The 57,671-nt window shown below is 42.0% G+C and carries 45 protein-coding genes (1 of these 45 running past the window's edge); 17 read left to right on the top strand and 28 right to left on the bottom strand.

Annotated features, from left to right (window positions below):
• Positions 1-476, bottom strand: partial view of an MJ1255/VC2487 family glycosyltransferase gene (locus CWC04_RS10290; protein ID WP_096738977.1) — the beginning only. It extends 562 nt beyond the left edge of the window; the window shows 476 of its 1,038 coding nt (coding positions 1-476); its start codon is at positions 474-476; its stop codon lies off the left edge, out of view.
• Positions 473-1,012 (bottom strand): phosphatase PAP2 family protein, encoded by a 540-nt coding sequence (locus tag CWC04_RS10285; protein ID WP_138685351.1) that lies wholly within the window; start codon positions 1,010-1,012, stop codon positions 473-475. The genes CWC04_RS10290 and CWC04_RS10285 overlap by 4 nt, the downstream gene beginning before the upstream one ends.
• 202 nt (positions 1,013-1,214) lie before the next feature.
• Between CWC04_RS10285 and rraA the strand changes: the two genes are divergently transcribed.
• Both rraA and CWC04_RS10275 read left to right on the top strand, forming a co-directional pair.
• A complete protein-coding gene (gene rraA / locus CWC04_RS10280) occupies positions 1,215-1,712 on the top strand; it encodes a ribonuclease E activity regulator RraA (RefSeq protein ID WP_004589330.1) in 498 nt (165 codons plus the stop codon).
• Between the two features lie 77 nt (positions 1,713-1,789).
• On the top strand, positions 1,790-2,836 hold the full coding sequence (locus tag CWC04_RS10275) for a formimidoylglutamase (RefSeq protein ID WP_138685406.1): 1,047 nt from the start codon (positions 1,790-1,792) through the stop codon (positions 2,834-2,836).
• Between the two features lie 202 nt (positions 2,837-3,038).
• On the opposite strand, the gene CWC04_RS10270 is transcribed toward CWC04_RS10275, so the two are convergent.
• Together CWC04_RS10270 and hutI are read right to left on the bottom strand one after the other, a co-directional pair.
• Positions 3,039-4,703, bottom strand: coding sequence for a GGDEF domain-containing phosphodiesterase (locus CWC04_RS10270; protein ID WP_138685405.1), 1,665 nt, complete (start codon positions 4,701-4,703; stop codon positions 3,039-3,041).
• A gap of 122 nt (positions 4,704-4,825) precedes the next feature.
• Positions 4,826-6,073 (bottom strand): imidazolonepropionase, encoded by a 1,248-nt coding sequence (gene hutI, locus CWC04_RS10265; RefSeq protein ID WP_138685350.1) that lies wholly within the window; start codon positions 6,071-6,073, stop codon positions 4,826-4,828.
• Positions 6,074-6,184: 111 nt separating this feature from the next.
• Between hutI and hutC the strand changes: the two genes are divergently transcribed.
• The 3 genes from hutC (at position 6,185) to hutH (ending at position 10,189) form a co-directional block, all read left to right on the top strand.
• Positions 6,185-6,892: a histidine utilization transcriptional repressor HutC gene (gene hutC / locus CWC04_RS10260; protein ID WP_138685349.1), complete on the top strand. Its 708-nt coding sequence runs from the start codon at positions 6,185-6,187 to the stop codon at positions 6,890-6,892.
• A 67-nt stretch (positions 6,893-6,959) separates the two neighbouring features.
• Positions 6,960-8,633, top strand: coding sequence for a urocanate hydratase (gene hutU / locus CWC04_RS10255; protein ID WP_138685348.1), 1,674 nt, complete (start codon positions 6,960-6,962; stop codon positions 8,631-8,633).
• A 2-nt stretch (positions 8,634-8,635) separates the two neighbouring features.
• The gene (gene hutH / locus CWC04_RS10250) at positions 8,636-10,189 is read left to right on the top strand and encodes a histidine ammonia-lyase (protein ID WP_138685347.1); all 1,554 of its coding nucleotides are present in this window, start codon (positions 8,636-8,638) and stop codon (positions 10,187-10,189) included.
• Here hutH and CWC04_RS10245 read toward each other — a convergent pair.
• On the bottom strand, positions 10,167-10,937 hold the full coding sequence (locus tag CWC04_RS10245) for a Rossmann-fold NAD(P)-binding domain-containing protein (protein ID WP_138685346.1): 771 nt from the start codon (positions 10,935-10,937) through the stop codon (positions 10,167-10,169). The genes hutH and CWC04_RS10245 overlap by 23 nt on opposite strands.
• A 116-nt stretch (positions 10,938-11,053) precedes the next feature.
• Here CWC04_RS10245 and CWC04_RS10240 point away from each other — a divergent pair, with 116 nt between their 5' ends.
• The 4 genes from CWC04_RS10240 to CWC04_RS10225 all read left to right on the top strand — a co-directional run bounded on the left by CWC04_RS10240 (position 11,054) and on the right by CWC04_RS10225 (position 17,753).
• Entirely contained in the window at positions 11,054-13,081 is a 2,028-nt protein-coding gene (locus CWC04_RS10240) for a methyl-accepting chemotaxis protein (protein ID WP_029773386.1), read from the top strand.
• Between the two features lie 431 nt (positions 13,082-13,512).
• A complete protein-coding gene (gene secA / locus CWC04_RS10235; RefSeq protein WP_054982941.1) occupies positions 13,513-16,221 on the top strand; it encodes a preprotein translocase subunit SecA in 2,709 nt (902 codons plus the stop codon).
• Between the two features lie 60 nt (positions 16,222-16,281).
• A complete protein-coding gene (mutT, locus tag CWC04_RS10230) occupies positions 16,282-16,680 on the top strand; it encodes an 8-oxo-dGTP diphosphatase MutT (RefSeq protein ID WP_004589320.1) in 399 nt (132 codons plus the stop codon).
• Between the two features lie 5 nt (positions 16,681-16,685).
• Complete coding sequence (locus CWC04_RS10225) at positions 16,686-17,753, top strand: phosphotransferase enzyme family protein (RefSeq protein WP_138685345.1); 1,068 nt, start codon at positions 16,686-16,688, stop codon at positions 17,751-17,753.
• Positions 17,754-17,923: 170 nt separating this feature from the next.
• Here CWC04_RS10225 and CWC04_RS10220 read toward each other — a convergent pair whose 3' ends face one another.
• The 3 genes from CWC04_RS10220 to pmbA all read right to left on the bottom strand — a co-directional run bounded on the left by CWC04_RS10220 (position 17,924) and on the right by pmbA (position 22,199).
• Complete coding sequence (locus tag CWC04_RS10220; RefSeq protein WP_138685344.1) at positions 17,924-19,999, bottom strand: M13 family metallopeptidase; 2,076 nt, start codon at positions 19,997-19,999, stop codon at positions 17,924-17,926.
• A 250-nt stretch (positions 20,000-20,249) separates the two neighbouring features.
• Positions 20,250-20,732 (bottom strand): DciA family protein, encoded by a 483-nt coding sequence (locus CWC04_RS10215; protein WP_121636872.1) that lies wholly within the window; start codon positions 20,730-20,732, stop codon positions 20,250-20,252.
• A gap of 117 nt (positions 20,733-20,849) precedes the next feature.
• On the bottom strand, positions 20,850-22,199 hold the full coding sequence (pmbA, locus tag CWC04_RS10210) for a metalloprotease PmbA (RefSeq protein WP_004589316.1): 1,350 nt from the start codon (positions 22,197-22,199) through the stop codon (positions 20,850-20,852).
• A gap of 144 nt (positions 22,200-22,343) precedes the next feature.
• On the opposite strand from pmbA, the gene yjgA reads away from it, so the two are divergent.
• Together yjgA and hemN are read left to right on the top strand one after the other, a co-directional pair.
• Complete coding sequence (gene yjgA, locus CWC04_RS10205; protein ID WP_004589315.1) at positions 22,344-22,877, top strand: ribosome biogenesis factor YjgA; 534 nt, start codon at positions 22,344-22,346, stop codon at positions 22,875-22,877.
• Positions 22,878-22,989: 112 nt separating this feature from the next.
• Positions 22,990-24,363, top strand: a complete 1,374-nt coding sequence (gene hemN, locus CWC04_RS10200; protein ID WP_138685343.1) for an oxygen-independent coproporphyrinogen III oxidase — start codon at positions 22,990-22,992, stop codon at positions 24,361-24,363.
• 108 nt (positions 24,364-24,471) lie between these two features.
• On the opposite strand, the gene CWC04_RS10195 is transcribed toward hemN, so the two are convergent.
• The 3 genes from CWC04_RS10195 to CWC04_RS10185 form a co-directional block, all read right to left on the bottom strand.
• Entirely contained in the window at positions 24,472-24,987 is a 516-nt protein-coding gene (locus CWC04_RS10195; RefSeq protein ID WP_004589313.1) for a DUF2489 domain-containing protein, read from the bottom strand.
• 12 nt (positions 24,988-24,999) lie between these two features.
• Positions 25,000-25,599: a Der GTPase-activating protein YihI gene (yihI, locus tag CWC04_RS10190; protein ID WP_138685342.1), complete on the bottom strand. Its 600-nt coding sequence runs from the start codon at positions 25,597-25,599 to the stop codon at positions 25,000-25,002.
• A 731-nt stretch (positions 25,600-26,330) separates the two neighbouring features.
• Positions 26,331-26,963, bottom strand: coding sequence for a c-type cytochrome (locus CWC04_RS10185; RefSeq protein WP_004589311.1), 633 nt, complete (start codon positions 26,961-26,963; stop codon positions 26,331-26,333).
• Between the two features lie 280 nt (positions 26,964-27,243).
• Here CWC04_RS10185 and yihA point away from each other — a divergent pair, with 280 nt between their 5' ends.
• Positions 27,244-27,903: a ribosome biogenesis GTP-binding protein YihA/YsxC gene (yihA, locus tag CWC04_RS10180; RefSeq protein ID WP_004589310.1), complete on the top strand. Its 660-nt coding sequence runs from the start codon at positions 27,244-27,246 to the stop codon at positions 27,901-27,903.
• Positions 27,904-27,912: 9 nt separating this feature from the next.
• Here the strand turns inward: yihA and CWC04_RS10175 are convergent, their stop codons facing one another.
• The 3 genes from CWC04_RS10175 to polA all read right to left on the bottom strand — a co-directional run bounded on the left by CWC04_RS10175 (position 27,913) and on the right by polA (position 32,454).
• Entirely contained in the window at positions 27,913-28,431 is a 519-nt protein-coding gene (locus CWC04_RS10175; protein WP_024032162.1) for a DUF1285 domain-containing protein, read from the bottom strand.
• On the bottom strand, positions 28,428-29,015 hold the full coding sequence (locus CWC04_RS10170) for a YceI family protein (RefSeq protein ID WP_138685341.1): 588 nt from the start codon (positions 29,013-29,015) through the stop codon (positions 28,428-28,430). The genes CWC04_RS10175 and CWC04_RS10170 overlap by 4 nt, the downstream gene beginning before the upstream one ends.
• A gap of 709 nt (positions 29,016-29,724) precedes the next feature.
• A complete protein-coding gene (gene polA / locus CWC04_RS10165; RefSeq protein ID WP_138685340.1) occupies positions 29,725-32,454 on the bottom strand; it encodes a DNA polymerase I in 2,730 nt (909 codons plus the stop codon).
• Positions 32,455-32,978: 524 nt separating this feature from the next.
• Here polA and elbB point away from each other — a divergent pair.
• The 3 genes from elbB (at position 32,979) to CWC04_RS10150 (ending at position 36,981) form a co-directional block, all read left to right on the top strand.
• A complete protein-coding gene (gene elbB / locus CWC04_RS10160) occupies positions 32,979-33,626 on the top strand; it encodes an isoprenoid biosynthesis glyoxalase ElbB (RefSeq protein WP_138685339.1) in 648 nt (215 codons plus the stop codon).
• Between the two features lie 203 nt (positions 33,627-33,829).
• Positions 33,830-34,225: a c-type cytochrome gene (locus tag CWC04_RS10155; RefSeq protein WP_126005616.1), complete on the top strand. Its 396-nt coding sequence runs from the start codon at positions 33,830-33,832 to the stop codon at positions 34,223-34,225.
• Between the two features lie 182 nt (positions 34,226-34,407).
• Entirely contained in the window at positions 34,408-36,981 is a 2,574-nt protein-coding gene (locus CWC04_RS10150; RefSeq protein WP_138685338.1) for a sensor domain-containing diguanylate cyclase, read from the top strand.
• Here the strand turns inward: CWC04_RS10150 and rep are convergent.
• Positions 36,974-38,992 (bottom strand): DNA helicase Rep, encoded by a 2,019-nt coding sequence (gene rep / locus CWC04_RS10145; RefSeq protein ID WP_004589303.1) that lies wholly within the window; start codon positions 38,990-38,992, stop codon positions 36,974-36,976. The two genes, CWC04_RS10150 and rep, sit on opposite strands and share 8 nt — an antisense overlap.
• 161 nt (positions 38,993-39,153) lie before the next feature.
• On the opposite strand from rep, the gene ubiK reads away from it, so the two are divergent.
• Complete coding sequence (gene ubiK / locus CWC04_RS10140; protein WP_004589302.1) at positions 39,154-39,417, top strand: ubiquinone biosynthesis accessory factor UbiK; 264 nt, start codon at positions 39,154-39,156, stop codon at positions 39,415-39,417.
• A gap of 81 nt (positions 39,418-39,498) precedes the next feature.
• On the opposite strand, the gene CWC04_RS10135 is transcribed toward ubiK, so the two are convergent.
• The 8 genes from CWC04_RS10135 to ilvG all read right to left on the bottom strand — a co-directional run bounded on the left by CWC04_RS10135 (position 39,499) and on the right by ilvG (position 48,654).
• The gene (locus CWC04_RS10135; RefSeq protein ID WP_054982950.1) at positions 39,499-40,146 is read right to left on the bottom strand and encodes an NAD(P)H-binding protein; all 648 of its coding nucleotides are present in this window, start codon (positions 40,144-40,146) and stop codon (positions 39,499-39,501) included.
• A gap of 8 nt (positions 40,147-40,154) precedes the next feature.
• A complete protein-coding gene (can, locus tag CWC04_RS10130) occupies positions 40,155-40,814 on the bottom strand; it encodes a carbonate dehydratase (protein ID WP_024032154.1) in 660 nt (219 codons plus the stop codon).
• A gap of 64 nt (positions 40,815-40,878) precedes the next feature.
• Positions 40,879-42,054: a methyltransferase gene (locus CWC04_RS10125; RefSeq protein WP_138685337.1), complete on the bottom strand. Its 1,176-nt coding sequence runs from the start codon at positions 42,052-42,054 to the stop codon at positions 40,879-40,881.
• Positions 42,055-42,116: 62 nt separating this feature from the next.
• The gene (locus CWC04_RS10120) at positions 42,117-43,103 is read right to left on the bottom strand and encodes an ABC transporter substrate-binding protein (RefSeq protein WP_138685336.1); all 987 of its coding nucleotides are present in this window, start codon (positions 43,101-43,103) and stop codon (positions 42,117-42,119) included.
• Positions 43,104-43,247: 144 nt separating this feature from the next.
• Positions 43,248-44,801: a threonine ammonia-lyase, biosynthetic gene (gene ilvA, locus CWC04_RS10115; RefSeq protein ID WP_138685335.1), complete on the bottom strand. Its 1,554-nt coding sequence runs from the start codon at positions 44,799-44,801 to the stop codon at positions 43,248-43,250.
• A gap of 2 nt (positions 44,802-44,803) precedes the next feature.
• The gene (ilvD, locus tag CWC04_RS10110) at positions 44,804-46,660 is read right to left on the bottom strand and encodes a dihydroxy-acid dehydratase (RefSeq protein ID WP_024032149.1); all 1,857 of its coding nucleotides are present in this window, start codon (positions 46,658-46,660) and stop codon (positions 44,804-44,806) included.
• A 105-nt stretch (positions 46,661-46,765) separates the two neighbouring features.
• Positions 46,766-47,008 (bottom strand): acetolactate synthase 2 small subunit, encoded by a 243-nt coding sequence (ilvM, locus tag CWC04_RS10105; RefSeq protein WP_004589295.1) that lies wholly within the window; start codon positions 47,006-47,008, stop codon positions 46,766-46,768.
• Positions 47,005-48,654 (bottom strand): acetolactate synthase 2 catalytic subunit, encoded by a 1,650-nt coding sequence (ilvG, locus tag CWC04_RS10100; protein ID WP_004589294.1) that lies wholly within the window; start codon positions 48,652-48,654, stop codon positions 47,005-47,007. The genes ilvM and ilvG overlap by 4 nt, the downstream gene beginning before the upstream one ends.
• Before the next feature lie 702 nt (positions 48,655-49,356).
• Here ilvG and CWC04_RS10095 point away from each other — a divergent pair.
• Positions 49,357-50,235 carry a TraB/GumN family protein gene (locus tag CWC04_RS10095; RefSeq protein WP_138685334.1) on the top strand — a complete coding sequence of 293 codons (879 nt, stop codon included), beginning with the start codon at positions 49,357-49,359 and terminating at the stop codon, positions 50,233-50,235.
• A gap of 36 nt (positions 50,236-50,271) precedes the next feature.
• Here the strand turns inward: CWC04_RS10095 and CWC04_RS10090 are convergent, their stop codons facing one another.
• The 5 genes from CWC04_RS10090 to CWC04_RS10070 form a co-directional block, all read right to left on the bottom strand.
• On the bottom strand, positions 50,272-51,684 hold the full coding sequence (locus CWC04_RS10090) for an ATP-binding cassette domain-containing protein (RefSeq protein ID WP_138685333.1): 1,413 nt from the start codon (positions 51,682-51,684) through the stop codon (positions 50,272-50,274).
• A 77-nt stretch (positions 51,685-51,761) separates the two neighbouring features.
• Positions 51,762-53,486 (bottom strand): response regulator, encoded by a 1,725-nt coding sequence (locus CWC04_RS10085; RefSeq protein ID WP_138685332.1) that lies wholly within the window; start codon positions 53,484-53,486, stop codon positions 51,762-51,764.
• Positions 53,487-53,644: 158 nt separating this feature from the next.
• Entirely contained in the window at positions 53,645-55,978 is a 2,334-nt protein-coding gene (locus CWC04_RS10080) for a fatty acid cis/trans isomerase (protein WP_138685331.1), read from the bottom strand.
• The gene (locus CWC04_RS10075) at positions 55,975-56,340 is read right to left on the bottom strand and encodes a hypothetical protein (protein WP_029774302.1); all 366 of its coding nucleotides are present in this window, start codon (positions 56,338-56,340) and stop codon (positions 55,975-55,977) included. Before CWC04_RS10075 ends, CWC04_RS10080 begins: the two co-directional genes overlap by 4 nt.
• 118 nt (positions 56,341-56,458) lie before the next feature.
• Complete coding sequence (locus CWC04_RS10070) at positions 56,459-57,256, bottom strand: VOC family protein (RefSeq protein WP_138685330.1); 798 nt, start codon at positions 57,254-57,256, stop codon at positions 56,459-56,461.
• Between the last annotated feature and the right edge of the window lie 415 nt (positions 57,257-57,671).

The following is a 57,671-nucleotide window of genomic DNA, read 5'->3' as shown; positions in this document are numbered from 1 at the left end:
GGCTGCCAATGTACGCCTAAATAGGTGCTTGCTGGCGCGTAGTGCTTAATAAGAGACTTTCTAAATAAACCACGACCAAACATAGGCACGCTATTAGATAAAAAAGCCGCCTGGTGACTAATACCGACTACAGGCACGCCTGCGCGCTTTGCAGCCCAAGCTGAAATAGGCTCAAAGTCATTTAAGACAAAATCGTATTTTTTTACATTAAATGATTTTATATCGTTAACTAACTTACACACTCGGGCATTTTTTAATGTTTGATAGCTTTTTACTTGGCCGTTTTTAGTGCTAAACGATAAACCCCGAAACGTTTTGTAATCAGCAAAGTCCTGCATATCAAAGTAGTCTTTTTCAGGGCGTCCTGAAAAAACGTAATCTACATCTATACCTAACTCTTTAAAACAACTTGCCATAACACGGGCGCGCGTAATGTGGCCATTACCTGTGCCTTGTATGCCGTATAATATCTTCATACAGGCACCACCAAAGCTAGCGCAAATAAACCGCATGAACTGCCAATAACGGCGCCTATTATTATATCTGCCGGAAAATGTACGCCCAATACTACGCGAGAAACCGCCACCCCCGATGCCCAACTAAACCAAAGCCACGCATACTCTGCAAAAAAGTGACTCAATATTACCGCAACTAAAAATGCTGCTGCACTGTGTCCCGAAGGCAAACTAAATTTGTCACTAGGCACAATATACGCATTACTGACTAAGCAATCGCAGGGGCGGATTCGGCCAAAGCTACGTTTTGCTAAAAAATAAATAGGCCTTTCAATTGCAAACCCCAGTAACACCGATATTGGCAATAACTGATGCTGCTCATTGGTACTTAGCCACCAAACAGCGCCACACATAAGTAAATATAAACCACCATCACCACTTTTAGATAAACCAAGCGCAGCCGTTTTCAGCCATTTGGGTGAATTATAATTAAACAGAGTTAAAAAGAGTTGTTCATCCATTTGAGCCATTTTTTTAAGCACGTTATTGTCGTTCATTATTTACCCTTAGCTGCACAATATCTAATCATAGTTAAAGCTTAGTGGCAGAAAATAACAATTGAGTGACGCTTTTAAGACACTATTGTTGCCATTTCTAATTTCGGCATTTTTTGAATAAATTTACTGCTATTAAGTCGTTGTTATTGCATATAAGGAGGGTATACTGAGGGTAACTTATGTACCCTTTGAGGATAAAATAATGGATTACAGCACTTCTGACTTATGTGACTTTTTTGCCGATGTGGTTGACGTGCTTGAACCGATGTTCATCAACTTTGGTGGTCGACACACGTTTGGCGGCCGAATTAAAACGGTTAAATGTTTTGAAAATAATGAACTGATCCGTGAAATACTCTCACAAGACGGTACTGATCAAGTACTACTTATCGATGGTGGTGGCTCAACACGACGCGCCCTTATCGACATTGAACTTGCAGAGCTTGCGCTTGATAACAACTGGAACGGCATTATTGTATTTGGTGCTGTGCGTCATGTAGATGAGTTAGAAGAAATTGATTTAGGTATTCAAGCGATTGCATCAATTCCTGTTGCCGCCGACAGCGAAGGCGCTGGTGAAGATGGCATTGGCGTTAACTTTGCTGGTGTGTCGTTTTTTGATGACGATTTTATCTATGCAGATAGTACTGGCATTGTATTATCAGCAGAAGAACTTGAACTAGAAGTTATCGAAGAATAAAGTAACAAGCAGTGCTCAACAGAGCACTGCTTACGCCACCACGAATAATTTTTGCTGCTCAACACGGATTCAACACAGTGCACCCTACCTTAAAAGTGTATGATGAAAACGCCGTTAAACCCTACTGCTCCACACGCGTTAACGAAACAAAAACCTGGCAGTCTGTTGCCCTATTAGACACCCATGTAAATGTACAACAAGCCCTTAATGATGCAGCGCAATTTGGTATTCGCTACGTATTAATTGGTATATGTGAAGATATAGGCCCTCGCGCTAATTTAGGCAATGGTGGCTCACATCAAGCTTGGCCCGCTTTTTTACAATACTTTTTGAACCAACCAGTTAACCAGTTTAACGCGACCCAGCAGGTATTGCTGTTAGGCGAAATTGACGTTGATGATGTAATGGTGCAAGCGCAAGGCTTAAATAACCAGCATGCTGAAGAGCTGGCTCAATTACGCAAACTATGCGCAACGATAGATGAGCGAGTAGAGGTGGTATTAACGCTTATATTTAATGCGGGCCTTGAGCCTATTATTATCGGCGGTGGGCACAATAATAGCTTTGGCATACTCAGTGCTTTAAGCAAACATAGTGGGGCTTCAGTTAACGCTATAAATTTTGATCCCCATGCAGATTTACGGCCTTGCGAAGGTCGCCACAGCGGCAATGGCTTTAGCTATGCCTTGAAGAAAAATGCATTGCAGCAATATCATATTATTGGCCTGCATGAGCAAAAAAATAACCAAGCCATTTTTGACTTAATCGCACAAAATCAATGTAGTTTTCACAGCTATCAAGCTATTAATGTACGCAGAGAAATATCACTAACCGACGCCGTACAGCACGCCTTAGCAGCGTTTAATAAAGCGCCACTTGGTATTGAACTCGACTTAGACAGCATTTCATTTTTACCGGCCAGCGCGTATACATGCTGCGGCTTTAGCGTTAGTGATGCTGAGCATTATGTGTATTTAACAGCAAAACACAGCACTGCCCGCTACCTACATTTGTGTGAAGCTGCACCGCTAAATCACCCAACTGGGTTAACAGCAGGTATGCAAAGCTGTGGGCAAATTATTAGTGCATTAGTTAATGCCTACTTACATGCAAAAACGCGTTAATTGTAATTAGCTTAATTAACCGCTGTATTTTTAAGGCCGCTGAATTACGTTACTGACTTAGCTAAAAATGGTGAGTTAATTGAGCTTACTATTGGCAGGTGTATAACTCACTTTTGCACGCTATACGCTTATAAGTGAGTAATTCTATCGCAGCGAATTGCTGAATTTCCCTTACAAAATAATTATTGCAGCTTGGCATAACTTATTGTGTCTGGTGAGCCTGCCACTGCTTTAGCCAACTCATTAAGCCAATGCTGCTTAACGGGTGGCCAAAATAATAACCTTGTGCTGCATGCGCTTTTAAACTTTTTACAAATTTTAATTGGTCTAAGGTTTCAACGCCCTCAAAAATAACCTTGGTATTTTGTTGGTTATGCATTTCAACCATACCGCCTACTAGGCTGCGAATATTATTTTGATTGCTAAAATCTGCAGTAAGCGATGGTGCCACCTTAATGTATTCAACAGCTAGATTTGGCAGCTTAGAAAGAACAATGGGATTATCGCCTAGCCCATCAACGCATATCTTTAAACCTATATTATTTAATCGGGCAATCATCGCACGGCCCTTATTATCTAAATCTGTGAATATATGCAGCGGGCATTCAACAATTAAATCTCCGTGTTGTAAGTTGTGCTCACTCACCACGCTATCTACAAACTCAACAAACTCTTCGTTAAGCATTTCGGGGCCAAATAAGTTAATGCTCAGCGGTATAGCAATCCCCTCTATGCGAAGTGCCATGGCAAGCTCTGCGGCCCGCTCTATAACAAACTTAGCCAGTGGGTAAGCTAAACCCGCAATATGAATATCATCAATAAACCGGTGGGCAGATAAGATACCTTGTTGAGGGTGCTGCCAACGCAACAGAAGTTCTAAAAACTCAATTTGGCCGTCGTCATTGCGAATAATAGGCTGAAAATAAAGTTCAAGCTCGCTTACAAAATCAATATTAGCCAGCTCTTTTAAACGGGCTTGCTGCTCAAGTTGCTCAACCATCATTTGTTGATGGTACACAACCACAGCTTTTTTAGGCTGACTATCAAGGGCTAAGTATGCACACGATACTAAGTTATCAAAGTTAGCGTCTTGCTCATCGCAATTAACGTAACTCGCCCTTGCTTTTACCTCTACGGTACAATTAGCAACGTTAAACGGTTTAAGTGTTGCGCCAATAATTTGCTCAATGATGTGTTCATGGCTATGTTTGTGCACAGCTAAGCTGCAAATAAAGGCAAAGTTAAGACCGCCTAAATGCGCCAATTTTTCTTGGCCACCTAAGTCAATCACATTGTCGTTATTTAGTAAGTCTTTTATTCTGTTGGCCGATTGTGCCAACAATAAATCCCCAAAATCTCTGCCTATGTGCTGATTAACTTGCTCAAACCCTTCTAGACGAATAATCACCAGTGCTGCTTCTAGCTGTTTTTCTTTACTCCAGCTGTAATAACCCTGGCGTAACTGCTGTTTATCTGCAAATGCAGCAAGAGGAGAGTCATCTTGGTACGGCTCAGGCTCATTAATGTTATGCGAATCTTCAACTTTGGGCTCTTCTTCCTCGCTCATTAGCCCTACAACCGCTAGCAGAATAATAGCCACCACCACCCAAAATAGAGGCACGTCCATGAGTAAATGCGCTGAAAACAACACCACAAATAGCAACCCTGAAACGGCGCTTGTGATAATCATACTCCAACTATTACGCTCAAACGCTTGCCATAAATGAAAGCAAAAACCAAAAGCGAGCAATATTGCTAACCAAGCAGCCCCGCTACTTAAAATGGCTAAACCGACAGCGCCTGTACATAAGTAACTAAATTTAATACTGGTATTTTTAACCGCAAATAACGTAGCGACCATCGCCATTAACAGCGCGCCGCTAAAAAATATTGGAAAGTTACTGTCAGTCAAAATACTCAAGCTTACGCCACTCCATTAGCAATAAAATTTAATAAAAGCATGTTAAATATGGACAAAAATAATACAAACTAATTAATTCTACCCAAAATCCATAGATTTAACAGTTTATTTACGCCAAATTGGTAACTTAATTGTGCAGGGTGACCTATTTGCCAGTGCGCAATATCAGCCCTTGCACCAACCTTTAGCACGCCTCTGTCTTTCAAACCTAGTGCCTGCGCTGCATTGCGGGTTACTCCCGCAAGGGCCTGCTCAGGGGTGAGCCTAAATAAAGTACATGCCATGTTCATCATTAATTGCACAGAACATAAAGGCGAGGTGCCTGGGTTAAAGTCACTGGCAATAGCAATAGGCACATTGTATTTTTGCAGCAAATCGATGGGAGGAAGCTGTGTTTCTCGTAAAAAATAAAAAGCCCCAGGTAATAAAACAGCCACAGTGCCAACCTCTGCCATGGCTTTTACGCCGTTTTCATCAAGGTACTCAATATGATCAGCTGAAAGGCCTTTATACTCAGCCACCAGCTGTGCGCCCTGCTGATTAGAAAGCTGCTCAGCATGGCATTTTACCGGCAAGTTATGTTTTGTAGCTGCATCAAACACTTGTTTTGTTTGTGCAAGACTAAAGCCTACATTTTCACAAAATACATCCACAGCATCGGCAAGGTTATTAGCCACTACGTCCTCAAGCATCTGCGTACATACTAAATCTATGTATTCATCTGCACGGCCTTTGTATTCAGGGGGTAGCGCATGAGCACCTAAAAACGTGGTTTTAATATCAATAGGATGATGATCATTAAGCAAACGCGCCACTTCTAAAATTTTTATTTCGTTTTCAACATCAAGCCCGTATCCCGACTTTATCTCAGCAGTCGTTACGCCCTCAGCAAGTAAAGTGTTTAAGCGATCTTTTGCATCAACAAATAACTGCTCATGATCTGCCGCGCGAGTGGCCTTAACGGTACTGGCTATACCGCCACCTTGTGCAGCTATCTGTTCATAGCTTACACCTTGTAAGCGCTGCTCAAATTCCTCAGCTCGGGAGCCTGCAAATATTAAATGTGTATGGCAATCAATAAGCCCAGGCGTTAACCATTGCCCTTTAATACTTAATGTAGGAGTAGCAAAGGCATCAAAACTGGGTAAGTTTGATTGCTCACCTAACCATACAATTTCGCCGTTTTTAATCGCCAGTGCCGCATTTTCTATAGCCCCATAAGGTGCATCAATTGTGCTATCCATGGTTGCTATGTTGGCATCAGTTAATAATAAGTCGAGATCTTCTAAGGCGTAACCCGTTGTTTTATTTTGCATACTTAGCTCCCTAACGTGCTTAAAATACAGTCTAACAATACACCTTGTATATACAAGACAATTATGCCATCTTTATTAAATAGTTTATTTTAAGTACAGCTAATAATAGTAATGACCACTCCTAAATTTGCACAAATAAAACAATTTATTGTCGATAAAATAAAAAATGGCGCATGGCAAGAAAACCAACGTGTCCCTTCAGAAAACGAGCTTAGCAGCCAATTTTCTGTAAGCCGTATGACCGCACGACGTGCACTGAGCGAATTAACAGATGCCGGCATTTTAACGCGCAGCCAAGGGTTAGGTACGTTTGTAGCCAGTTTTAAATCGCAGTCGTCACTACTTGAAATTAAAAACATAGCCGATGAAGTAAAAGAACGTAACGGGCAATACAGCTGTAGTGTGCAAGTGCTTGAATCAATCAATGCGTTAGCACCCATAGCTATTGCGCTTGGCGTTGAAGTAGATAGCGTGGTGTATCGCAGTGTGCTTGTACACAATGAGAACGACAAACCACTGCAAGTAGAAGAGCGATTTGTAAACCCAGCTTTAGCCGCGGGTTATTTACAACAAGACTTTAGCGCCCTCACACCGCATGAATACTTATCGAGCGTAGCGCCGCTCACACAAGCGCGCCACACTGTGGAAGCGGTTATGCCTAACTCGCAAATGTGCCAATGGCTTAACCTGTATAACGAAGAACCCTGCTTACAGGTTATTCGTCGTACTTGGTCTACAAAAGGCATAGTAAGCTTTGCTCGCTTAGTATCACCGGGCAGTAAATACCGTTTGGGCGGGCACTTAACATTTAAAAAATAATAACAACGTAACGCTCAAGGGCGTTTTTTTGTAGCTAACCACCTTGTATATACAACAGGAGAAATTCATGAACAACCGGCTCGACACACAGCGAGAAATCCGCGCGCCTCATGGCGATAAAATTAGCGCTAAAAGTTGGCAAACAGAAGCCGCTAAACGCATGTTAATGAACAATTTAGACCCTGATGTGGCAGAGCACCCTCACGCGTTAGTGGTATATGGCGGTATTGGCCGTGCGGCAAGAGACTGGCCAAGCTTTGATAAAATAATTGAAACCCTAGATAGACTCGAAAACGACGAAACCCTGCTTGTGCAATCGGGTAAGCCCGTGGGCGTATTTAAAACCCACGAAAACGCGCCGCGCGTTCTCATTGCTAATTCTAACTTGGTGCCACATTGGGCAAATTGGGAGCACTTCAATGAGCTCGATAAGAAAGGCTTAATGATGTATGGGCAAATGACCGCGGGCTCTTGGATTTATATTGGCTCACAAGGCATAGTGCAAGGCACTTACGAAACCTTTGTAGCAATGGCAAAGCAACACTTTGGCGGTAATGCAAAAGGTAAATGGGTTTTAACAGCAGGCCTTGGCGGTATGGGAGGCGCACAACCTCTCGCCGCGACGATGGCAGGCTTTAGCGCATTAGTTGTGGAATGCGACGAAACCCGTATCGATTTTCGAATTAAAACCGGCTACGTTGATGTAAAAGCCACGACACTTGAGCACGCGCTTGAGCTAGTTACCGATGCTTGCATTAAAGGTAAGGCATTATCGGTAGGCTTATTAGGTAATGCTGCCGATATTTTTACTGCACTGGCAAACAGCAATATTACCCCTGATATAGTGACCGACCAAACCTCAGCGCACGACCCACTCAACGGCTACCTACCGCAAGGTTGGAGCATGCAACACGCAGCAAAAATGCGTGAACAAAACCCACAGGCAGTGGTTAAAGCCGCTAAGCAATCTATGGCAGTGCAAGTAAACGCCATGCTAGCACTTCAAAAAGCCGGTGCTGCCACTACCGACTATGGCAATAACATTCGCCAAATGGCATTTGAAGAAGGCGTTACCAACGCGTTTGATTTTCCGGGCTTTGTGCCTGCTTATATCCGTCCGTTATTTTGTGAAGGAATTGGCCCATTTAGATGGGTTGCGCTTTCGGGCGACCCCGAAGACATTTATAAAACCGATGCAAAAGTGAAAGAGCTTATCGCAGAAGATACCCACTTACATAACTGGCTTGATATGGCGCGTGAGCGCATTCAATTTCAGGGTTTGCCAGCGCGAATATGCTGGGTTGGTTTAAAAAACCGAGCCCGCCTTGCACTGGCCTTTAACGACATGGTTAAAAATGGCGAGCTTAAAGCGCCGGTTGTAATTGGTCGCGATCATCTCGACTCTGGCTCTGTAGCAAGCCCCAACCGCGAAACCGAAAGTATGCAAGATGGCTCAGACGCCGTTTCTGATTGGCCGTTACTTAATGCTTTGCTTAATACTGCGGGTGGCGCAACGTGGGTGTCGCTCCACCATGGCGGCGGAGTGGGCATGGGCTTTAGCCAGCACGCAGGCGTGGTTATTGTTGCTGATGGTAGTGAACAAGCCGCGCAACGCATCGCTCGTGTGCTTTGGAACGACCCTGCTACCGGCGTTATGCGCCATGCTGATGCAGGCTACGACATCGCTAAAAATTGCGCGCAAGAGCACCACCTAGATCTCCCTATGCTAAACAAGGAATAGTCATGATTTCACACACTCTCACACCAGGGCAGTTAGATTTAAGCACCCTAAGAAAAATTAATGACTCTGCTGTCACACTTAACTTAGTCGATGGCGCCAGTACACAAATAGCGGCCAGTGCACAAACTGTTCAAAACGTAATAAACAAACGCCAAACGGTGTACGGTATTAACACCGGCTTTGGGTTATTAGCCAATACAAAAATAGCAGATGACGAGCTTGAGCTACTGCAGCGCAGTATTGTGCTTTCGCATGCTGCCGGTATTGGGGAGTTCATGGACGACAGCACTGTAAGACTAATGATGACCTTAAAAGTAAACTCTTTGTCTCGGGGCTACTCAGGGATACGCCTAGAGGTGATCGCATTTTTTATGCAACTACTGTGCAGTGAAGTGTACCCGTGCGTGCCACAAAAAGGGTCTGTGGGTGCTTCGGGCGATTTAGCGCCTCTTGCTCATATGTGCCTTCCACTATTAGGTGAAGGCAACATGCGCCACAAAGGTGAAATTATAAGTGCTGCTCAAGGGCTGAAAATTGCCAATCTTTCACCTCTTACATTAGGCGCAAAAGAAGGACTGGCACTGTTAAATGGTACACAAGCCTCTACGGCGTTTGCGTTACAAGGGCTTTTCCAAGCAGAAGATTTATATGCACAAAGCTGTGTTATAGGCTCTATTAGCATAGAAGCCGCAATGGGTAGCCGTTCGCCTTTTGATGCACGCATTCACGAAATACGGGGGCAACGCGGCCAAATTGATACGGCCAGTGTATTTAGAGAGCTACTTAGTACTGAATCACAAATTAGCCAATCTCACGTAAACTGCGAAAAAGTGCAAGACCCTTACTGCCTTCGCTGCCAACCTCAGGTACTCGGCGCGTGTTTAACACAAATACGCCACGCCGCAGAAGTGTTGTTATGTGAATCAAACGGCGTTACCGACAACCCGCTGGTATTTGCCGATGTGGGCGATATTATATCCGGTGGTAACTTTCATGCAGAGCCCGTTGCTATGGCCGCTGATAACTTAGCCATTGCGATTGCCGAAATAGGCGCGCTGGCAGAGCGAAGAATCGCGCTACTTATTGATTCAAACCTCTCTACACTGCCACCTTTTTTAGTTGAAAACGGCGGAGTTAACTCAGGTTTTATGATTGCCCAAGTAACCGCGGCTGCGCTTGCCTCCGAGAACAAATCGCTTGCGCATCCAGCCTCGGTAGACAGCCTGCCAACATCAGCAAATCAAGAAGATCATGTCTCTATGGCAACCTTTGCAGCAAGGCGCTTAAAGGAAATGGCCAATAACACCCGCGGGGTATTAGCAATTGAATGGCTTGGAGCTGCTCAAGGGCTTAAGTTTAGAGCCCCACTTAAACCTTCACCGCAAGTAGAAAAAGCAAAAGCTCTGCTGCGCGAGCATGTAAGTTACTACGATAAAGACCGCTACTTTGCCCCCGATATAGAGGCAACCAATACGCTTTTAGCACAAGGGGCATTGTGCGACTTTATTCACCACAACCCACTACCATCGCATTTTAAATTCCATGCTGATAGCTAAAACCTAACGCCTCAATTGCTGAGCCAAGTACTTTGCGCTCAGCACTTTCATTACTGGTAAAGGTTGGTATTTCGCCGCCATGCTCTGCACACTTTTGTGCATAATAATTCGCTTTAGTTGGGTGCGATGGATTTACCACGTTATAAATATTTTGCCCCGAATTATAGTTTTCTATTACCGCAAAAATGGCGTTTATCACATCTTGTTGATGCACCATATTAACCACCTGCTGGCTCGATGAATTTAATTCTTTCCCAGCAACAAAACGCCCTGGCTCGCGGTTAGGTCCTAATAACCCTGCTAAACGCAGTACTTTACCATCTTGCTCAAGCACCTTTTCTTCGCCATCGTATAGTTTTATTTGTCGCTCATTGGTACAACTTATTTCACTGCTTTCAGTGTAAACACCTGGCTCTTGGTCGTACACACCGGTAGATGAGCACAAAATAAAGCCCTTTGCATTTAATTGTTTAGAAAGTGAAAGTGCAGCGCTTAGTGTTTCTGGGTAGTTACTTTCACTGTGTCTGCTTCGTGGGGGGATTGCACACACCCAGTAAGCATCGTGTAAATCTATTTGGTGTATTAGTTGCCCATCAATCAAGACAAATTGACGCTGAAAATCGTCTGTGTGCTCATCACTTCTATGCGTACCTTGTACCTGCCAACCCGCCTGTTTAGCTTGTAGGCACAAAGTATGACCCAACCAGCCTGCGCCTAATACTACTAATTTATTAGCTTTTGTTTCCATTTTTGCATAACCCTTCATTTTAAACGCATAATTAGTGCTTTTTATCTAACTTCATAGAGATTTAAAGTAAGATATGATTAGATACAACCTACTAAAAAACAATAATACGTGCACTTATGCTAAATAATTTATCATTACGGAAGAAAATATTATTATTGATTGGTGGCACCATCACCATTTTGCTAATTATTGCTTCAACATTTTTTGTAAATCACATCGCTAACCTTTCCAGAGTAAACATTGAGCGCGAAGCTCAAAGCTACCTACAAAGCGAACAACTTTCAATGCAAAGCTACTTTGCAAAGTATGGCAAGCTGGTTTCTACGTTTGTTAATAACCCGCATTTAGTTAATTTTTTTGAAAATTGGGATACTCGCGACCAGCCGATTAAAAACGCCCCCGGCTACAACGAAGTTAATCAAGACTTTGTACGCATTAGCTCAAATGACGAAAATGTACTGTCGGCGTTTTTCGCATCAGCAACCACCGGTGAATACTTTAAAGAAAACGAGCGTACCAGCCATTACAATGGCCAACCTTACTACGCCTATAAGCGTGGTTGGTGGCAAGAAGCCCTGCAAATTAATAAACTTTACGTAGGCCCTATATCGGTCGATTTAACCACTGGGGTTGCCTCAGCAGTTGTACAACAGCCGGTATACAATGCACAGCGTAAACTTATTGGTATGGGCGGCGTTGATTTACAGCTTAATAAAATCAACGATATGGTTGAAGGTATTCGCTTTAACGGCCAAGGCTATGGCTTTTTACTTGATGGCAATCAAAAGGTTGTACACTTTTCAAATGCTACCGGCCATAAGCTGTCTAACACCGACGAAGGCCCTAAAGGTAAAGAAGGGCTAGATGGCCTTGAAAGCCAGTTTAATAATACTTCAGGCTTTACAGAGCTTAACGCACAAATGCGTAATAACCTCGAAGGCAGCCAATTGGTGACCTTAAAAGGAGAAGAGTATTATGTGGTTTACCATCGCTTACAACTAGAGCAACCTTATCTAGATTGGTATGTAGGTATACTGATCCCAACCAGCATGATTGAAGCCCCCGTTAATGAGGCGGTTACCACCACAACCACCGCAGTGGTGATTATTTTAGTGATAATTTTAGCGATGATATTATGGGCAACCCACATGATCTCGCAGCCTATTACCACCTTAACTAACATAATGCGTGATATTGCATCGGGCGAAGGCGATTTAACCCAAAAGATTAATATTACCAGCCAGGATGAGGTCGGCCAGCTTGCCAATCACATGAATACATTCATCGATAAGCTGCGCGCCATGATGTTAGAAACAGCCGCACAAGCTGAGCAGTTGACCAATGCCGCAGCGCAACTTAAAAACGTGTCTGCTCAAACCAACACCGAAATACAGCAAGAAAAACAACAAGTAGACAGCGTTAGTGCCGCCGTGACCGAAATGGCCAGCACTGTACTTGAAATATCGCGTAACGCACAGCATACCAACAGCGCCGCCGAAGAAGTACAAGCTATTACTGCCGAAGGTGCTGACCGCTCAACTCAAGCACAACGTGTGATGACCGAACTTGCGCTACACATAGGTGAAGCGTCTAAAGTGGTAGCAGGGCTTGAGCAAGAAAGTAATAACATTGGTGCATTGGTGGATGTAATTAACTCTATTGCCGATCAAACCAACTTACTTGCTTTAAATGCCGCCATTGAAGCTGCGCGTGCAGGTGAGCATGGCCGTGGTTTTGCGGTAGTTGCTGATGAAGTACGTTCACTGGCAAGCCGTACGCAAGAATCAACAGACGATATTCGTAATATGATTTCTCGCTTACAGCAAATTGCCCAACAAGCGTCGGTAATGATGCTACAAGGGCAAGAGCAAACTGAAGGCTCAGTATCGCAAACAAAAGAAGTGCTAAGTTCATTACAAAACATTGCTCAGTCGGTAACTAAAGTACAAGACCAAAGCCACCAAATTGCCACTTCAACCGAGCAACAAACCGTTGTCGCAGAGGACATTAATACCAGCCTTGCAGCAATTAATGGCTTAGTAAACAGCACCGCTGATCACGCACACATTTTAGCAGATGAAGCGCGCGATTTAAGCGACCTTGCTGTTGCCTTAAACAAAACGGTTAATCAGTTTAAGCTTTAAATACACAGCGTAATAAGGTGGGTAACTAAGTATAAAATTTACCCACCTAGGGCGTGTTGAGCTTTGTGGATTGAATGAATTTCAATCACCCAAGGCCCGCATGCCCTAGCACTCTTGTTTTTAAATTTTTTAACACCATATCTTCACAACTTGCTGCTATTTTTTAGCGTAATTAAATCAGTTAAAGTGGTTTTTACGCATCAGATCAAATTTTTCTGTTTTTAATACACATCTTTTAGTTGAGATAGTTTGTTGTTTGGCAGAGTCTGGTATAGTAGCACACGTATTAAACAGTGCTTTGAGGCTCTTTAATACAAAATTGCTAATTAATATGTTCTACAGGTTATGTAAAAGTACATATTAATTACCAATTGTAAAAAATGGGTTAGCCGACACTCGGTTAACAAAGAATACATTGTAACGGTTTTATCATGATATCTAATTTATTTACCAAGATTTTTGGTAGTCGCAATGACCGCACTATTAAAAACCTAAGAAAGACGGTCGCGCTAATTAATGCGCTAGAAACGCAATTAGAAGCGCTTTCTGATGAAGATTTAAGAGCTAAGACAGCTGAGTTTAGAGAACGTTACGATAACGGACAAAGCCTTGACGACATTCTACCAGAAGCATTTGCTGTGGTACGCGAAGCGTCAAAGCGTGTAAATGGCATGCGTCACTTTGACGTACAGCTATTAGGCGGCATGGTTTTACATCAAGGTCGTATTGCAGAAATGCGTACCGGTGAAGGTAAAACCCTCACAGCCACACTTCCAGCCTACTTAAATGGCTTAACAGGCAAAGGCGTGCATGTAATTACCGTGAACGACTACCTTGCTAAACGTGATGCTGAAACAAACCGCGAGTTATTTGAGTTCTTAGGCCTTACTGTGGGCTGTAACGTACCAGGCATGATGCCACAACAGAAAAAGCAAGCTTATACTGCTGACATTACCTACGGTACAAATAACGAATTTGGTTTTGACTACCTTCGTGACAACATGGCATTTAGCATTGATGAGCGCGTACAACGCCCACTGTTTTATGCAGTAGTGGATGAAGTGGATTCAATCTTAATTGATGAAGCGCGTACACCACTTATTATCTCAGGCCCAGCTGAAGATAGCTCTGAGCTATACATCGAAATCAACAAAATAGTGCCGCTTTTAGAGCTTCAAGAAAAAGAAGACGAAGAAGGCATTGAAGGCGATGGCGATTACACAATTGACGAAAAGTCTAAGCAAGTTCACTTAACTGAGCGCGGTCAAATTAAAGTAGAAGACCTACTTACTGAACGTGGCTTAATTGAAGAAGGCGACTCGCTTTACTCAGCCGGTAGCATTACATTACTGAGCCACGTGTATGCCGCACTTCGTGCCCACAAGCTTTATCAAAAAGATGTTGATTACGTTGTTAAAGAAAACGAAGTCATTATTATCGATGAGCACACAGGGCGCTCAATGGAAGGTCGTCGTTGGTCTGAAGGTTTACACCAAGCTGTTGAAGCTAAAGAAGGTGTAAAAATTCAAAACGAAAACCAAACACTGGCTTCAATCACGTTCCAAAACTACTTCCGTTTATACGAAACTTTAGCCGGTATGACTGGTACAGCCGATACTGAGGCATTTGAGTTTCAATCTATTTACGGCCTAGACACGGTTGTTATGCCAACTAATAAGCCGATGATCCGTGATGATCGCGCCGATTTAGTTTACCTAACACAAGAAGAAAAATACGAAGCTATTTTAGCCGATATTAAAGATTGCCAAGAGCGCGGACAGCCTGTGCTTGTAGGTACTATTTCGATTGAAAGCTCTGAGTATTTATCGCAGTTTTTACGCAAAGAAAAAATTAAGCACAACGTACTTAATGCTAAATTCCACGCGCAAGAAGCTGACATCGTATCGGATGCTGGTTTACCAGGTACTGTAACAATTGCAACCAACATGGCCGGTCGTGGTACCGATATTGTGCTTGGTGGTAACTGGAACAGCGAAGTTGAAAAACTAGAAAACCCATCAGATGAGCAAATTGCTGAAATTAAAGCGGCGTGGAAAATTCGCCACGATGCAGTAATTGACGCTGGCGGTTTACACATTATTGGTACTGAGCGTCATGAATCGCGCCGTATAGATAACCAATTACGTGGCCGTGCTGGTCGTCAGGGTGATGCCGGCTCTAGCCGTTTTTATCTATCGATGGATGATGCGCTAATGCGTATATTTGCCGGCGAGCGCATGACTAACATGATGCGTAAACTAGGTATGCAACGCGGCGAAGCCATTGAGCACCCTTGGGTTAACCGTGCAATTGAAAACGCTCAGCGTAAAGTAGAAGCACGTAACTTTGATGTACGTAAGCAATTACTTGAGTACGATGATGTAGCAAACGATCAACGTCGTGTTGTTTACTCTCAACGTAACGAGCTGCTTGAAGAAGGCGATATTTCAGAAACCATTACAGCAATCCGTGGTGATGTACTTGCCGGTGTTATTGATCAATACATTGCACCACAAAGCCTTGCTGAAATGTGGGATATACCAGGCCTTGAAGAGCGCTTAAAACAAGACTTCCTGATTGAGCTGCCTATCACGCAGTGGTTAGCTGATGACAATAAACTATACGAAGAAAAACTTCGTGAGCGCATTGAGCAAGCTGTTGAGCAAGCTTACAAGCAAAAAGAAGAGCAAGTTGGCGACTCTGTACTGCGTCAGTTTGAAAAAGCGATTATGCTTCAAAGCCTTGATCAGCACTGGAAAGATCACCTTGCTGCAATGGATCATTTACGCCAAGGTATTCACTTACGTGGCTATGCACAAAAGAATCCTAAGCAAGAATACAAGCGCGAGTCGTTTGAGCTATTCACCGAAATGCTTGAAAACTTAAAAGTTGATGTAGTGGGCATTTTAAGTAAAGTACAAGTTCGTGCCGAAGAAGATGTTGAAAAAGTAGAAGAGCAACACCGTAAAAGTGAAAATGCCCCTCGCGAGTACCAACACGAAGAAGCTGAACATGTAGGCGGTGAAGCACCTCAAAGCGCAACTGTAATGGCAAGAACAGCGCCTAAAGTTGGCCGTAACGATCCGTGTCCGTGTGGCTCAGGACAAAAGTTTAAGCAATGTTGTGGTAAATTAAAGTAACGACGCATTGTATGTAATTAAAAAGCGACGCTAGCGTCGCTTTTTTTATGGAGAAAAAACATGACAACAAAAATTGTAAATGTAGCGGTAGGCGTAATAAAAAAAAATAACGCCATCTTTATCTGCAAGCGCGCTGATGAGCAACATCAAGGTGGCTTATGGGAATTTCCAGGCGGGAAAGTAGAAGCTGGCGAGAGCGTATTTGCTGCACTTAAGCGTGAGCTAAGTGAAGAAGTTGGCATTACCATTCACAGCTCTAGCCAACTTATGGTGATTGAACATGACTATGGCGATAAATGTGTAAAACTTGATATTCACGTTGTGAGTAACTTTAGCGGTGAAGCACATGGCGCCGAAGGGCAACCAAGTGAATGGGTTGCTATTAATGAGCTTAGTAACTATGAGTTCCCTGCTGCTAACGCCGAGATTATCGAAAAAATACAAGCGCGATACGCCTAAAGCACATGAATACAGCAATACAAAATAAATTAAGTGAGCTATTAGCGCTAAACCCTGAGCTTACTCAGGTGAGCTCTTTAGGCAGCGGACATATAAACACCACGTGGCTGTTAACTAATGCTGCGCAGCAATTTGTTGTTCAAAAGCTCAATACTCATGTATTTAAAAACCCAGCACAACTGGTCAATAACGCCCAGTTAATTGAGCAGCACCTAAGCGCTAAACAACAAGCAAATACTTACCCGCTCGACATTGTTAAGCATATAAGTACTTGCCAAGGTGAATACCTTATTACAATTAACAACGCGTACTATCGCGTGCTTAATTTTATTAGCCAAAGTATTAGCGAAGATGTGGTTACAGAGCCCCATCACGCACAGCAAGCCGCATTTGCATTTGGCACCTTTACACGTGCCTTGCTCGATTTTGACGCATCAAGTCTCTACCCTGTTATTACTGACTTCCATAACTTAGCTATGCGCTTTGAGCAGCTTAATACAGCTATTAGCACCGCCACTAAAGAGCGGCTGCAGCAGTGTAAAAACGACATTGACTACTGCATTGCACAACAGCATTTAGTAAAAGAACTCGCTGACGTAACAGCCGATTTGCCCACCCGAGTGTGCCACAACGACACTAAAATAAATAATATGCTGTATTGCAGCAATACATATAAAGCTAAAGCAGTTATCGATTTAGATACGTGTATGGCAGGCTTTTTATTATATGACTTTGGAGACATGGTGCGCACATTTTGCTGCGCTGAGGCAGAAGATTCCATTAATCTTGATAAAGTGGTTATTCGCAAAGAGGTATTTACTGCGCTTGTTAAAGGCTACCTTGCCCCCCTTAAATCGGCTATTAGCAACAAAGAGCAAGCAAGTTTGCTACTTGGCGCTAAAGTTATGCCGCTAATGCTCAGTGTGCGGTTTTTAACTGATTACTTAAATAACGACGTGTACTTTAAAACCACCCATGCAGAACATAATTTAGAACGTGCGCAAAACCAGCTGGCTTTGTATAAAAATATTTTAAGCAATCAAAGCTGGATGCATAAAACACTCATGCAGTAGCCCTAAATTAAGTATTATTGCGGATTCGTATTATTGCGCATTGGTATTAGTACTCAGTATTTAAATATAAAAAAGCCAGCAAGCTAAACACTTACTGGCTTTTATTTATCAACCTGAATGCTGGGTAATTTATCTCTTAACCAGATTCAGGTTAACTAACAGGCTATCAATTACCAAATTTTTACGCGGTCTTCTGGTTTGATATACATTTTGTCGCCTTCTTTTACGTCAAACGCTTGGTAAAACTCAGGCATGTTCGACAAGATACCGATAACACGGTAGTGACTTGGTGAATGCGGGTCTGTCATTAAGCGGTTACGTAGCTCTTCATCGCGGTACTTACGACGCCAAATTTGTGACCAACCCATAAAGAAACGCTGATCGCCGGTATAGCCATCAATAACAGGCGCTTTGTTCTCACCTAACGATAATTGATACGCCTTATAAGCCACCGTTAAACCACCTAGGTCGCCAATGTTTTCGCCAAGGGTAAGCTCGCCGTTAACACCCGCATCTTCAAACGGTTTATATTCGTTGTATTGCGCTACTAACGCGCCGGTACGCTCTTCAAACTGTTTAAGGTCAGACTCACTCCACCAGTTACGTAAGTTACCGTCACCATCGTATTTAGCTCCTTGGTCGTCAAAACCGTGGCCTAGCTCGTGGCCAATTACTGCGCCAATTGCACCGTAGTTTACAGCGTCATCGGCTTCTAAATTAAAGAACGGTGGCTGTAAAATAGCAGCTGGGAATACAATTTCGTTATTTACTGGATTGTAGTAAGCATTAACTGTTTGTGGCGTCATGTGCCACTCAGAGCGGTCCACTGGCTTGCCTAATTTAGCAATCATGTCGCTATAAGCCCACTGACTGTAACGTATGTAGTTACCCACTAATTCATCAGGGTTAATGCTCAGCTGTGAGTAGTCTTTCCACTTATCTGGGTAGCCAATTTTTGGGGTAAATTTGTTTAGCTTTTCTTGGGCTGCAAGCTTGGTTTCAGGGCTCATCCACTCCAGGTTTTCAATAGCAACGCCGTAACCTTTAATAACGTTATCTACCAGCTCTTCCATACGTGCTTTTGCTTCAGGCGGGAAGTTATCTTTTACGTATACTTTACCTAAAATTTCGCCAAGTACGCTGTTAGATGCATCAACCGCTTTTTTCCAAAGTGGCGCTTGCTCTTTTACGCCGCGTAATGTGGTGCTGTAAAAATCAAATTTAAGATCAACTAAGTCAGCGCTCAGTAACTGCGCGTAACCACTTACAAAATGAAACTTTAAGTAGTTTTTCCACGTTGCTAAGTCTGTTTCTTTGTACACATCAGCAAACCCTTCTAAGTAGCTTGGCTGACGTACAATAATGTCTGAGGTATCTACCCCTGCACTTTTGAAAAATGCTGCTAAATCAAAGTCGCCTGTTAGCTTATTTGCCTCAGCTACGGTCATTTTATTGTATGACTTAGTTGCATCACGGCTTTGTACTCTACTCCATTGCGCCTCAGCTAAAGCGCTTTCAAATGCGATAACGTTTTTCGCGGCATCAGCGGCATTTTCAACGCCTGATTTAGCTAAAATATCGGTTATGTATTGCTCGTAAGATGCGCGAATTTTAGTAAATTTTTCATCATCTTTTAAGTAATAGTCACGATCAGGTAAGCCAAGTCCAGATTGCGATAAGTACAACGCGTATTCACTTGAATTTTTAGCATCGTTATTTACAAACCAGCCAAATGGTAAGCTAGCGCCTTGCTGCTGAATTTTAGCCATTAAAGGAGCAAGATCAGCTTTTGAATCAAGGCTATCAATGGTATTAAGTGAAGGTTGTAAAGGTGTAATACCTAACTCATCACGTGTATCTTTATCCATGTAGCTTTTGTAAAAAGCGCCAATTTTGTACTCATCGCTGCCTTTTTTAGCACTGCTATTATTAGCGGCACTTTCAAGCGCTGTTTTCATCGCTTTTTGCGACTCGTCGTATAACTGTGTAAACGAGCCGTAGTTCGACTTATCGCCAGGGATCTCTGTTTTAGCAAGCCACTGTCCATTCACATGGTAATAAAAGTCATCTTGTGCACGAACCGACTCATCCATATTGGCAAGGTTTACACCTAGCTCAAGCGTTTTTTCTGCAGGTGCTGTAACGGCAGCGGTGTCGGCCACTTGCGTTTCTTGTTGTTTTTCACCGCAACCTACTAGGCCCAGTGCAAGTGCGATACTTGCAGCGGTAATAGTTACTTTTTTCATAATTATTCCGTTTGTTAGTAAAGAATAAAATATCTATTTCATTAAACTATTGCATGCCAGAGAAAAAATAAAAGCGCCCTGCGATGCTTTCACTTAATGAAATTAATATTTAGGCGGTTAAAACAACACGCCGAATTTGTATGATAAACCCCATTAAAGAAACAATAAAATAGAATATGTAACAAAGTATTTTCTATGAGACGAGGTAACAAAATAGCCCTACCAACAACCATAATCGCGCTTTTGGGAGTTATTTTTTACCATGGCGAGCAAGGCGCTCTAGCTTTTCTTTCAGCGAAGGGGGCGCTGATGCGGCAATGGCATTAAGGTAATCTGAAGTTTGCTGGCTCATTTTTCTTGAATTGCCAGGTGCTTTACCTGCGGGGCCGGGTTTATCTGTTGTTGGGCTTAAGCGCGCTGTTGCTTGAGGGTTTGCAACAATTTTAATTTGTCCGAGCTCTGCCATGCCCGCCGCTCTAAAATGCGACTGCATATCCATTTTTAAGTAATTAAGTTTAAGGGCAATTGCCGCCGATACAGCTTCAATCATCAGCGTGCCATCGCGGTAATTACTCACACGGCATTTTTCAGCAAGCTTAGGGCCTAAAAACTCTTTAAGCAACACCTGTTGCTTATCAAGCGCTTGGCTTTTACCTGCATAGGCCGATAAGCGATTATTAAGGCCTGCCATAATGTCAGTCAGGGGTTTTGGTGCGTACCTATCTTTAGCCATTCAACACCTCAAAAATTTAAATAAAGCACGTTTAGGCCAAGCGTTTAAATGCTCGGCTTAAATATGTGCTTTTATATTATACCAATTCGCTTAATTAAGTATTATTGCTAATTGCTATTAAGCGCCTGCTATTTGCATTTGCTCTATAAGTACTGAGCCGGTTTGAATGCCGCCTCTGCGCTCAATATCGCCCCCTATGGCCGAAATACCTTTAAACATGTCTTTTAAATTTCCGGCAATGGTAATTTCACTAACAGGGTACTGAATTTCACCGTTTTCTACCCAAAAACCAGCTGCTCCACGCGAGTAGTCACCCGTAACGGTGTTTACGCCTTGCCCCATCAGCTCGGTAACTAATAAGCCTGTTCCCATGGTTTTTAATAAAGCCGATAAATCGTTGTGCGTTTGCTCAACTAACCAGTTATGAATACCGCCTGCATGGCCTGTTGGAGCCATATTTAGTTTACGCGCTGCATAACTTGCTAATAAGTAGGTTTGCAGCTCACCGCCTTGAATAATTTCACGGTCAATCGTTTTTACCCCTTCGCTATCAAAAGGCGACGACGCTAATCCTTTTAATATATGAGGACGCTCAGCAATATTAACGTTCTTACTAAATACCTGGGTGCCTAGGCTGTCGAGTAAAAAGCTCGATTTACGATAAAGCGCCCCGCCGCCAATTGCCGACACTAAATGGCCAAACAATGAGTTGGCAATATCGGCTCTAAAAATAACAGGGACTTTCATAGTACCCAGCTTTTGGCTATTTAGTTTAGCCAGAGTTTCGGTGGCGGCTTCTAGGCCTACCGCAGCAGCGTCGTTAAGTCCGCCCTGATCGCGAGCAACAGTATAAGCAGAGTCGCGCTGCATGTGCTCGCCTTCTTTGCCTATTACCATAGTGCTAATGCTGTGACGCGTACGTGGAAAACCAGCAATTAAACCATGGCTATTACCATACACACGTAAGCCTTGGTGCGATGAAAAACTTGCACCATCTGAATTAACAATACGCTCATCAGCATTTAAAGCGGCTTGCTCTGCAGCGTGACATAGCTCAATCCCTTGCTCAGGGCTTACATCCCACGGGTGATATAAATCAAGGTCCTTAGGAGCAAACTCGAGTAATTCTTTATCGGCAATACCATTAAAAGGGTCGTCTGAGGTAAATTTGGCAATATCAATGGCTTTTTCTACTACCGTGCGCAGTGTTTTTGGGTTTAGATCAGCAGTAGACGCCGAGCCTTTATTATTCCCTACATAAACACTGATACCTAAACCACCATCTTGGTTAAACTCTATGGTTTCTACTTCACCCATGCGTGTGCTTACCGATAAACCCGATGTACTAGACATAGCAGCTTCTGCGGCAGTGGCACCCAATTTTTTAGCATGCTCGAGCACTTCAGCTACGGCATCTTTTACTTGAGAGATTTGAGAATAAATTGGATCGTGTTGTTGGCTTTTCATAAATTAAGTCCTGAGCCTTAAGGCAATATTGCACGCATTTCTTATCTTTAAATGCTAACACACTCACTGCACCACATCAGCTAATATTAATCACTAAAAGAATCGCGTATAATGGCAAAAGTTATTTTTACTTAAGAGCACCCCATGGCGAAGAAAAAAGGCAAGCCTGCTGAAATTGAAGAAGAAATTATTTACGTATCAAAAAGTGAACTAAAGCGCGACGCGCAAGAGTTTCATCAGTTAGGTTCTGAAATTGCTAAAATGGGGAAAAAGCAACGCGAACGCTTACCACTCAATGACGATTTGAAAGCAGCCATGGTAGTTGCTGATAAAATCAGTAATAAAAGCGATGCGTACCGCCGCCACTTAAATTACATTGCTAAAACGCTACGCACAGTAGAAAACGTTGAAGAAATTAAAGCCATTATTGACGTAATGCTTAATAAAAATAACCAAGCTGAGGTTTTAATTAAAAAAATTGAGCAATTACGTACCGACTTAATTGAGCAAGGCGATGATTTAATTAACGAAACTATTGAGCAATACCCAACCCTTGAGCGCCAAAAAATGCGCCAATTGGTACGTAACGCCGCTAAAGAAGTTAAAGCTGAAAAGCCAGGCAAGGGCTATAAAGAATTGTTTCAATACTTAAAAGATGCCCACAACATAACGTATTAACAAAAAATACTATTTTAAAAAGGTGCTTAGGCACCTTTTTTGTTGTAGATCAAAACCCCTCCCTTAAAAGCTTTTTATACTCAACACCTCATTAATACATAAGGTGCGCGTGATGATAAAGCTTCCGAAATGGGATCAAACTCTTATAAATAAGTATAACGTGTCAGGGCCACGCTATACCTCCTACCCCACCGCTTTATCTTTAAGCGAGGGGTATCAGCAACAAGACCTTGTTAGCGCTATAAAATCATCCTCTAGTCGCTCACTTTCTTTGTATATTCATATCCCATTTTGCAGTGAGCTTTGCTATTACTGCGGATGTAACAAGGTGATCACACGCCATCAGTCTAAAGCCGATGTATATTTAGATTATTTAACAAAAGAAATAGCAGCGCATGCCCCTTTATTTAAACACTACACAGTGGAACAATTGCATTTAGGGGGTGGTACGCCAACCTTTTTAACTGTAAAGCAAATGACGCGCTTAATTAACTTATTAGAGCAGCACTTTCACTTTACCCGCAACACTGAGCGAGGCATTGAAATAGACCCACGCTCCCTTGCTAAAGATATGCTTATACACTTACGGGTTTTAGGCTTTAACCGCGTATCCTTTGGTATTCAAGATTTTAACGATGAAGTACAACAAGCGGTTAACCGCACACAGCAAGTCGATACCGTTAAAGCACTGATAACTCAAGCCCGCGAGCTTGGCTTTAAGTCTATAAATGCAGATATGATTTATGGCCTACCTAAACAAACACCCCAAAGCTTTGAAAAAACAATAGCGCAATTAATTGCCTTAAGCCCAGATAGAGTCTCCGTATTTAATTACGCACATTTACCAGAGCGCTTTGCAGCGCAACGTAAAATAAAAGAGGCTGACTTACCCAGTGCCCACGACAAGCTAACCATGTTTAAAAACACCTTGGCGCAAATGACCTCTGCAGGCTATCAGTTTATTGGTATGGATCATTTTGCAAAAGCCGACAACGAACTTGCAGTCGCGCAAAATAAAGGGCAGTTACATCGCAACTTTCAGGGCTATACCACTCACGGTAATTGCGACTTATTAGGTTTAGGGGTCTCGTCTATTTCGCAAATTGGCACCGCCATTTTACAAAACCAAAAAGTGCTTAAGCATTATTATCACGCAATTGAAACGCAAGCCGGCAGTGCTATACATAAAGGAATGCATTTAACGCACGATGATGTAATACGCGCAGAGGCTATTAAATCACTTATTTGCCAGTTTGAATTAGACACGTACGCATTTGCGAAAAAGCATTCTATACATTTTAATGAGTATTTTGCGGATGCGCTGTTAGCGCTAAAGCCTTTAATAGACGATGACATGGTGCATATAAACGATAAGGTAATACGCGTCACGCCTCGCGGAAATCTATTTATTCGTATTATATGTATGTGCTTTGATGCTCACTTACAAAAGCAAATAAGTAAAACCCGTTTCTCACGTGTGATTTAATTAGTGCTATACCAATTCGCTTATCACGTTTGAGGTGGTAAAAGTGTGTCGATAAGCAGGCATAAAAAAAGCAGACCTGAGTCTGCTTTTTGGTATTTTCTATCGGGTTTAATTAAATACGATGTTTTCGCTGCCCGGCGCAGCTTTAAACTCAACAATGATTTTGTCGCAATCGGCTTTAATCTCATCACTAAAGTTTTCTTCAGCTCGCCAACGTGCTGTATCTTGCTTAAAAATCTCTTTTTTAGAGTATTTTTTGCGTGCATCGTGAGTCGGCATTTCTTTCACAACGTTATACATTTTATAAATGCCTGGGTACGCTAGCGTTAAATCTCGCTCATCTTCAAAAGCGTACTGAGACATTAAAACCCAAATCCGTAAACAGCCTTCAGAGTACTCACATTGCTCTTCAGCCATTGCGCGAGCAATTAGATGAATGCTATCTGCAAGTTTAGCGTTACGCTTTAAGCGCGACTGCTTAAGCTTTTGCTGTTGCTCTGCTTGCTTTTGCGCAATTAACTTTTTTTGCGCGTTAAGCTTATAGAGCAACTGACCTGCATAAAATGCTAAGCCAGCAATAATAACAGCACCTACAAACAAGGCTACAATCACTGCGGTACTCATTAAGCGCCCTTACTATTTGTCGTCATCATCATCTAGCCACTCATTGGCTAAATCATCTGAAAGGTACTTATCGAAATCTGAGTTACCGTCGCTTTCGAAGTTATCTTCAAAATCATCTTCAAAATCGTCTTCGTCTTCATCTTCGATACCTAGTAACTTACAAAGTACTTGGTGGCGAGCAATACGGCTATTAAAGTACTTCGCATCTTTACCCGTCAGCATTTCACCTTGCTCATGGCGCTCAACGAGCTTAAGTAAACGCTCATCGTTTTCAAGCGCTTCTAGCTCTTGCTCAGGCGTAAGCTCTGGCTCTGTCACCTTTTTAAGCTCAACTGTTGGCTTTAAGTTACGCTTCATTTCTACTTGCGGCTGTGGTGCACTAGCCACTAAAGGCACGGCTTTTTTACTGCCGACGCGCTTATCTTTTGGCGCTGAGTTTGCTTTTTTAGTATCGCTATCTAATAGCTCAGGTGCATTACGAGAACCAGGCTTAGCACCCTTTGGCTTTTTAACTCGTTGCTCTTTTAACGCACGCATTTCTTTAAGCTTATCTTGGCTTAAACGAACAGGGCCGTTTGAAGGAATTTTGCGTGATTTTTTCTTTCTACTCATATCTTGATCATCTCACTTAAGAGGTTTTGAGCGAGGCACATAACATGAGCATCGCAGTGCTGGCCTAGCCAGAAGAATTCGATTTGCGCATTAAAGCTTGGGTTGCTCGTTGAATTAGCGCATTAGCTTATTGCTAAACGGTGGGTATTGTAACAGGACAAATAAAAAGGCGGTAGAGAAAACATCTCTACCGCCTACTAATCTGAGCGCCATTATCTGGACACTTCTCCCTTCGACTTTTTTTAGTCTTTATTATTTTTATTATTATCAGTCCGTATTGTTATTATTTTAACCTTCCTTGTTACATTCCATTTTGTTTTTATTATTAAACTTCCTTGAGATTTTATTATTTACGGTCATCCTGACGCTTTCTTGTTATTTCCTTTTGTAGCACCTTCAATGTGCTATTCAGTCGTGTCGCGCCATTTTCCTTTAGCATAATCCATGTTGTTATTGTTGTTTTGCGACAGTGGTTAATTTACCCGTTAATATTTTTGTTACAACTGGTTTATATAATTTTTCTTACATAGAGCACATATAAAAAACATAAAACTTATAATAAACATGCATTTAACTGTAAAAGTTTTTTTAAAATAAGCCATTTCTTACAAAACAGCATGGCAAATGTCTCACAAACTAAAGGGTGATATCGTTAAAATGTGGACACAAAAAAAGCAGCGTAAGCTGCTTTTTAATCATATTACACTAGCTAATACTAGATAAATACGACTTTAGTGTAAGCCACCTAAGTATTGAGATAGTACTTCAATATCTTTATCAGTTAGCTTTTTCGCTATATCTTGCATCATACCGTTATGGTCGTTTTTACGGGTTCCATCACGAAACTTCTCTAGCTGAGCTTTAATGTACTCTGGGTGCTGAAAAGAAATTTTAGGAAACTTAGCAAGAGACGAACCATTGCCTCGCGGACCATGACACGCCGCACAAGCCGGAATACCACGTTCAGCATCGCCTGCTTTGTAAAGCATTTGACCAACTTCAACCACGTCTTTAGGGGTGGCGCCTTCAGTCATGTTCAATGAAGAAAAATAAGCAGATAGGTCTTTCATGTCTTGTTCGCTAAGTGGCATAGCCATCGCGCTCATTACAGGATCCATACGGCCTTCTTTACCGCCTGAAGTCATACCTAATTTTAAATCCTTAAGTTGTTTAAGGATGTAATCTGGGTGCTGGCCTGCAAGTTTAGGGTAAATATTAACCGGTGCATTACCGTCTGGGCCGTGACAAGCCGCACACGTTGCTGATTTTTCTTTACCTGCGTTTACATCGCCATCAAATGCTGTTGCGTTGCTTGCTGACAACGCACCAAGCAATATTGTTAAAGATAGTGCTATTTTTTTCATGGTGAATTCTCTGTTTCCGACCCTGTATCATCTACAATATGGATGTTGTAATTCATGTATTCTACACGATAAAAAATTCTCTGGCACGTTTTCTACTCATATTAAGCTTATAATTTATAGGGTTTTGACCTAGATTAACCTTTAAGCAGCTTTAATAGTGCCATTTATAGAGTTTTTAGGTGTTTAAATACGCTTTTTAATACATCCTTTATAGTATAAAATACGCGCCCTGAGTGAATTTAGCTCAATAAGATTAACTTTTACGTTTTTAGGAGAGCCTGTGCTCAAATCTCGTATCAAATATAATACTGCGTCTTTTGTAACAAGCGCGCCAGACATCACTAAATTACCTGCTGATACGGGAATTGAAGTCGCGTTTGCAGGTCGCTCTAATGCAGGTAAGTCAAGTGCTCTTAATGCACTGACAGATCAAAAACTTGCTCGTACCAGTAAAACGCCAGGTCGTACGCAGTTAATCAACACCTTCGAGTTAGGTGAAGTAGACGACATGCGCTTAATCGACTTACCCGGTTATGGTTTTGCTAAAGTACCTATTGAAATGAAAAAGAAGTGGCAAAAGTCACTGGGTGAGTACCTACAAAAACGTCAAAGTTTAAAAGGTATTGTTATATTAATGGATATTCGCCACCCATTAAAAGATTTAGACAAAGATTTAATTAACTGGGCTATTGGCAGCGAAATCCCGGTATTGGCGCTTTTAACTAAAGCCGATAAGCTCAAGCAAGGTGCACGTAAAGCACAAGTACTGCAAGTACGCCGTGAATTAAGTGAACTAGACGGTGATATCACTGTACACGCTTTTTCATCACTTAAGGGAACTGGTTTACCGGAAGTCGCTAAAAAGCTAGATGAGTGGTATTTAGGGCCAATTGTGGCTGTTGCACCACCGCAGAGTGATGAAGACAGCTCAGACGCTTAAAATAAGCACCTACGAAAGATAAAACTTTCCCCCTGCTGATTTGATAAAATAGCCGCGCTCATCTGCGTCGGCTATTTCAGCCCACTGATAAAACACACTTCGTGATACCCGCGCGCTACACCCATAAGGTAATTGCAAATATGGCACCGCTGCATTTTTATAGTTTTTTATATAAAGAGGCTGCTCAGCACTGATTAACCATTGCCGTGCTAAATTATCTACACAACACATAACCTGCCCTTGCGCTGTGCTTTCAATATGCCAGCTTACGATAACGAAAGGCGCATCTTGCACCTCTATCGCTATTTTTTCGATGGGTGTTTTTAAATAAAACTGCTCACCTTCTTTGCATAAAACACTGGCAAACAGTTTTACCATCGCGGGGCGAGTAATTTCGCTGCCATCGTAAAACCACTGCCCATGCTCGTTAATCATAATCGGCAGCTCACCACACTGGGTAGGCTGCCAACTATCAAACGGTTTACTAGGCTCGCTTAATTGCTTACTAAGCGCCGTTAACGAGATCACTGTTTTTTAAGTGTTAGCGCAAAAGTAACTGGTACGGCTGTAGCAACGGCAGGTAAACCAGCTAATTGCTGTAGCTTTTTAACGCCTTCGGTCACACCAAAGTCTTGGCTATTTACAATCACAGGCGTAAACGACGACACGCTTATATCGCCATTTTCGGCACTGCTAACAAGTACATTTATTTTTAATGGCTTTTTATTACCATGAAAATCAAGCTGCGCATCAACCTCTTTTAATACATGCTGGCCCGGTTTTTTAATATTACTTAATTGCTTTTTTAAATCCGCGGTTAAAACTGCATGAGGAAACTTAGCCGCTTCAAATACGAATTGAGTTAAACGTTCATTGCGAATAGGGATCAGTGTTTCTGCAGAGGTTAAGTCTATATTTACACTAAAAGCACCACTGTCTGAAAGTGTTCCTTCTAGGTTAGTAAAATGATGTGACTCAGCAATCGAGTCTTTTTTGATAGAAACAAAACTTAATTGGCTCTTGTCATTGACTAGCTGCCAATCTGCATGAGCGGCATTAGACAAAGTAACACTTGATAACGATAAACCGATAATGGCTAACGTTTTAAACATAACGCACTCCTAAAATAAAATGAGAATAATAGCGCTTTCGATACTATCACCTGAGATAGGGGCAAACCACCTCAAATTAAAGACGGCGCTAAATTTCTTAGCCCGTACTGTTATTAAAAAATTAATAACAATATAGCAGCCTATAACTGATGCTTTTTTGGGGCATAGCGCAACATCCACGCTAATAATTGCGTGAGATAGCTTTACTTGCCTACGTTTGCATTATAACTGCTTTATACATATACCCGTTTGAGGGCGCGCAAGGTATGGCACAAAAAATAATAAGTATAAATGAGCATAAAGTGTGAATAGTAAAAAAGCGCTTTGAGGTGCTATTTAGCTTTAAAGGGCAATCTAATGAGGAAGAAAAAGCAGCCTGCTTAAAACAAGCAGGCCGATATAGCAAACTGGGGAGAAGCTATCAATTTGTTGCACCTTTTCAGATGCATCATCAACAGGATGTCCTACAGGATGAGGACGCGCGCACTTTAGCAAAAGCGCACATAAAAATACAATGATATTCCGCCAAAATAGTTCGAATTGACGAACATATAACTATTTAATACAAATAGTTGCTTAAATTAACCTACTTTTAACTAAACTTTGTTTACGCGTAGAAATACTTATATCGATTCGCTTAATTGAGTGAGTTATTTAGAGGTAATAAAAAAGCGCCTTGCGGCGCTTTAAAATATAAGCATGTTTTAGGTTAGTGGGCTTGTTCCCAGTTTTCACCTTGGTCAGCTTCTACAATTAAGGGGACATCTAAGCTAGCCGCTTGCGACATTAGCTCACAAATCTGCTTTGTGTATGCTTGCGCACAATCGGTTTTAATCTCAAACACCAATTCATCGTGTACTTGCATAAGTAACTTAATGGTATTGGGAGCTTGTTGATTAACCCAGCTATGCACGCTCAGCATTGCTTTTTTAATAATATCAGCGGCTGTACCTTGCATTGGTGCATTGATTGCTGCGCGTTCGGCGCCTTTGCGGCGCGCTCCATTACGTGCATTAATTTCTGGTAAGTGTAAACGACGCCCAAAAATAGTTTCTACGTACCCGTTCTCGGCCGCTTTTTCGCGGGTTGTTTCCATGTACTCAAGTACCCCAGGGAAACGCTCAAAGTATTTATCTATGTAGTGCTGCGCTTCGTGGCGTGGCACATCAAGCTGACGCGCTAAACCAAAGGCTGACATGCCGTAAATTAACCCAAAGTTTACTGCTTTAGCTTTACGACGCATATCTGTGGTTACTTCCTCTAGCTCAACCCCAAATACCTCAGCAGCGGTTGCACTGTGTACATCTAACCCATTAGCAAAGGCATTTAGTAGCCCTTTGTCTTGCGATAAATGCGCCATAATACGCAGCTCAATTTGACTGTAATCGGCAGCCACAATTTTATAGCCTTGTGCCGCTACAAATGCCTCACGTATACGGCGTCCTTCTTCAGAACGAATAGGGATATTTTGTAAGTTAGGATCGGTAGAACTCAAACGCCCTGTGGCCGTGACAGCTTGATGATAAGAAGTATGCACGCGCTGTGTTTTCTCATTAACCATCAGTGGTAATTTATCGGTGTAGGTTGATTTAAGCTTAGATAAACCACGGTGCTCAATAATCACCTTAGGTAGTGGGTAGTCATGGGCAAGTTCTTGTAGCACTTCTTCAGCCGTTGAAGGTGCACCTTTAGGTGTTTTTTTAATGACTGGCAGCTCAAGTTTTTCAAATAAAAGTACTTGCAGCTGCTTTGGCGAGCTTAGGTTAAATGGTTCGCCAGCTATCTCAAACGCTTCTTTTTCAAGTTCAAGTAAACGCTCGCCTAAACGCTGGCTGTGCGCCGCCAGCATGTTGCTATCAATTGCTACGCCGGTGCGTTCAATATCAGAGATAACATTCACTAATGGCATTTCTATTGTTTCAAATACTGACTTTAACTTCTCATCAGCTTCTAATTTTGGCCAAAGTACTTGGTGTAAACGCAGTGTAATATCGGCATCTTCTGCTGCATAAGGCGCAGCTTGCTCAAGCTCAATTTGATTAAAGGTAAGCTGCTTTTTCCCTTTGCCGGCTATATCTTCAAAGCTAATGTTTTTATGGCCTAAGTATTTAAGCGCTAATGAATCCATGTCATGGCGAGTGCCCACGCTGTTAAATACGTACGACTCAAGCATAGTATCAAACTTAATGCCATTGAGCTCATAGCCTGCATTAGCCAGTACGCTCTTGTCGTATTTTAGGTTTTGCCCTACTTTAGCTTTGTTAGCATCGGCGAGGATTGGTCCAAGCTTTTGCATTACATATTCAAGGCTTAATTGCTCTGGCGCACCCGGGTAGTCGTGTGCAATTGGTAAGTAAGCAGCTTCGCCTGCTTTTACAGCAAAGCTCATACCTACTAACTGCGCTTGCATGTAATCAAGGCTGGTTGTTTCGGTATCAAAGGCAAATAACTCAGCGCTATTTAGCTGCTCAATAAGCGTATCAAATTGTGATTCGGTTAAGATAGTTTCGTAATGTGCATCTTCAACTTTTGGCAGTTCATTTGCCTCAGTAGGGAGCGCTTTTTCTGCATCTTTTGGGTTATCAAGCAGCTCAGCTAACCAACGACGGAACTCACACTCACCATACAGTGCAATAAGCTCATCTTTATTTGGCTCTTGTACTTTAAAGGTATCTAGGTCTGACTCTACCTCAACATCACATTTAATGGTGGCAAGCTCATAACTAAGTGGTAAATGATCAAGGGCATTTGCAAGCTTCTCACCAATCTTGCCTTTAATATCGCCAGCATTATCAATTACACCTTGAAGCGATCCATATTTTTGTAGCCATTTAACAGCTGTTTTAGGTCCACAGCCTTCAACACCTGGGATGTTGTCAACCTTATCACCCATTAGCGCTAAATAGTCGATGATTAGCTCAGGACCCACGCCAAATTTTTCAACAACGGTTTGAGGATCTGAAATGCTGTCGGTCATGGTATTTATTAGCGTAACATGCTCGTTAACTAGCTGAGCCATGTCTTTATCGCCAGTAGAAACCAATACATGGCGCTTTTGCTCAGTTGCTATTCGCGAAAACGTACCAATAACATCATCGGCTTCAACCCCTTCAATACTAATTAGCGGAAAGCCCATCGCTTTAATAATACTGTGCAGTGGCGCTATTTGCGTTCGTAAATCGTCAGGCATAGGCGGACGGTTAGCTTTATACTCGCTATACATGTCGTTTCTGAACGTTTTGCCTTTGGCATCAAACACCACCACCATATGGCTCGGATCATATTGTTTGATCAAACTTTTAAGCATGTTTACCACGCCATAAATAGCACCAGTTGCTTCACCTTTAGAGTTGGTTAAATGCGGTGGAGAATGATAAGCACGAAATAAATATGAAGAGCCATCAACTAAAATTAGCGGGTTTTCGGGGATCTGAGCCATGGTGAATTTGGATCCTAAATACAAAAAAGTAATATTATTACAAGCATGCCATAAGGTTGTGAATAAAACGACAGTGAATTACGCTTAGTAGCCATAATTATTGCGGAGCAACCTGTGGATAACTTTGTAGATAACAGCCACGAGCTATTCCTCCAATGCATAATAAAATGCTTAGAAAAATAAATAACTGCTTGTTTTGTTTAAAAAAGATAATACGAGGTTCTTTTTTTATTATTTTAAAACCAATGTGGAAAAAGGTTTTCTAACTGATACATCCGCTGTTAGTCACTTTAGTTATTTGTATCCATTTAAATAACCGGAGGAGTATTCTAGCATAATGGATCAAAGATCATAGCGATCCTTTATAATTTTTTTTATGAGCGCACTGGCAAAAATGGCATAAACCGCAATACAACTTGCACTGCGAATACTTTTTAAACTAAAAAATTATTTTAGTGTGTGTTTTGGCCCGTGTTAAACTTCATCCAAACGACTTATTTAAAATACTTAAGGAGCACAAAAGCATGAAAAAGATAGCTGTAATATTAGCCGGCTGTGGTGTGTACGATGGCAGTGAAATAAACGAAGCAGTATTAACACTGCTGCACATAGCTAAAAACGGTGCTGCATATCAATGTTTTGCTCCTGATATAGAACAACTTCACACTATTAATCACCTTACCGGTGAAGAAATGCCAAGCAACCGTAATGTACTCACTGAGGCAGCACGCATTTCCCGTGGTGATATAAAATCATTAAGCGAATTAAAGGCATCTGAATTTGATGCGTTAATAGTACCAGGGGGATTTGGCGCCGCTAAAAACTTATGTGATTTTGCCGTTAAAGGCGCTGATGCGCAGATAAACGACCTAGTATTAGAGGCCTGTAAACAATTTGCTAATGCACAAAAAGCCGCTGGCTACATGTGTATTGCGCCGGCTTTAATTCCGTTTATATATCCCAATGCTACTTTAACCATAGGTAATGATGAACAGACCGCTAGCGCTTTAACCCAGCTAGGCTCTACTCACACAGCCTGTGCGGTTGATGATATTGTGATTGATGAGGACAATAAACTCGTTACCACCCCTGCTTATATGCTGGCGCAGTCTATTTTAGATGCCGATGCGGGGATCGAAAAATTGGTTAAAAGCGTACTAGCATTAGCTTAAATAGTGATTTACTAAGCCACCGATTATAAATGTTTGTTAACTGAAACATGCAATTTTATTGCGTTAACGCAAAAATTAGCCAGTTTTATCGATAAAAACACCAGTGGGCGTTTTATAAATTGTTACACAAAGGTATAATCGGTTTAATTTCCGTCATCTATAATCGTGATTGATCACGTTCAAATCGAAGTGAGCAAGGCAAAATGAAAAAACTATCAGCTGCAGCATTATTAATGCTAGCAACCACCGCATACGCACAGCCATATGATAACTCTATGACTGAAGATGCGATTAAAAAACGTTTAGCACCAGTTGGCGCTGTTTATCTTGAAGGCGAGAAAGCTGCTGCAGCCGCAGCTCCTACTGGCCCTCGCTCTGGTGAGCAAGTGTACCAAGGCGCATGTTTTGCCTGTCACGGTACTGGCGCACTAGGTGCACCTAAATCAGCTGATGACTGGGCACCGCGTATCGCTAAAGGTAAAGATGTACTGCTTGATCACGCTATCAACGGTTTTAATGCGATGCCGCCAAAAGGAACATGTATGGATTGTTCTGATGATGAGATTAGCGCAGCTATTGATTTCATGACATCTAAATAATTTAATTAAACCCCTGATAACTAGGGTGATTAATTTAAAAAGGCCTATTTTTATAATAGGCCTTTTTTTATTCCTAAAATAATCTTTTTAGTTGCTGTTTTAGGGCATTAGTTACTTGACGATCGCAACTAAAAGTGAAATTATACGTTTAATAAACATACAATAATAAAATAATATGATTCATGTCATCGGAAGATAAGCCCGCGGCACCGAGTAAACTAGCGCACCAAAATAAACGTCTTAAAGCGCTATTAGAAAAGTATAAGCAATCTCACCACTTACAAAATGCCCTGATCCAGCTATCAGAGCAAGCAAGCTCTGTTGCCGAATTAACCTTACTTTACCCCGCTATCCATGACATTTTACAAGCATACCTACCTAGTAAAAGCTTTTACGTGGTGCTTGCTAATCAATATACTCATGCCCTGGAACTTTCTTATTTTTGTGATGAAAAAGATGGTATATCAGTCGCCCTCAATCAAGATAATAGTTTTGAAGAAGGCGCTACAGGCTACGTTTATAAGCTTGGCAAAACCACCTGCTTTACCAAACAAGAGATGCAAAGCGCTGCACAAAACGGCTTATTTAAAGCACTAGGCTCACCTGCTGAGTACTGGGTTGGTGTCCCTATTTATCAAGAGCAAAACATTATTGGCGTACTTGCTGCGCAAAGTTACGATAAACACCAAGATTACAGCAGCCAGCAAGTGCATTTACTCGAAGTAATGTCTTTATACTTAGCCACGGCCATAGAGCGAGTTAAAAAAAGAGAGCTGCTCGAATCTGAAGTAAAAATTCGTACCCGCGCGCTCACGCAAAGTAATGATGCGCTAAACCTAGAAATTGAACAACGAAAACGCGCACTGCAACGCCAACAAATTTTGTTTAAAATATCGGAGTTGGCAACACAAGCGCAAAACTTAGATGATGCCTATGTAAAAATTCATCAAATAATAAAAACCATTACATACGCAGAAAACTTATACATTGCACTTTATAACAAAGAGACTGGTTGGATTAGCTTCCCGTACTGTGTGGATGAATTTAAAGACAACACCGAGCCAAGGCCGTTTGCAAAAGGTTATAGCGAACTGGTTATTAGCAGCGAGCAGACCCAACTTATTCACCCCAGTAGAGCCAAAGAGCTATTAGAAAGTGGTGATGTACAACGAAATAAGCCAGTACCAGAGGAGCAAATGGCCACCAGCTGGCTAGGTGCACCGCTTAAAACATCGCAAGGAGTTATCGGCTTAATTGCATGCCAAGCGTATAATAACAATCATATTTTTAGCAAAGACGACTGCGAGCTTATTACATTTGTATCACACCAAATTGCCACGGTTTTACAAACAAAGTTAGCCACTCAAGCACTTAAATCTAGCCACCAAGAGTTAGAGTATCGAGTTAACGAAAAAACAAAGGCGCTGCAACAAGCTAACCTACATTTACAAATGCAAATTGATGAGCGTAAAAAAGTAGAGCAACAGCTTTATCATGATGCGCATCACGACTCACTAACGGGCCTCCCTAATCGCAGCTTGTTTTTAACCCAGCTAGAAAAAACACTGCAGCATTACCATCGTTTTCCTGAACATCACTTTGCTGTTTTATTTATTGATTTAGATAAGTTTAAAGATATAAACGATCAACTAGGTCACCATGCCGGCGATCAATTTTTAATAAGTGTGGCTGATTTATTTTCGCATTGTATTCGCGAACACGATTTACTCGCTCGCCTTGGTGGTGATGAATTTGTAATTTTGCTTACCCACTTAACAGAGCTACAACAAGCAGAAGATGTAGCTGATCGCATTATTAATATAATGAAAAAGCCATTTTGCAGTAAAGGTACCTGCATTCAAAGTGGTGCAAGTATTGGTATAACGTACTCAAATTCAAGTTATCAGCATACCGATGAAATTATTCGCGATGCCGATGCTGCTATGTATTATGCTAAAAATGCGGGGCGCGACCGCTATGAGCTGTTCCACCCGTTATTAACGCAAACACTAACAAGTGCAGAATCTCCAGCACAGCACCATCTTGATTCACTCCCGATGAGTTTTAGAAGTGCAGATATTATAAACCTTGATGAACAACAGCAATCAGAATCACTGTTTGAAGCCTTTGGTGAACACCCTGTATTAGGCTATACCAGTTTTGAAGTGCTGAAAAAGTTTGCAACCGATAAAGAGCAGCACCTACAAGTTGAATTAGAACTATTACAACACGCCTATGCCCATGCCTTAGCGGCAAATGTAGCCATGGTATTATTGCCATGCTCAGGGCTACTTTTAGAAGCGCTTGAATTCAATTTATTTACTGAGGTATTAAGTAAGCTGCAAGGGCAAAGCCAACTGTGTTTATTGTTTGACGACCAAGAAATACGTTACGCCTGTGCAACACAACTAGAAAACCTTAAAAAACTCTCGCAGCTTGGCTACAGCATTGGCTTAAATAACTTTGCAAAAGACCGCTGTGAGCTAAATGCACTGACCGACATTACCTTCGATTACGTACTACTTAGCTCAACCTTTAGTAAACGTGTACTGCAACAAGAAAGCTTTAACTTGCAATTACAAGGTGTACTGGCAATCACTCAGCTAAAAGGCATAAAAGTTATTGCCAAAGGCCCTTCTATACTCAACTTTAGAGCCTTGCTAGATAAATACGGACTAAACTTATTTGTTGCAAAGCAGCAAGGCTTATCGGAGCCAGTAGCGGCTAATAACAACGCCGCACAGTCTATTAACTAGGTTTTTTCAGCATCGCCCTTAAGTTAGCGACCCGTGCTTGGCCTTTTTCCATGCGCTCAGCTTGCGAGCTTGGGGCTTTTTTGTTTTCAAACGCTAGGTCATCTTGCGGTAACTCTTGCACAAAGCGACTTAGCTCTGTCTGTGAGGTTTCGCCAAACTGACGACGTATTTTTGCATACGTTAGTGTCAGCTCTTGCTGGGCCCGTGTGATCCCTACATATGCTAAACGGCGCTCTTCATCTACGTTTTCTTCGTCAATACTTACCTGGTGTGGCAATAACCCCTCTTCCATACCAACCATAAATACGTACGGGTATTCTAAGCCTTTAGATGCATGCAAAGTAAGTAACTGTACCGCATCAGACTCATCTTCTTCCTCGTTACGCTCTAGCATATCGCGAAGCGTTAATTTGCTGACCACTTCAGGTAAGGTCATCGGTTCGTTATCGGCATCTCCGGTGAGCATATCGGTGATCCAACGATACAGCTCAGAGACGTTTTTCATGCGCATTTCTGCCGCTTTGGCACTTGGCGATGACTCATATAAATACGCTTCGTAGTTAATATTACGTACCAAGTCTTTTACCGCTTCGAGTGTATCGCTACGCACTGCATTATCTGAAAGCTCAACAACCCAACGTGCAAACCCCGAAAGCGCATTTAAGCCACGCCCTTTAAGACGATAGCCTAGGTCGTTATCAAAACAGGTGGCAAATAAGCTTTGGTGCTTTTCGTTTGCAAGTGTGCCTAGCTTTTCAAGTGTAACGGTGCCTATTTCACGGCGCGGCGTATTAACAATGCGTAAAAAAGCGTTATCGTCGTCTTGGTTAACCAACAAGCGTAAATACGCCATAATATCTTTAATTTCTGAACGCGAAAAAAACGACATTCCGCCACTAATTTTATAGGGAATGCGGTTACTCATTAATGATTTTTCAAAACCGCGTGCCTGGTGATTACCACGATACAAAATAGCGTAATCTTTATAGCTGGTGCGCTTCATAAATTTATGAGAAATTATTTCAGCAACAACTCGCTCGCACTCATGCTCTTCATCTCTACAGCCAATCACTTTAATCGGCTCACCGTAACCAAGCTCACTAAATAGCTTTTTTTCGATATCGTGCGGGTTATTGGCAATTAAAATATTTGCAGCTTTTAGAATGCGCTGGGCACTACGGTAGTTTTGCTCAAGCTTTATGAGCCTAAGGCCGGGGTAATCTTTACTTAAAAGTACCAAGTTTTGGGGGCGGGCTCCGCGCCATGAATAAATAGATTGGTCATCATCCCCTACCACAGTAAAACGCGCTCGCTCGCCTACTAATAACTTAACAAGCTGGTACTGGCTGGTATTGGTATCTTGATATTCATCCACCAGCAAATACCTAAATCGTTGCTGCCAACGCTCTCGTGAGGTGGCATTACTACTCAGTAATAAGGTGGGGATCATTATTAAATCGTCAAAATCCAGTGCGTTATATGCTCGCAGCTGATTTTGATAACGCGCGTAAAGCTGCGCAAATAACGCCTTTTGCGCATCACGTGCTTCGCGTATAGCTTGCTCTGGTAAAATTAATTCGTTTTTCCAGCTGCCTATTTGCATTTTTAATAGATTAAGAAGGTCTTTGTCTTTTTTAAGTTCGTCTTCGGTTAAATCACCTAACAGCTGGTTAGTATCTTGGTCATCAAACAGCGAAAAACCTTCTTTAAAGCCAAGCGTTTTGAGCTCTTTTTTAATTATTTCAAGCCCTAGGGTATGAAAGGTTGATACCCACAGCCCTTTCGCTTCTTGCTTATTAAGCGTTTGTAATACACGCTCGCGCATCTCTTTGGCCGCTTTATTCGTAAACGTTACCGCAGCAATATTACGTGCTTTGTACTCGCACTTTTGCACCAAATAAGCAATTTTGTTAGTGATTACGCGCGTTTTACCTGAGCCTGCACCCGCGAGTACTAAACACGGACCACTAATATATTTTACTGCTTCATCTTGTTTTGGATTGAGTTTCATAACGACCATGGAGTTTTAAAAGGCAGCTAATTTTACCGTAACCACAGATACAGGCATAGCCATTAGATTAATTAATTCCATTGTGGTGATCATGTATTAAATACCTTAGGTATAAGGTAATATTAGTCATTATCATTTTAGGGCAACAGCAAGGGACGATTATGATCAATCCAGCAAAACTTGAAGAAATTGCTAAGCAAATCACCAACAACATGCCGCAAGGTGTAAAAAACCTAGCAGATACACTGGAAGGTAAAACCAAACAAGTTTTACAAAATAAGCTGGCTGAAATGGACTTTGTTAGCCGCGAAGAATTTGATGTGCAAAGCCAAGTACTTATTCGTACTCGTGAAAAACTCACTGAGCTTGAAGCAAAAGTTGTGTTACTAGAGCAACAACTAAATGCTAAAAATAACGCCGAGTAGCACGTACTACATCTGTATACTCAGCCACAAAAAAAGCAGCTAAGGCTGCTTTTTTTGCTTTTAGTTTTAACTAAAAGCCCACTATGTATCAAAAAGTGCCTCTAATACATAGTATTGCAGTGATTGTTGCTGCGCTAAACTTACAGCGCACATTTTTAGCGCCACTTGCTTACCCGTAATGGGTTTATAACGTTTTAAAAAAGGAAGTTGAGTAATAACAGGTAACACAAATGCGCCTATTTGCTCAGCTATTCGTGTATCGTTTCGCTCACCCATTAATAAAGACGGCTGGAATATACTTACTTTTGCAAAGCCCAGCGTTTTTATGTGCTGCTCAAGCTCGCCTTTCATTTTTAAGTAAGGGCTGATGCTGTGCGCATTAGCGCCGCTTGATGACACCAAGCAATAATGGCTCACTGCATTGTTAGCCGCCATTTGCGCCGCAATAAACTGATAATCAAAATCAACTTTACGCTGCGCCGCGGTTGAGCCAGCCTGCTTTTTAGTAGTGCCCAAACACGAAAAAAACACATCCCCTTTAAATAACGCGCAGTAGTTGGTTAAACAATCAAAATCAATAACCTGATTAGTGAGCTTAGTATGTTCAACGTCCAGCTTACGGCGAGTTATAGCAATCACATGGCCAAACGCAGGGCTTTGCAGTAAAAGCGTTAATAGCTCACTCCCCACAACCCCTGTTGCCCCTATGATTATCGCCGTTTTAGTCATTGTTTAAATTACTCGCAACCGGCTTTAGCGAGTACATGTGCAACGGCTTTTTTATACACATCGCCTTCTTCATCAGCGCAGGTTACAACCGATGATAAGTCGTGCAAGTGGCCGTTCTCTAATCCATATACCCAACCATGAATTGTGAGCTCTTGGCCTTTATCCCATGCATCTTGAACTATGTTTGTTCTGCACACATTGCGTACTTGCTCAATAACGTTTAGCTCAATTAAGCGACTTAAACGCTGTTGCTCATCCATTGCATTAAGCTGCTCTAAGTGTTTTTCTTTTACGTCGCCAACATGGCGTAACCAGTTATCGATAAAACCAAATTTGGCGTTATTTAATACCGCTTGTACACCGCCACAGCCGTAGTGGCCAACCACCATAATATGTTTTACTTTAAGCACCTCTACCGCGTATTGCATTACCGATAAACAGTTATGGTCAGTATGTACCACCACATTAGCTACATTACGGTGTACAAATAATTCTCCCGGCAGTAAATCTACAATTTGGTTGGCAGGAACACGGGAGTCTGAGCAGCCAATCCACAAGTACTCTGGGTTTTGTTGCATTGATAATATTTTAAAAAACTCAGGGTTGGCTTCGGTTGTACGTGCAGCCCAACGTTTGTTGTTTTCGAATAAATTTTTTAGCTTTCTCATTGCATCTCTTATTTAGGACGGGATAGAAATTACACCCCAGAAAAGACAAATAATGAGCGTCTTTTTAGTTGGTGTTTGCAAGAATTAAAATATTGCGAGGAGTTAATTGTTTCTCACAAAAGGTGGTAACTGAAACGTGATAACCTTGCTGTTGCAAATATAAAGCACGATCGAGCACAAGCCAAACTTCTATTGCTCTTCTAAACACATGTCGAACCAGTTCGATTCGCTCTGTTACTTTTTTACGCGCCTTACCAATTAATAAAAACTTATCGTAATCAGTATCTTGAGGGATACTTATAGACTTTTTATCCCCCGCCCAAGCACAAAACTGTGTAAACGTATCAGAAAACACGGCTTTGTTAACGGAAGGCACACTCACGTAATATTGTTCATGAGTGAGTGACTTTCGAAGTGCGTCAAACCCTAAGCGCCATTCCACCTCAGTTTTTCGTATTTTAGCTACACGTGAAGGAGCTGTAACTGTTTCTTGCAGCGCCAATTTTAAATCGCGGTGCGTTAAATTAAGCTTACTAGCAAGGGCAAGCTCACTCATTGCCTGATAACGACTATCGGTAAATAAGTGATAACAGCACGGCGAAAAACTAATACGTTTTACCCTAGCGGCGCTGGCGTGTTGCATAAATGTTTGGTGCAGTGCGCCACATGCATGCAGTGCCACCGCATGTGTGTCGGTATTAAAAAAATGGCGTGTTTCATCTTCAAGTACATTAGCTTGGCTAAATTTCATCGCTAAACCTTGCTTGCGTGCACTGTGCTCTCCTTGCTCGCAAAGGTGCCCTTGTAGCTCAACACTGTGCACGCTTTGCGCGCCGTTATAAGCAAGCATTCGGCCTAAATGCCCTTTACCTGCGCACCATTCAAGTACAGGCTGCGTGCTACTTGTTAATGCTGAAACAAAGTCTTGCAGCTGCTCAAACTTACGCCCTTTAATACCGTTACTTATCCAAAACGGGTATTCACCGCGTTGCTGCTGGCTTTTTGGTAAATTGCACAGCTCAGGTAGCTGCTCTACCCCAGCAATAAACGGGCTAAAAAATTGATAAAGCTGTTGCTGATCGTTATCAAGCCTTGCGACATCTTCATCTGATAAGTTATTTAACGCCGCTTGTAGCTCAGGCCACGGTAATTCATCAAAATCAAATGCTGTACATTGCCAATATTCGCGGGTATTCATTAGCACTGCATCGAGTGCTGCAAACTGCTCAGCTAGGTTCATAACAACTTAAAATAGTAAAAAGACGTTTAATTATACCAGTTGCGCAGAGCAGCATTAAGCGGTTATTTTTTTCCAAGTATTAAACGCAAATAAAGAGGGATCGAAATAATACTCACAATAAAGGCGGCTATTAGCATCCACGACAGTTGTAATCGCTCTGGCTCTTGGTATTTATAAACAAACCCAGCTTTGTGCTCGTCAAATTGCGTTTGCTTAATGCCATAATAATCTGCAATTAAGCGCCACTTGGCCATCGACATATTCCCTAAATGGGTCGTAGGCGGCATTATGTAGTCTTTCAATACTTCGGCTTCATAAGCTAGCTGATGAAAACTTTTGTTTGGCGCATACACTTGCTGAGCAATTGCAATGGCTTCATCCATATTCATCATCGCATAGCGCCAACCTTTTAAGCTCGCTTGGTAAAACTTTTCGACCGTTTGCGGGTGCTTTTTAAGCATTGATTCGCTGGTAAATAACACATCACCATACACATCCATACCATAGCGCTGTGGGCATATAAGGCGGTGCGATACCCCTTGCTGAGTCATAAAGTAAGGCTGAGTGGTGACATACACTTGCATTGCATCAAGTTTGTTTTCTTGCCACGCTTGTAGCGCAGGCTCATCGCCTTCGTATACCTCTAAAGTAGCAATATCAATACCGCTGCGTTTAAGCATAACTAGCAGCTCGGTACTGTCTTTTTTACTCACTTCGGTAATACGTTTAGCGGTAAAATCGCGGGGGTGAAAAATATCAGAGCTGTCTTTTACCATCCAACAGTAAGGAGAAAACTGTAAAATAGCCGCCATTGCTACAAACGGTTGGCCGTTTACTCTTTGTTGTAAAATACCCGAATGCGCTACGCCAAATTGGGCTTCTCCACTTGCTACAGGCGTGAAAGTGTCAGGCATTTTAGGATTGGCTTCGCGTATGGTTACATCAAGTCCGGCGTCTTTGTAGTAGCCTTTTTGCTGAGCCATATAATAGCCGGCGAACTGAAACTGGTGGGTCCATTTTAGTTGTAAGGTGACTGATTCTTGAGCCATTAGTTGGCTGCAAAAAAGCAAAATTACAAATATTAATCCTTTAATAAGCAACTGGGTGTTCCAAATAGTAGTCATTAGCTGTAACTATATTTAAAACACACGATAAAGCAAGCATGCAAACGTGCATACTTGCTTATAAAAACCCTAAGCTGAGGCTAAATTGTCAACGTTTGGGCTTTGTGGCTGAGAGGTTAAAAACTGCGTAAAACACGGGTTATGTGTTTCATCTTGTACACTGTAACCTAAGCGATTTAAGTGCTCGTTAAACATATCAAATTGGCTTGGCTCAATAGCAAAGCCCGCCAGTACATTTCCGATAGACCCCCCATGATTGCGATAATGAAATAAAGTAATATTCCAATTGCTACCTAAGGTATCTAAAAAGCGCGCAAGGGCTCCTGGGTATTCCGGAAATTCAAACCGTAATAACCTTTCGTGTAACTGCTCCGGTGCTTTACCCCCTACCATATAACGTACGTGTAATTTAGCGAGTTCGTTATCTGATAAATCGCAAAATTGGTAGTCGTTGTTAGTTAGGTCTTGTTTTAGCTCGTTGAGTTCTTGCTCACCCTGGCGCAGGGCAATACCTACAAATATTTGCGCTTCACCTGGGCCTGCATAACGGTAGTTAAACTCAGTAATAGCCCGGCCACCTAAAGAGGTGCAAAACTGCTTAAAGCTGCCTTTTTCTTCTTTAATGGTCACCGCAAGTAGCGCTTCGTTTTTTTCACCTAGCGCAGTACGCTCAGCCACATAACGTAAGCGATCAAAGTTTAAGTTAGCACCCGAAAGCACCGCTGCTAAATGCAGCCCTTTTAAGCCCGATTGCTGGCTCCACTTTTTAAGCCCTGCGGTTGCAAGTGCACCTGAGGGCTCTGAAATTGCGCGAGTAGAGACAAAAATATCTTGCATGGCGGCACAAATTTCATCGCCACTGACAGTTACAACTTCATCGCAAAATTTTTGCGCTAAGCGAAATGTTTCACTGCCAATAATTTTAACCGCTACGCCATCGGCAAAACTGCCAACACGGTCAAGTTCAACAGGCTCGCCCGCTTTAAGCGCAGCATGTAAACATGCACTTTCGTCAGCTTCTACGCCAATGACTTTTATATCGGGGCGTAATGATTTGATATAAACCGCCATACCAGCAAGTAAACCACCACCGCCAACAGGGATAAATACCGCATCAAGCTCGTTGAGTTGCTGCATAAGCTCGCGAGCCACTGTGCCTTGCCCCACTATTACGTCAGGGTCATCAAAAGGCGGTACAAATACGCCATTGCGTTGCTCTGTTAGTTCAAGTGCATGTGCTTTTGCAGCATCAAAATGATGGCCATGTAAAACCACTTCACCGCCCAGCGCACGTACCGCACTTACTTTTATTTCAGGCGTGGTAACTGGCATAACAATAGTGGCTTTATGGCCAAGGTGTGAAGCACTAAGCGCCACACCTTGTGCATGGTTACCCGCAGATGCCGTAATAACAACAGACCCTTTTGGTAGCTTGTTTAATTTATTATAAGCACCGCGTAACTTAAACGAATACACGGGCTGTTGATCTTCACGCTTTAACCAAACATGGTTGCCTAATTTATCACTGAGGTCGCGCATTTCGCTGACCTCAGTCACTTTAGCTAGCGGTTCCATATTGGCCTGAATAATAGCGCGAAAATAATCGAGCTCTTGAGAAACCATAATTAGCTAAGCTCCTCCAATTTGGCTAAATCACGTACTGCGCCTTTATCGGCACTGGTTGCAAGTAATGCATACGCTTTTAATGCCGACGATACATAGCGGTCACGATCAAGCGGCTTATACGCTTGCTTACCACGCGCTAATTGCTTTTGTTTACGTGCTTCTAGCTCTTCATCACTTAATGCGAGGGTGATTTCACGTGTTGCGATATCAATGATAATTTTGTCGCCATTTTCAACATACGCAATAGCACCGCCACTTGCCGCCTCTGGCGATACGTGGCCGATTGATAAACCAGAGGTGCCGCCCGAGAAACGACCATCGGTGATCAAGGCACATTTTTCAGCAAGGCCTTTTGATTTTAAGTAGCTCGTTGGGTAAAGCATTTCTTGCATACCTGGGCCGCCTTTAGGGCCTTCGTAGCGAATAACCACAACATCACCGGCTTTTACTTCGTCGTTTAAAATGCCTTCTACTGAATCATCTTGTGACTCGTACACCACGGCGGTGCCTTCAAAATGCAGCATTTCGTCCACTACGCCTGCACTTTTAACAATACAGCCATCAACCGCTAAGTTACCTGAAAGCACAGCTAAGCCACCATCTTGTCTAAAGGCATGCTCAACACTACGGATACAACCATGCTCTCGGTCGTTATCGCCTTCATCCCAACGGCACTCTTGGCTCATTGCTTTTGTAGTACGAATACCGGCAGGGCCTGCACGGTAAAACTTTTGTGCAGCTTCGTTTGTAGGATCAGTCGCATCCCACTTTTTAACAAGCTCACCCATCGTCATACCCGCTACGTGGTTTACCGATAAATCAACTAAACCTGCTTTACCTAGCTCACGTACAATTGCCATCATGCCACCAGCGCGATGCACATCTTCTATGTGGTACTCAGGTGTAGCTGGGGCCACCTTACATAAAAATGGGGTTTTACGAGAAAGCTCGTCAATGTGCGACATATCAAAATCTACACCGGCTTCTTGTGCTGCTGCTAATAAATGCAATACGGTATTAGATGAACCACCCATGGCAATATCAACCACCATAGAGTTCATAAAGGCTGTTTTGTTTGCAATTGCACGCGGTAACACGTCGTGGTTGTCTTTTTGGTAGTACTCGCGGCACAAGTCAACAATGCGAGCGCCGGCTTCTACATACAGTTGCTTACGATCTTTATGAGTTGCAAGCGTTGTTCCGTTACCCGGTAGTGCAAGGCCAATAGCCTCTAATAAACAGTTCATTGAGTTGGCAGTAAACATACCCGAACACGAGCCACAGGTAGGACACGCAGAGCGCTCTACTTGCTCTGAATCTGCATCACTTACTGTTTCATCAGCGCCTTTTACCATGGCATCAACTAGATCTAGTTTAATATCGATGTTAGCAAGTTTGGTTTTACCCGCTTCCATTGGCCCGCCCGATACAAAAATAACCGGTATATTTAAACGTAGCGCTGCAAGCATCATCCCTGGGGTGATTTTGTCGCAGTTAGAAATACAGATCATCGCATCAGCGCAGTGGCCGTTAACCATGTACTCAACAGAGTCTGCAATTAAGTCGCGAGAAGGGAGTGAGTAAAGCATACCACCGTGGCCCATTGCGATGCCGTCATCAATTGCGATGGTGTTAAATTCTTTTGGTACGCCGCCCGCTTGCGTGATTGTTTCAGCCATTAGCTCACTAAGCTGATTAAGGTGTACATGCCCTGGTACAAATTGCGTAAACGAGTTAACTACAGCAATAATAGGTTTACCAAAGTCGGTGTCGGTCATGCCTGTTGCGCGCCATAATGCACGTGCGCCTGCGCGTTTACGTCCTTCAGTTGTTGTTGCACTTCTTAATTTAGCCATAGTTACCTCTGTTTTGCCGCTGTGTAAGCGGGCATTCCTCATTCTAAAAATTGTTGAGTTACTGAAGGTTATATTCAGTAACGCGTAAATGTGTTTCGTTAGCAGTTACACTGCTTGTTGCTGTAAATTCTCTAAGCTGATTTCTTTCACGTCTACCAACTTATTTAGCTGGCTGGTTAATAGATGAATAGGCTTATCGCTATCGACCGTCATTGCTATCGTATATTGAGCTTCATCGGTATTAAGCTGAAAATGCGTAAGGTCAAAACCACGGTGACGCACAACACGTAAAAAGCGCTCCACCGCAATACTTTGGTTTTTCAATGCAATAGTTAAGCTGTGTTTCATTGTGCTTTCTCCGTAATCATTTCGTCATTTGCAGCCCCTGGTGGTACAAGCGGCCATACGTTTTCTTTATCATCTATACAGGCATGTAAAATATACGGCCCTTCGCTGTTTACCAGTGCAGTGATTGCATCGTCTACTTCGTTGGCTTTAGTAATAGTTTGCCCAGGAATACCAAATACCGCCGCTAACTGAACAAAGTCAGGGTTATCTGAAAGATTGGTTTCAGAGTAACGCCCTTCAAAAAACAGTTCCTGCCATTGACGAACCATACCTAAGCGTTGGTTATCTAATATTAGTATTTTTACTGGTAAATTGTTACGACGTATAGTGGCAAGCTCTTGAATGTTCATCATGATTGAGCCATCCCCCGACACCGTTATTACAAAATCGTCTGGGCGTGCTACCTGTGCGCCAATAGCCGCTGGTAAACCAAAGCCCATAGTGCCTGCGCCACCACTACTTAAGTGATTACTTGGGTGGTTAAATTTCATATGTTGCGCCACCCACATTTGGTGCTGGCCTACATCGCAGCACACCACGCCTGTTTTTGGCATACGCTGGCTTAACTGGTTCAATAAATACGGGGCAAATACTTTTTCGCCTGGGTAGTCGTAACGCCATGCGTGTTTTTCGCTCATGAGCTTATTTGTATCGCACCATGCTTTAGGTGTTACAACACACTCAAGTGCGGGTAATGAGGTTTTTAGATCAGCAATTAATGACGCTTTAGCAGGTTTGCGTTTACCTACTTCGGCCGCGTCAATGTCTAAGTGAATGACTTTTGCTTTAGCTGCAAATTTGGCTAAGTTGCCCGTTACGCGGTCATCAAAGCGCGCGCCTATACATACAAGTACATCACACTCTTGTACTGCTATGTTAGCCGCTTGTGTGCCGTGCATGCCTAACATTCCTAAGTAGTGCTCGTAATCAGGTAATACACTGCCTAGCGCTTTTAATGTTGATACCGCTGGCATTTGTGTTTTATTTAAAAACTGCATTAACTCATTTTGCGCATCGGCGGCTTGTACGCCACCACCTACATACGCTACTGGCTGCTTTGCTTCAGTTAATAACTGGTTTGCAATGGCCACTTGGTTTAAATCAAGCTGTGGTAAATATTCATCAGCAGCTAACCAAGGTTTAAAAGGCACTTGCGCCATTTGAATATCTTTTGGAATATCTACAAGCACTGGGCCTGGGCGACCACTTTGAGCTAAGTGCATGGCTTCTTGTAATATTTCAGCTAAGTCTTCTGGGCGCTCTACCATGTAGCTATGTTTAGTACACGACAGTGACATACCTAGTACATCGACTTCTTGAAATGCATCTGAGCCAATAGCGGCAGTCGGTACTTGGCCTGTAATTGCTAATAATGGCACTGAGTCCATCATTGCATCGGCAAGAGCTGTTATTAAGTTAGTAGCGCCTGGGCCTGAGGTAGCAAAACAAACGCCTAATTTGCCTGTGCTGCGAGCATAACCCACTGCGGCAAAACCAGCACCTTGCTCATGGCGAGTAAGGTAATGCTTTACAGGCGCGCCATAGAGCGCATCGTAAATGGGCATAATAGCTCCGCCAGGGTAGCCAAATACTTCATTTACGCCGTGCTTGGCTAATAAATCGATTGTTAGTTCTGCGCCTGTCATTAATTAATCCTCATTCCTCAGTGACAACCCAATTACCTACTTACTTAAAAAACTTATAGCTAAAATCTTTAAAACTTTGTGCTTAAAACTAAAAAGCCCTCCGAACGGTTAGGTGCGGAGGGCTTTTTAATGCTTAAGTTTATAGCACTACGAAGCCCTCGCGGGAATAATCACCACGATAATAATCAGGACTAGGTTAAGTGCATTTGTAAGCATGTAATTAATACCAAAATGTGTTCATTTGTTACGAAGTAATACTCTTCGCTCTGTATATGTATTTGTACCGCGCTGAGGCGAGTAAGTCAACACCAAACTTAATTCAACAAAAGAGAAAAAAGCGACTTTAAACGGATTTTAAATTCACAACAAAAGGCTTAAATGAAAAATTTATACCTTAATTTGCATCAAGTAAATTCACTAGCCACATAATAGCCATATAGGGCTTGATTAATTTTTGATACATTGTAGTACAAATAACAGCGCAGCACGGTAAATAACTTAAAACTTTGCTAATTAGGTAGGTTTACTCCGCGAGCCCTATTACGCACCACTCAATTACATTCACCCAATTTAAACAAGGTGCCCTAGTGCAACTAAATTCATAAGCGCATTTAAAAGTGTTTAATATAACCAAATAGGTTTATTAAAACGCTTTAATTTAAGCTAGTATTTAGGCAACTCAATTAGATTTAAGGACAAACCATGCAAGCCCTCACTCGAATTAGTCAGCTTTTTATATTGGCACTTTTTATAGCAACTAGTTTTAATAGTGTCGCAGCGCCGGCATTATTTAAAGTAGAAAAAAACGGTACTAGCTCTTACTTGTTTGGCACGGTTCACGTAGGCGATGCCAGCATGAAAGGCTTACCAGAAAAAGTAACTAAGGCTATAGATCAAAGCGAGCAAGTTGTTGTTGAAGTAGATATTAGTAAACTCACGCCTTTGCAAATGCAGCAGCGTTCAATGCCCTTTATGATGCTTAAAGATGGCAAAACATTACAAACAGAACTCTCAAAACAAAACTACAATAAGCTTAAAGATTACTTTGCTAAAAAATCGATTGATATAGCTATGTTTAATGGCCTCAAACCTTGGGCTGTAATGGTAACCATGATGCAAATTGAATTTCAAAATGCAGGGTTTTCTGACCAAACAGGCATAGACAAGCAAGTACTTGCTTACGCTAAAAAGCAAAATATCACGATTGGAGAGTTAGAAACGCTAGAGCAGCAACTGCAAATGTTTGATGGCATGGCTTTGCTCAATAATGAAATGATTGAAGAAACGTTTGAACAGCTTGCCGATATTAATACTTATTTTATTAAGTTAGTAAACGCCTGGAAAAATGGTGATATGGATACGCTGACTGAATACTACAACATGAGTTTTGACGAGAGTAACTACGGTGAAATAAGCGAGCAAGTTATGCTAGTTAATCGTAATAATAAATGGGTGGAGCAATTAGTGCCTCGCTTAACTAACGAAAAGCTATTTATTGCTGTAGGCGCGCTGCACTTACCAGAGCAGCATGGTTTAATTAAACAGTTAACTGATGCAGGCTTTACCATTACTCGCCTATAACGTGGCGTTAAAGGTTGGGCCTAAATAGCCCAGCCTTTAATTAAAATCTTCTATTTTTAAGTAATGCTCAATCCCTTTAATTTTGTCTGCCGCATGGTGATTTACATAAATAACGGTGCTGGTATTTGCGGCACAAATTTTCTCGATTAATATTAGTACTCGCTGTCTATTTGCTTCATCAAGCCCCAAACAAGGTTCATCTAAAATAAGTAACGTGGGGTGTTTTACCATAGCACGCACTATTAATAGCATGCGCTGATCGCCGTATGAAAGTTGCGTAAATGAGCTATTTTGTTTATCGCCTAACCCAATCAGCGCTAACCATTGCTTAGCTGTATTTACCTGTGACTCTGTTGGCTTTTGATATAAACCAATGCTGTCGTAAAACCCAGAAATAACCGTATTCAATGCCGATATACTTACTCGATAATCCATATGCAGTGCATTTGATATATAGCCAATATGCTGTTTTATATCCCAAATACTTTCACCACTTCCGCGCTTAAAACCAAATACCTGAATATCATTGCTGTAGCATTGAGGGTTATCGCCAGTTATTAAATTTAATAAGCAGGTTTTACCTGAGCCATTTTTACCACTCAATTGCCAATGTTGATGTTTATTAATTTGCCAATTGAGATTTTTAAATACATCAACCCCAGCGTAGCTAACCTTTGTATTACTAAGCTTAACCAATGTATCGGCGGTATACTCTGCACGGCCTTGGGAGTCATCCGGTTGAGGTATTTCTAAAGCGGTATGGGTTAAATGCAGTAGTTTAAGCAAGTCAGCACGCTGCTCTGCGTTTGGATTATTAAGTACATGCTGCAACTGCCCCTGATTTACATAAGCGTAATGAGTAATAAACGGCGGGATTTCATCAAGCCTATTTAACACAAACACAAAGTTAATTGTTGAGCTAAGCGTTTCTAATAAAGTGTTTAGCACCTCACACGAATGTTTATCTAAGCCATCATATGGCTCATCTAGTACCACTAAATCAGCATGACTACTTAGCGCATTTATAAGTAGAAGTTTACGGGTTTCGCCGGTAGAAAGATCTCTAAAATGCCTCTCTAAAAGGGCGCTGTAATTAAAGGCATCTATTAGTTTTGTACGTAGCTTATGGTTGTAGCTACTATTTTGAGGGAAAATAAAATCCTTTACTAAGCTGTGATGTTCATGCTCAATTTCGTTTTTGATTAACTGCTTTTGCACATCAGATGACACAAGCTGCGTGCTATTAAAGGTACTTTTAAAAGTACCACTTTGCTGCTTAGCTTCACCCGTCAATGCGGCGCTCAATGCCGATTTACCTGCGCCATTAGCGCCTAATAATAGCCAGTGCTCACCAGCATTCACTTGCCAACTTAAGTCATTAATTGTGTAACGGCTTTTACCTTGCCCTTTTAAATAACCACTAAATTGTTCAAATACAATACTTTGCACAATACTGCCTTCACCATAAGCTAAATAAACAACTTAACGTATAGTAAATTGCTTTAGCAAGCGTATTTAATTGCGTATTAATTTATTTCATTAGCTATGCATACATTTACCAATGCATCAGCCACTGCTTGTTTACTTATGGGTTTATGAATATGCTCACTCGCGCCATATTCATAAATTAAGTCCATGTCTTCGGCTGAGGTATTTGCTGTAACAACGATTATGGGCATGGTTTTATTTAGCTCTTTGCGTATTTTTTTAGTCGCTTCAAAGCCATCCATGACCGGCATATTTAAATCCATAAACACCACATCATAGTCAGCCTTACATACCTTTTCGCAGGCTTCTAGGCCATTTACAACGCATTCATAGTCCACACCTAACGTTGCCAAAATACGTGTGAGTAACAAGGTGTTTAATTCGTTGTCTTCAACCACAAGGCAAAAAAGCTTTTTTTCGACTTCTCTTTCTGTTTGCTGGTTAGTAATCTCAATCGGCAAGTTAAGCGTAACATGAGCGCCACTCGCTGCGTTGTTTTTAAATGAAAGCGAACCATGCAGCGCTTTAACAACATACTGCGCCCGTGTTAATCCCGTTCTTAGGCCTTGAAAGTGGTTAGTTTGTTTAAATGAGTCAAACTCTAGTTCTGTTATTTCGCTAGAAAAACCACACCCACTATCATTAACGGTTAATTGTAATTGCGAGTTTTGCATGTTTGCAGCAACTTCAACCTCGCCCTTGTCGGTAAACTTTATTGCATTGCTAATTAGCTCGGTTAATACATGCTGTAAGCGCTGATGATCTAACTTACAAAAACAATTAAGAGACTCATCAAAATGAGTGATTAATGTTAGCCCTTTTTGCTGCGCTGCATACTCATACGCCAACACCACTTTGTTTATGGATTCTAAAAGGTTTTCGTTTTTAAGAATTGGCGCCCACTTTCCTGTGCTTAGTGCTTGTAGGTCTTGTAGCTCATCAAGCATAGATAGAAGTCTAAGGGCGCAGTAGCTTGCTTGCGTTTTAATATTTTGCTGCTCGGCATTGATGGATAGCTCATCAATCGACGTAATTAATCCCTGTAACGGTGTTCTAAATTCGTGGCTTGCTCTGGCAATAAAGTGCTCTTTGTTTTGGCTCATTTGCGCTACAAAGTCCTTTTGTTTTTGAAGTGCTGTTAAGGTGCGTTCCACCTCTTTTTCCATCGGCATAAACACAAATCTTAGCTCAACGAGCAATAACACCATGGCGACTAACCAGCACAGCAATTCTAAATTAGACACGCGGTTAACTTTTTTTACTGCGTGTTGCTCAAATAAAGTAACCGCGCGGTCAAGCTTAGCTAGCAGGTTTTCTACATGTGCTACGTTGAGCACCTGTGTGTCTACCTCGCCTTTTTGGTACAGCAGCCAACTAGCTTGGGCAATAAATTCATTCACTTCGCTATCTAGATTAGCTGGCTCAGCAAAGTATAACTTTACTAATTCTGGCGTTAAATAACGGTAACTACTACCTTGCTTGGTAAGTAATATCTCATGAGCTGTTTTAAATTGTGCGAGAGAGTGTTCGAGGGAATTGGTATGGGTAGCAACATCGATTCGTGATGAAAGAAGTGCATTGCTATGCCAAGCAATTTTTTGCGAGAGCATGCGCTGCTTACCTGCCATATTAATAATTTTGGCATCGTACTTTTGTACAGAAAAGCCATACTGCAGCAACAATGCTGAGCCACTTATTAACAGAGCAATAGCAATAAGCGCCCATCGGTAACGCTGTCTTACATTGGCAATAATTTTAAACATACAAGGCCGCTTTTTTATTTTAAGTGTAGCCTATATATAGAAAACTCAACATCAGCTTTAGTAATTATATAAATAAAAAGCCCAGTAACATGACTGGGCTAAATGTATTAAGTGTGACGCAAAAAGGGCAATACTTGCGACACTTTTGTAATTACCAGTTAGCGATTTTCTAATCGGTTGTAATCAAACATACCAAATTCAACGCCGCGATACTCTTTAGCTACTTGGTGCATTAGGTCGCTGTATTTCCAAAACTCTGGATGTGAGCGACGAATACCAAATTTTAATTTTAATGCAGCATAATCTGCTTCAATTTGCATCATAGGTAATAGCTGTGCAAACTCACCCACTTCATTTTGATCATTTAAATACCAAATAGCCGCAGGGTAATCGCCAATAAAGCCTGGCACTAGGGTGGCGGTATCTTCATCATAAGCGCGCTGCCCATCTTCATTTAATAAGCTGGAAATATTGTAATGCGCGTTGTGATGAATAAGCGTATAAGCTTTATGTGAAGCATCGTCTTGCTTAACCAAAATATACGATAACTGCGGTAATAAATTTATAGCCTTAGCTGGCATATTGTTTAGTGCATTTAATGGCGACGGTACTTTTGTGTAGTCGTAGTGCTCACTCAGTACTGGCGCTAAAGTTTGCTTAACTAACCCATACAGCTCGTGTTGTGGATCATCCGTTTTATATTCAATACCGCTAGGTTGGCTAAACTCTCGGTTGTTTTTAAAAAACTTAGATAAGCTTGGTGGAGACTTTCTATACCAGCTTTTTTTAATTTGATGGCGCTTCGTTTCAGGTAATAAAGCCAAAAAGTTTTGCTCACCCTCTAAACGTAAAAAGTCCATGTATAGGCGGGTCACTAATTGGTGGCCGATATTTCCGTATACATCAAAGCCTGCAACAAGTAAGTAATGAATACGCTCAAATAGCGCATAATCTAATACCCACATAGTTTTAGGCTCTTGACCAATAAAGCCTTTCACTACCGTGGCACTATCAAAATGGCGAAATATTGTAAGCGCTGCATTTTTGTTATGGCCTTCACCTTTCCACAATAGGTCGGTGGTTAAATGCTCTCCGTTTTTAAACATCTCGTTAGCCAGCTTAACTTTGGCTTGTAAGTATTTTTTCTCACGCACTGAGTATTTAACCCAGCTAGAGATAGGCAATGCATTGCTTTCTTCTGCTGCAGGTAATTCAAGGGCTTCTTCGTGCTGAAGTAACATGTCTTCAACTGCTGGAGTCGCGACTTTTTCAGGGTCTGCAAAGGCAACCCAAAAATGATCGTTAATCACATTAAGTGCAATTTGGCCGCGGCATACAGGGCCCTTAATAAAGCCCATAATAATTAGCTCAGCTTCATCAAGCATAAATTGATACTTAGAATTAATAGGAATTACTTCAAACGTTTTAAAAGGATTAGATGCCGCCTCGCTCTTATAACTTGGCATTTTAGTAACCGTATAATCGGGAGCTATAAATTGCTCATAAATACGTGCAAGCTTTGCATCATCAAGCTTTAGCGGTAAATGTGTTTTTGATAAAACAGTTGAGCGGTCTTGTAGTAAACGGTAATACACACGGCTTACTTTAGGGTCATCGTATGGTCGGCGCGTATTAATTAGCTTAATTTCTTCGCCTGGCGGCGTACTTGAACGAACCAGTTTAAAAAAGCTCTGTGGTTTATCAGAACCAAAATAAATATGGGCTAAAAACCAATGCTCGTAAATATAACGTGCGGCTAATTGGTATTTTAAGCTGTCTTGATTTAAAAACGCTTCCCAGTTTTTAACGTTAGTTAGCTCGGCTTTGGTGGGCGGTTTAATATGCGCCATTTTTCCACCGTCTTTAAGCCACTTTTGTAAATGATAAAATTCCTGGCTAGACACGCCCGGTAAACCGTAAGGCATACCGCCATGAGGCTGCTCTGCAGCTAAACGATCGAATTCTCCCATAGTGGCGCACGTTTGAGAGCGGCTAAGTGAAAAGTCAAATTCGTCATCAAGAATTTCATTCTCTGGTAAGGGTGCACTTTGCTTAAGCACTAATGAATTAAATAACACCCCACCGGCAAGGTTTGCTTCTGGGTTTTGGTCACGTTCGTTAAGTACCGGAGTAAAGCCCTTTTTACGCCATTGCTCAGTGCTGGTTGCATCAAATAATAACCGGCTTGGTGTAGTGGCTAATAGCCGTGTACCATCATAAACAAGCTCTTTGCTTAGCCCTCTATCTATCCCTTCAGGGGAAGAAAGCTTTAGCTGACAAGGCGCATCATAACAGCCATGGCATACTACACAGCGTGTATCTAGCACAGGTTTTACTTCTTGCAAAAACTCGGCACCAGCACCTGTATCATGCGGCACTATACGCTGCTGCGTTTGTTCATCACCAAATAAGTCGTTGTAGTGAGCATTGCCTAAATAAGCACACCCGCTGAGGATAATAAGGACGAATGTGCTGATCAGAATTTTTTTCATTCTTCATCCTCATCACCCAGGTCGAAGGTTGGCATCATATCCATTTGTGGAGAGACAAAAGTCTGGTTGTCGTGGGTATTTAACACCACACTTAACAGTGGGCCGTGGGTCAGCGTTATTTGTGCATCGTGCTCTTGGTTTAATAACGCATTAAATTCGCTGCTATGCGGCGCAAGCTCATACTCTTTTAAACTAATAGCGATACTGCTATCAGGTGCTGGGTTTTGGCATATCTGCGTCAGTAGCTCATCATCAAGAGCAAATGAAATGTCTAAATCGGGCTTTTCTACATCTCGCTCACTAAGCGATTCATTTAAAATAAATAACGGTAAGGTTAATTTACTATCTTGTTCAAATTCCATTGTGCTCTCTTGCTGACTGACGGTGTAATTACCCGCCATTATAGCAAAAAAGCACATAATTACTGCGCCTAAATAACCACACTAAGGTCTAAAATTTAGCCCTACGCGCTGTTAATAACTAAGCTTTAATATCATCCATTGCCGATTCAATAATAGAAAATACAGCGCCTTGAGGGTCGCAAATAACACTAAAACGCCCTACCTCAGGAATATCTGTAGCAGGTACACATACTTGCCCTCCAAGAGTCGCCGCTTTTTTTTCATAGCTATCGCAGTTATCCACGGCGAAGTAAATCATCCAATGGGGAGGTACGTCTTGTGGCCACTCATCAGTCATTTGTAGCATGCCTGCTACGGGCTTACCTGCAACTAAAAACAAGGTGTAATCCATACCTTCCATAGGCTTTGTTTCACTTTTCCACCCCAGTAGTTCACAGTAAAAATCACGGCTTGTTTCACTATCGCGCGTTGCCATTTCATGCCAATAAGGCGTGTTGAGCTCACAAGGACGCTTACATCCTATATGCTCTTTACCTTGCCACAATGCCACCGTGGCTCCGGCTGGGTCTTTAAGCGTTAACATACGCCCTGCATCCATAACATTGTGAGGGCCAGCTATAATTTGCGCACCGATTTCTTGCGCTTTAATTGCACATGCATCAACATCATCTACGGCAATATAGGTAAGCCAGTAGCTAGGCGTAGAGGCCACTTGCTCTTTAGGCATTTGATACATGGCAGCAATATCATCACCTTGTTTTTGTAGCATAGTGTAATACTCATCATCGCCAATGGGCTGATCATCATTTCCCCACTCAAACAACGAGGTATAAAAAGCTTTCCCGTCTTGCCAATTATGAGTACACAGTTCAGCCCAGCAAAATATACCTTGCGGATAGTTATTTTTATTATTCATCGCCCATTTCCTGTTGTAAATTTAAGCCATTTTTAGCTTAGGCTAATACCCTGTAAGTGTCGATAGCTATTCACTGAATAAGCACCTCCTTATACATCAGTGACCACTTCTACTTGGGCTTCGTAAGGCCAACCCAAACAACATTCTTTACATTAACGCCAAGCAGCTAAAAGCTGATAGTTAAAAACTAATCACTTTTCTTCAGGCAATAAAAAAGGCCACCGAAATGACCTCTTTTTAGTATTAATTAGCTAGACTAATTATTACTCATTGAACGTTGCTACGTTGCACCTACGCCTAAAGGTAATAGCGCCACCTTCACAAGGCGTAAATTTCAGGCATTAAAAAACCCGAGGCTAAGCTCGGGTTTTATAGTATTAATTAACTTAAACGTTAATTATTACTCTACGATAGT

It is taken from the genome of Pseudoalteromonas sp. S2893 (genome assembly GCF_005887105.1).
GTDB classification, from domain to species: domain Bacteria; phylum Pseudomonadota; class Gammaproteobacteria; order Enterobacterales; family Alteromonadaceae; genus Pseudoalteromonas; species Pseudoalteromonas atlantica.
The sequence above is the reverse complement of the archived record's forward strand: the minus strand, read 5'-3'. Positions and strand labels throughout refer to the sequence as shown.

Excerpts from the sequence above, each read along its gene's own strand:
- polA (WP_138685340.1), bottom strand. The coding sequence starts at position 32,454 with ATGGCTCAGATCCCCGAAAACCCGCTAATTTTAGTTGATGGCTCTTCA.
- hutH (WP_138685347.1), top strand. The coding sequence starts at position 8,636 with ATGATTTCACACACTCTCACACCAGGGCAGTTAGATTTAAGCACCCTA.
- hutU (WP_138685348.1), top strand. The coding sequence starts at position 6,960 with ATGAACAACCGGCTCGACACACAGCGAGAAATCCGCGCGCCTCATGGC.
- CWC04_RS10270 (WP_138685405.1), bottom strand. The coding sequence starts at position 4,703 with ATGGCGATGGTCGCTACGTTATTTGCGGTTAAAAATACCAGTATTAAA.
- ilvM (WP_004589295.1), bottom strand. The coding sequence starts at position 47,008 with ATGAAACACAGCTTAACTATTGCATTGAAAAACCAAAGTATTGCGGTG.
- pmbA (WP_004589316.1), bottom strand. The coding sequence starts at position 22,199 with ATGAAAAGCCAACAACACGATCCAATTTATTCTCAAATCTCTCAAGTA.
- CWC04_RS10225 (WP_138685345.1), top strand. The coding sequence starts at position 16,686 with ATGAATACAGCAATACAAAATAAATTAAGTGAGCTATTAGCGCTAAAC.
- yjgA (WP_004589315.1), top strand. The coding sequence starts at position 22,344 with ATGGCGAAGAAAAAAGGCAAGCCTGCTGAAATTGAAGAAGAAATTATT.
- secA (WP_054982941.1), top strand. The coding sequence starts at position 13,513 with ATGATATCTAATTTATTTACCAAGATTTTTGGTAGTCGCAATGACCGC.
- CWC04_RS10285 (WP_138685351.1), bottom strand. The coding sequence starts at position 1,012 with ATGAACGACAATAACGTGCTTAAAAAAATGGCTCAAATGGATGAACAA.
- elbB (WP_138685339.1), top strand. The coding sequence starts at position 32,979 with ATGAAAAAGATAGCTGTAATATTAGCCGGCTGTGGTGTGTACGATGGC.
- CWC04_RS10095 (WP_138685334.1), top strand. The coding sequence starts at position 49,357 with ATGCAAGCCCTCACTCGAATTAGTCAGCTTTTTATATTGGCACTTTTT.
- ilvA (WP_138685335.1), bottom strand. The coding sequence starts at position 44,801 with ATGGTTTCTCAAGAGCTCGATTATTTTCGCGCTATTATTCAGGCCAAT.
- mutT (WP_004589320.1), top strand. The coding sequence starts at position 16,282 with ATGACAACAAAAATTGTAAATGTAGCGGTAGGCGTAATAAAAAAAAAT.
- CWC04_RS10245 (WP_138685346.1), bottom strand. The coding sequence starts at position 10,937 with ATGGAAACAAAAGCTAATAAATTAGTAGTATTAGGCGCAGGCTGGTTG.
- CWC04_RS10075 (WP_029774302.1), bottom strand. The coding sequence starts at position 56,340 with ATGGAATTTGAACAAGATAGTAAATTAACCTTACCGTTATTTATTTTA.
- ilvD (WP_024032149.1), bottom strand. The coding sequence starts at position 46,660 with ATGGCTAAATTAAGAAGTGCAACAACAACTGAAGGACGTAAACGCGCA.
- CWC04_RS10240 (WP_029773386.1), top strand. The coding sequence starts at position 11,054 with ATGCTAAATAATTTATCATTACGGAAGAAAATATTATTATTGATTGGT.
- CWC04_RS10150 (WP_138685338.1), top strand. The coding sequence starts at position 34,408 with ATGTCATCGGAAGATAAGCCCGCGGCACCGAGTAAACTAGCGCACCAA.
- CWC04_RS10135 (WP_054982950.1), bottom strand. The coding sequence starts at position 40,146 with ATGACTAAAACGGCGATAATCATAGGGGCAACAGGGGTTGTGGGGAGT.
- CWC04_RS10070 (WP_138685330.1), bottom strand. The coding sequence starts at position 57,256 with ATGAATAATAAAAATAACTATCCGCAAGGTATATTTTGCTGGGCTGAA.
- can (WP_024032154.1), bottom strand. The coding sequence starts at position 40,814 with ATGAGAAAGCTAAAAAATTTATTCGAAAACAACAAACGTTGGGCTGCA.
- rep (WP_004589303.1), bottom strand. The coding sequence starts at position 38,992 with ATGAAACTCAATCCAAAACAAGATGAAGCAGTAAAATATATTAGTGGT.
- CWC04_RS10125 (WP_138685337.1), bottom strand. The coding sequence starts at position 42,054 with ATGAACCTAGCTGAGCAGTTTGCAGCACTCGATGCAGTGCTAATGAAT.
- CWC04_RS10155 (WP_126005616.1), top strand. The coding sequence starts at position 33,830 with ATGAAAAAACTATCAGCTGCAGCATTATTAATGCTAGCAACCACCGCA.
- ubiK (WP_004589302.1), top strand. The coding sequence starts at position 39,154 with ATGATCAATCCAGCAAAACTTGAAGAAATTGCTAAGCAAATCACCAAC.
- yihI (WP_138685342.1), bottom strand. The coding sequence starts at position 25,599 with ATGAGTAGAAAGAAAAAATCACGCAAAATTCCTTCAAACGGCCCTGTT.
- CWC04_RS10195 (WP_004589313.1), bottom strand. The coding sequence starts at position 24,987 with ATGAGTACCGCAGTGATTGTAGCCTTGTTTGTAGGTGCTGTTATTATT.
- rraA (WP_004589330.1), top strand. The coding sequence starts at position 1,215 with ATGGATTACAGCACTTCTGACTTATGTGACTTTTTTGCCGATGTGGTT.
- CWC04_RS10120 (WP_138685336.1), bottom strand. The coding sequence starts at position 43,103 with ATGGCTCAAGAATCAGTCACCTTACAACTAAAATGGACCCACCAGTTT.
- CWC04_RS10170 (WP_138685341.1), bottom strand. The coding sequence starts at position 29,015 with ATGTTTAAAACGTTAGCCATTATCGGTTTATCGTTATCAAGTGTTACT.
- CWC04_RS10085 (WP_138685332.1), bottom strand. The coding sequence starts at position 53,486 with ATGTTTAAAATTATTGCCAATGTAAGACAGCGTTACCGATGGGCGCTT.
- CWC04_RS10080 (WP_138685331.1), bottom strand. The coding sequence starts at position 55,978 with ATGAAAAAAATTCTGATCAGCACATTCGTCCTTATTATCCTCAGCGGG.
- hemN (WP_138685343.1), top strand. The coding sequence starts at position 22,990 with ATGATAAAGCTTCCGAAATGGGATCAAACTCTTATAAATAAGTATAAC.
- CWC04_RS10185 (WP_004589311.1), bottom strand. The coding sequence starts at position 26,963 with ATGAAAAAAATAGCACTATCTTTAACAATATTGCTTGGTGCGTTGTCA.
- hutC (WP_138685349.1), top strand. The coding sequence starts at position 6,185 with ATGACCACTCCTAAATTTGCACAAATAAAACAATTTATTGTCGATAAA.
- CWC04_RS10215 (WP_121636872.1), bottom strand. The coding sequence starts at position 20,732 with ATGGCTAAAGATAGGTACGCACCAAAACCCCTGACTGACATTATGGCA.
- CWC04_RS10220 (WP_138685344.1), bottom strand. The coding sequence starts at position 19,999 with ATGAAAAAAGTAACTATTACCGCTGCAAGTATCGCACTTGCACTGGGC.
- hutI (WP_138685350.1), bottom strand. The coding sequence starts at position 6,073 with ATGCAAAATAAAACAACGGGTTACGCCTTAGAAGATCTCGACTTATTA.
- ilvG (WP_004589294.1), bottom strand. The coding sequence starts at position 48,654 with ATGACAGGCGCAGAACTAACAATCGATTTATTAGCCAAGCACGGCGTA.